This window comes from Duganella fentianensis (assembly GCF_964031615.1).
In the GTDB taxonomy this organism is placed as follows: domain Bacteria; phylum Pseudomonadota; class Gammaproteobacteria; order Burkholderiales; family Burkholderiaceae_D; genus Rugamonas; species Rugamonas fentianensis_A.
Genome location: NZ_CAXIQN010000019.1, coordinates 400,719 through 444,835, shown reverse-complemented (window position 1 = coordinate 444,835; position 44,117 = coordinate 400,719). Strand labels below are relative to the sequence as shown.

The following is a 44,117-nucleotide window of genomic DNA, read 5'->3' as shown; positions in this document are numbered from 1 at the left end:
AATTGGGGTTCGAGGGATCTTATGACAGGGTTGCGGCGTTCGCGAGGACCTGGAAGGAGGGTCAATTAGACCGGGTCAATCCTGCCAGCAAACGAACACATGGTGCCTTTGTTTTGCCTGCTTCTGCAGGAACGCTACTATAGTTGGATATCGCTGCAACAGAAGGCCAAACGCACCCGCAAGCCCAGCGCGCTGAGCCCCTTGATGACGATTGATAGAGTGAATGCGCTCATATTGCTTGAGGCGCGCGTATGGAATAGCGGCGCGAAAGCCGTAAATCGCTCCATCCGGATGCTTTTTCAAGCAACGGTCAATCAGGCGGTAGACTGTTTTAGGATCAACTCCCGTTTGCTGATTGATTGCCTTCATCGAAAGCTTGGGGTTCTGGACGTACAGTTCGATCGCTCGCTGTCGTGCAGCGAACGTTGCCAGGTCTTCGTTTGTTAATGCGGTCATATCTACCGATGGCCATAGCGATAAGTCCTGTAAGGTATCGGGAATAGAAAACCGGTCGAAGTGAACTTGCCCTACCGTGTGCTTGGTCATGTAGGCTCCATGATCGAAGCCGGCCCCAGTGGCATCTGATCTAGGTTTGAGCATCGTAGCTTGCCGTTATGAAGTAACTGGTAAGCCGCTGCGCGCAGCAAGACAGGATCTTCATCGGGAAACATCCCGCATAGGGACGAGAGCGGGCGCGCAGAAGTTAAATTTTCAAGAATGCGTGCTTTTAAAAAGGCAGAAACGAAACGCCTATTGGCCGCCAAATCTCGAAGTATGCGTCCCCAATTGTCGAGGTATAGCGGCGGACCCACCTCATCAATGCCGATAAAGCGCAGTTCCAGTTTGTTAGTGGCAGCCCAAGAGGCAAAGGCGGGTAAAGCTTGCTCGGGCGAGACAAGGTCTGCCTCGCTTGGACGCCTAAGTAACCAGAGTTGCTGCTTGCCTTGATAGTCAACCCAGAAATCGAGAACGCGCTTTGGTTTGATATCTGGGATCACGAGCGGACGCTCGCAGTAAGTTTTCACTAATGGATCCGCTTCCAGCCGAATCCAGGCCATCAGCGCACGGGTTCCAAATAGTGTAACTACACGCTCTACTTTGAGCCCGAACACATCGTATCGATGGCTCTTGTATGGGCGAGAGTTGTCCGCTGGGGTGAGGAAGCGACTGTTTGCCATAACTGCTCCGTGTCGACGGCTATTGGCAATTTTACTTCACGACTTTCGGGAATTGTCAGATTTGCTTCAAATAGTTATGAAGTAAATCTGCCAATGGGTGCGAACACAACACAATCAAATCAAAGAGTTACGTGTTTTGGATCGAAGGCAGTTTTACTTCACTGGACGCATTCCTAGTCTTTAGGATAGGAGCATTGTACAGACATCGTCGCCACTCTCGGATTCGACTCTGGCACATGACCCTCGGTGGCGTCCAGGTTTCGGGGCTGTTGGAGGTTGCTGATTGAATGCGAGTTGAAGGTTCTCCAGTCCATGAAGTGACCGCCCGTCCCTGCAAATGGGTCTTGCCAGGTCTAGGTAATAGGAATCGGACCGTAATATGCACAAGCCTCCCAGAACGGAGGCTTGTGTTTTTTAGGGCCCAATTTTCATTGAATGGGGGCTGTTCGCAGCCTACCCACCTAAATACTCTGCATCGTCGAGTTTTTGACAAGCGATAATTTCCCAATAAGGAAATTATTGTCCACCATCGCAGTTTTATGCTAATGTTTCTCTATAAAGAAATTTAAAGCAATGGGTATCAAATCTCCATTAAATTTCCATATATAGAAACTATGGCTCGTAGACTCCCACCACCCGGCCCGCGCCCATCTCCGCAGATACACAGCTTAGCCGATTTCGGCAGCCTAGTGAGGAATCGCCGCCTCGAACTTTCATTGCGTATTGACGACGCGGCCCATGCCTGCGGGGTCGCTGCCAGCGTCCTTTCTCGTCTCGAAAATGGCGGGGCTGTAGGCACCGATCGGCTGCTGCTCGTCCTTGCGGGATTGGGACTCACTCTGCTGGTCCCAACCAAGGATGAGGCGCTCAACCTTACGCGCAAGGGATTACTGTCGTCGTCGGCATCTGACAAGAAGGTTCAGGAGCGCGATGTATGACGCACGTTTTACATGTCTCCGCCGACAGCGCTGCCGTGGGCCAACTCTCTTATGAGCCCCGCGACAACCGGTATGGATTTGAGTATGCGGACGCGTGGCTGCGCAGCATGTCCGCCTTCTATTTGACGCCGGCGATTCCCCTTGGACTAGCCCCCTGTCGCTCCGAGTCTGTCCAGCGATTTCTTGAGAATCTGCTTCCTGAGGGGCGCGCACTGGACATCGCTGCGGCTACCAACCAGGTATCAAAAAATAACACCTTTGCCTTGGTTCAACTGCTTGGCAAGGAACCCGTTGGGGCATTTAGTTTCCTTGCGCTTGACGCTACACCCGGCGAGGCAGCGCGCGTTACGGCGGAACAGACGCGAGAGCCGGTGCGCCGCGTGATTACATCCGACGAACTCAGCCAGCGTATTCAAGAGCGCGACGCCGTTCCCTTTCCCGTATGGGATGGCAAGGTGCGCCTGTCGCTGGCGGGCTATCAGGACAAACTGCAGGTATTAGTGGAGGGTCCGAAACTTTCGCTTGTCGACGGTGCGCTTAGTTCGACGCACCTTCTCAAGCCGGACAGTCGAAATCCCCGCACCCCGCACCTCGTCGTGAACGAGCATTTTTGTATGAGCCTAGCGGCGCGGCTCGATCGCACGTTGAAATTGGGTTTGCCTGCGGCGCCTGTTGAACTGCGGCGCATACCTGAACCCATTCTTTTGATTGAGCGCTTCGACCGTTTGGCAATACACAGTACCGAACACCCATCTGAAGTAATCGCGGTGCGGCGCACCCATGTTATCGATGCCTGCCAGGCCCTGGATCTCCCCTCCACTTTTAAGTACGAACGCAATATCGGCATGAGTCGAGATGTCAGGCATATCCGCGACGGCGTTAGTTTCGAGCAGTTGTTCACCTTGGTCGATCAGATGCTGACCCCAGCCAAGGCGCGGGTCTACTTAATCCGTTGGGCCATTCTGCAACTACTACTCGGCAATAGTGACGCGCACGGCAAGAATATCTCGTTCCATGTACATCCAGCCGGCTTGGCTCCGGCGCCAATGTACGACCTCGTGTCCGTGAATGCCTATGGAGATCAGGTAGAACAATCCATGGCCATGGCCTACGGAGACGCCTTTTTGCCGGAGGAAATCACCCCATATGCACTGGCAGATTTTGCCTATAGAACTGGAACGCCGACTGGGCAACTCGCCAGGGAAATAACACGTATGGCCCGCGCCGTTCTGCTCCTTGCACCAGAGCTGGCAGCTTGGGATATTTATGTCGGCGAGGAGCGAAATCTTGTTCGTCAAATTTCCGACTATCTCTGCGCTCAGGCCAATCACTTGCTCGTACTCGCTCCGGAAGTGCAAAAGGTAAAGAAGGCAATGTTTGCATGATCGTGCGCATGACCGGTAGTGCCTGCCTGCTTTCAAATATCGCAGTTTCAGCAGATCGGTTGCAAGCAGTACCCCATTAATCTGGCGCTTGCCAGATCCTGTGCTCTTCTCCATAGAGTGGACATGGTAGCCTTTATCAACGTTATAGGTAGACAAAGCTTCGCTATTGGATTTCGCCAGATGTGCGGAGCACTGACCTGAAACGCCGGCCTGCCGAAATTCGTTTGCCGCGCTGACGGAAGTCCTTGATTTCGTTATAATTCCGCCCTTATCAAGGAAGGAAACCCGCCATGTCCCTACTGGCTCATCAGCTCGAACTACTGTCGCCCGCCAAAACCGCGGAAATTGGCCGCGAAGCCATCCTGCACGGCGCGGACGCGGTCTACATCGGCGGTCCAGCGTTCGGCGCGCGTCACAACGCTAGCAATACCATCGAGGAAATCTCGGGACTGGTGCAATTCGCCCACCGCTACCGTTCGCGTATCTTCGTTACGCTCAACACGATTCTGCACGATGCCGAACTGGAAGCAGCGCGCAAACAGATCTGGCAGCTGTATGAAGCCGGTGTCGATGCGCTGATCGTGCAGGACATGGGATTGCTGGAAATGGACTTGCCGCCTATTCAGCTGCATGCCAGTACCCAGTGCGATATCCGTACCGTTGAAAAAGCTAAATTCCTTGGTGACGTAGGTTTCTCGCAGTTAGTACTGGCCCGCGAGCTGACTGTCGAGCAGATCCGTGCGATCCATGCCCAGGTAGATACGCCGCTCGAATACTTCGTGCACGGCGCCCTGTGCGTGGCTTTCTCTGGCCAATGCTATATTTCCCACGCCGATACGGGCCGCAGCGCCAACCGTGGCGACTGCTCGCAAGCCTGCCGCCTGCCTTATACGCTGAGCGATAGCAAAGGCCGCGTGGTGGCCTATGAAAAACATCTGCTGTCGATGAAAGATAATGACCAGAGCCGCAATCTGGAAGCGCTGGTCGATGCCGGTATCCGCTCCTTCAAGATCGAAGGCCGTTACAAGGATATGGGCTATGTGAAGAACATCACTGCCCACTACCGCCTGCTGCTGGACGAGCTGCTGGAGCGTCGCCCGGAATTCAGCCGTGCCGCCAGCGGTCACACGGAGATCCTGTTCACGCCGGATATTGATAAGAACTTCCACCGCGGCCATACCGATTACTTCGCCAATGGCCGTCAGGATGATATAGGCGCGTTTGATTCGCCTAAATATGTCGGCGTGGAACTGGGCACGATCACCAAGCTCGCTACCGACCATTTCGATATGCTGGCTAATGCCGCCATGGCCAATGGCGACGGCCTGAATTATATGCATAAGCGTGAAACCTTCGGCATCCAGGCCAATGTGGTGAAGAAGCTGGGCGAGAGCGAAGATGGCCAGTTGTGGCGGGTGTACACCAATGAAGCCATCAGCGCCCTGCCCGGCCTCAAAGTCGGCCTGTCGATCAGCCGCAATCGCGACCACCAGTGGGAAGCAGCACTGAACAAGAAATCGGCAGAGCGCAAGGTCGGCCTGTACCTGACATTGAGCGAGCAGGAAAACGGCCTGAAGCTTGCGTTGCGCGATGAAGATGGCCTGTGCTCGGAGACGGTCACTGCGCTGGCGCTGCAGCCGGCCCAGAATGCCGAGCAGGCAGACGCGGGTCTGCGCGCCAGTCTGGGCAAGCTGGGTAATACCATGTTTGCGCCGCTGGGCATCGAATTGCAGCTGTCGCAGTCGTGGTTTGTACCGGCCGCAGCGATCAATGCGCTGCGCCGTGATGCCATCGAGGCGCATGAGGCAGTCCGTCTGGCGGCATGGGATCGTCCCCAGCGCAAGCCCGCAGCGGAACCCCCTGCCGTCTATCCGGATACTCAGCTCAGCTATCTGGCCAACGTGTACAACGAAAAAGCCCGCGCCTTCTATCACAAGCATGGCGTACAGCTGATTGCTGCGGCCTATGAGGCGCACGAAGAAGCCGGCGAAGTGCCGCTGATGATTACCAAGCACTGTCTGCGCTTCTCGTTCAATCTCTGTCCCAAGCAGGCCAAGGGTGTGCAGGGTGTACAGGGGCAGGTACGGGCCGAGCCGATGACGCTGGTGAGCGGCGAGGAAACCTACACGCTGCGTTTCGATTGCAAGCCGTGCGAGATGCATGTGGTGGGTGCGATGAAGCCGGGCATATTGAAATCAGCGCCGCCATCGAATATCCCGTACAGCCCGATTACTTTCCACCGTCAGCGTCCTGCTAGCTGATAAGCAAACCGGCGCATCGAGCGCCGGTTTTCGTTTCCTATTGCACCGCGATGGACGGTGCGTGCATGCTTAACGCATCATGTCCGCTTTGACAAAGTATTTGCGGGCGTATTTCAGCAGCTGGCCATCGGTAGGATGGTCGGCGCTCTCCACGCTCATCACGCACTCGGCTACGGCTGGATGGGCGCGCAGCATGTACTTCATCAGTTCCAGTTTTTCATGGCCGGGACCGACGATCAGGATTTCGGTGCTGCCACTCAGGGCTTTGGCCACGTCATCAAAATACTGCTTGTTTTCCGGTGCGCGACCCGAACCCGTCGAGCCCGATTTGCCGTGCAGGTGCGGATGCTTCGAGTGAGTTTTGATGACTTCGCTGTCGGCGGCTTCAGCATTGAAATGGATTACGTGTGCTTCGGTGTGATCGATCCACGCGACAACATGATTGAAAGACATAAACGACTCCATAGAATGTCGACGGGGGTGCCGGTAAGTCGCCGCAAAGCACCTGCGTCTTGATATTTTTCTTGTGGCAACGGTTAAAGTCTAGTGAAGTTAACTCGCAGAATCTTTGATGTATATCAATCTGTCGCGTGACAGTTCTGCTTGCCTCAGCGCTGTGCTCCCCTGCCCTTGTACCCCCATTCAGACTGCCGGCAGGGCATCCTCGGGGCGGCCTTGCCAGTCTGCCCGTATGCGTATCAGCTCCGGCAGCGCCTGCTCGAAGGCATCTATCATCTGTGGATCGAAATGTCCGCCACGGCCGTCGCGCAGGTAGTCGCAGGTGGCGGACAGACTCCAGGCTGGCTTGTAGGGACGCTGCATGGTCAGCGCGTCGAATACATCGGCTACAGCGACCAGCCTTGCCGCTTCCGGAATGGCTGCCCCGGCCAGACCATGGGGATAGCCATGGCCATCCCAGCGCTCGTGGTGGGAGAGCGCCACATCGCGCGCCATGGCGAAGATTTCGCCGTTACCACTCTGCAGTATCTGCGCGCCGATTTCCGTGTGACGCTTCATCAACACCCATTCCTCCGGTGTGAGGGCGCGCGGGGCTTTGAGTATCTCGCTGGGCACGCCGATCTTGCCCGTATCGTGCAGTGGTGCGGCCAGTTCCAGCAGCTCGATGCGTTCGGCGGACCAGCCCAGCGTGCGCGCCAGTGTGCAGGCATACGCAGCCATGCGCCAGATGTGCGCACCGGTGTCGTTGTCGTTGTAGTGGCCGGCCTCGCCCAGCATGAAAACTGCCTCGCGCCGGGCCCGTGCCACATCGTTCAGATGGACTAGCGACAGATGAGTGGCCACGCGACGCAACAGGATAGGAACGGAGATCGGTTTCTGTACATAGTCCACTGCGCCGGCGTCGAAGCCGCGCGCTTCGTCTTCGGTGGCGGTCATGGCAGTCAGGAAGATGACAGGGATATGGCTGACTCTGGCGTCGGCCTTGAGACGGCGGCACACTTCGTAGCCGTCCAGTCCCGGCATCATAATATCCAGCAGGATCAGATCCGGCTGGATGCGGGCCGCCAGCTCCAGACCTTTGGCGCCATTGTTGGCAAACACCAGACGATATTTGTCCCGCATCACCTGTAGCAGCAGGTTGAGGTTATTCGGCTCGTCATCGATGGCTAGGATGATCTTTTGCATCAGGTGGGCTACTGTCCTCTCAGTATCAGGCTATCGGTCAGGCTGCTGGCGAGATCAAAATCGAAGTGCTGGACAGCCACTTGTATGGGCTGGACGGCATCTGCACCCAGCAGGCTGACCAGTCGTTCCAGCGGCTCGCGCACATCGTCCGGATTGGCACTATCAAGTCCGCAGCGCAGTTGCTGCAGCAGTTGGGGTAATTCCGCTGTATTTGGCGGCGCGGCGGGCGTTGCGTTCATATCTGCTGGACGTTCGCTGCGGCTACTGGCCACCAGCTCCAGCAGACCTGCGAACTCGTGCTGCAACTGTTGCGCCTGCACGCGGGCCTCCTCGATGTCAGCCGCTTTGAGCGCGCCATCCACCAAGCTGGCCAGCTGGGCGATTTCCTGCAATTGCAGATTGGCGGCGACGCCCTTCAGCGCATGTGCCATACGGCGGGCCAGTTCGGGCGCATGGTCCAGCTGGCTAGCAATCCGGCTGCCGTCCTGTCCATGCGTGGAACAGAACTCCTCCAGCGCCTGCCGGTACACCTGCGCGTCACCCCACAGGCGCAGTGCGCGGGGCAAATTCACCAGTCTTGCTAGCGGCGCAAGATCAGCCGGCAGGTTCGGGGCTGCTTCCGGTGCCAGCGTGGCATTGAAAACGCCCCGTCCCGACGGCACCAGTGCTTCCATCTGTTGCAGGATTTCTGCCAGATCGATAGGCTTGCCCAGCACAGCATCCATGCCCGCTTCGCGGCAACGTCGATGGTCTTCCGGCAGCACGCTGGCAGTGAGCGCGATGATCGGCAGATACGGTGCTGCGCTGGGCCGCATCTGGCGGATCGCCTGCGTGGCAGCCAGTCCATCCATGTCCGGCATCATCACATCCATCAGCACCACGTCGTAGTCATCCTGCAGACAGGCCGTAACCGCACCCCGCCCGCTATCCTGCCACACCACCTGATGCCCTAGCTGGCTGAGGCGCAGCATGACAAGCCGCGCATTGGTGGCGACGTCCTCGGCCAGCAGGATGCGGAAGGCGCGCGGCGCACGCGCGCTAAGGTCGTTCTCGTCGGCCGGTAGTAGTGCCGCACTGGAGGACGGCTGTACGGCCGCTAGCGGGAGCGTAAAGTGAAAGGTCGAACCTTGTCCATAGCGGCTCTCGGCCCAGATCCGGCCGTGCATGAGCTGCACCAGATGGCGGCAGATGGTGGTGCCCAGCCCCGTGCCGCCGAAGCGGCGGGTGGTACTCGCATCAGCCTGCGTGAAGGAATCGAACACTTTATCCAGTTGCTCCGGCGTCATGCCTATGCCGGTATCGCGTACCGCGAAATGGATCTGGCCTTGCTCCGGTACGTCCAGTTGCAGCGTGATGCCGCCCACATGGGTGAACTTGATGGCATTGCCTAGCAGATTGAGCAGGATCTGCCGGATACGGGTCGGGTCGCCCAGACAGATGGCTGGCACAGCAGGTGCCACTTCAACCTGTATGCGCAGTTGTTTGTGGCGGATCTCCTGATCCAGCAGTTTGAGCACGTCGCGCAGCAGGCGCGTCAGGCTGAACGGCAGGCGTTCCAGTTCCGTCTTGCCACCTTCGATCTTGGAGTAGTCGAGGATGTCGTTGATGATGGTGAGCAGATCGCGGGCTGACTGGTGCACCGTCTGCACATGCTCGCGGGCCAGGCCGGACACACTGCCGTCGGCCAGCACCAGTTCGGAAAAGCCGATGATGGCATTCATGGGCGTACGGATTTCATGGCTCATATTGGCCAGAAACGCGGCCTTGGCCCGTGCGGCCGCTTCGGCCTGCTCCTTGGCCCGGCGCAGATCTTCTTCAATCGTGCGCTGGGCTGTGATATCGGTAATGAAGGCGACGAAATACGGCTGATCGGGCGCCAGACGGGTATGGCCCAGTGCAATCGACACGGGAAAGGTCTCGCCATTGCGGCGCCGCGCCCGCACTTCGCGCTTGATGCCGATCGAGCGGTAGCGCACCGCCGTATCGGCCTGATCAAAATATTGCCGGTGCGCTAGTGCCTCGGCATCCGTCAGTAGGCAGGAAACACTGTTGCCGCGTATTTCCGCATGGCTCCAGCCGAACATCTCTTCAGCGGCTGGATTGAAGACGTCGATGCGCCCTTCCCCATCGGTGGTGATGATGGCATTGGCCGCCGTCTGGACAATCGCGGAGAGTTCACCTGTTGTCGTGCTGATCTGTCGCTGCAACTGGCTGCGATAGGCGCGCAGTTCGTCTTCCACGCGACGCTTCTCGGTGATGTCACGGGCAATCTTCGAGGCCCCTATCACCTTGCCGCGCTGGTCAAATATGGGCGAGACGGTGACGGAAACAGCAATCTGGATGCCGTTCTTGCACACGCGCAGTGTTTCGAAGTGCTCGACCCGGATGCCATGCGCAATCTGCTGCAAGATCGATTGTTCTTCGCTGATACGGTCGGGCGGCACCAGCAACTCGATGTTCTGTCCCCGCATTTCTTCGGCGCGGTAGCCGAAGATGCGTTCTGCCGCCGGATTCCAGCTAGTTACTGTGCCTTCCAGCGTCTTGGTGATGATGGCGTCGCTCGACGAGGCAACCAGAGCGGCCAGCAATTCGCGGCTATGCTCATCTATATCGGATTGCCACGGTAGTTCACGCGTGCTGGTGACGGACATAAAATAGATTCAGAACAATAGCTTATGTACTAACTCTACCTTTTTTGCACTAATTAATTATCACCAAATGTCACATTTGGTGATAATTGGTGGCAATTCCCCATGTTTAGTCAGCGCGTGGCGCTGTTTAGTTACCCCGCGGCGCTGAGTGCCTGCAGTTCTTCGGCGCTGAAACCGGCCCGCAGGCGTGCTTCGATATTGAATGGCCCCCGTGGTGTGGGCGCGCGGTGGCGGAGCGCCAGTTCGGCATAGGTGGGACGCAGCGCCAGACCACGTTGCAGGCACAGGTGGGAAAACCAGCGATTGCCGATTTCTACATGGCCCACCTCGTCGCGCAGAATGATATCGAGAATGGCGGCAGCCGCCTGATCGCCGGCCTGCGCCAGTTTGGCGCGCAGCGGCGGAATCGCATCGAGACCGCGCGCTTCCAGCGTGCGCGGCACCAGTGCCATACGCGCCATGACATCTTCACGGGTACGGTCGACCATTTCCCACAGGCTGTCGTGGGCAGCGAAATCGCCGTAGGCGAAGCCCAGTTGCTGCAGGTGGCTGGCCAGCAGATGGAAATGGGTAGCTTCTTCGTCGGCGACGCGCAGCCAGTCGGCGTAGTATTCGGCCGGCATGCCGGCGAAGCGCCACAGTGCATCGAGCGCCAGATTGATGGCATTGAATTCGATATGACTGAGCGCATGGATCAGCATGCCGCGTCCTTCCGGCGTGGCCATGGAGCGCCGGCCTACCGCCAGCGGCGGCACCAGTTCCGGCTTATCCGGCCGCCCCGGTATGTTGCCGCTACAGCTGAGTGGTGCAAGCTCGTCCAGTTGCAGTGCAACGGCATGCCAGGCCGCGTGCATGGCGTGCACGGTCGTTACTTTCTCGGCTGGATCGCACAGCAGCAGGCAGGCCAGTGCGTACTGGCGAAGTTCGTTAGGAGCTGGGGACGGGACGGACATGATGACGGCGACGGCGCTAAAAGTCGGCAGTGTACCACCTGCTTAGCGCTATACCTTGGCAGCGGCGGCGGTGGCACAGTATGCTAGGACTTTTCTAGCCCGCAAAGGATGGCCAATGTCGCGTGTACTCGGTGGATTGCTTGCCATGTTCTGGATGTCGCTGGGGCATGCCCAGCAAGCAGCGCTCGAGCGCGAACTGAACGCCGTCGCACAGGATGCTGCCATGCCGCTCGCCAGCCTGTCGGTGCTGGCTATCCGCGAGGGCAAAGTGGCTTACACCTTCCAGACGGGGCCGCGCCAGATCGATCAGCCGCAGGCCTTGGTCGATCAGGATACGCTGTACCGGATTGCCTCGATATCGAAAATGGTCACCACCATGGGGGTGATGAAGCTGATCGAGACGGGTCAGCTTGATCTGGAGCGTGATGTGGCCGAGTACCTCGGCTATCCGCTGCGCAATCCTGCTTATCCGGACCGTAAGATCACGCTGCGCATGCTGTTAAGCCACACTTCAAGCTTGCGGGATGGTGCCGGCTACTATTGGAGCGGCGACAGCGCCATTCGCGACGAGCTTGGGCGCGGATCGCCAGCGATGTGGAGCAGTGTCGCCGAGCCTGGCCGCTACTTCAGCTATGCCAACCTGAACTGGGGGGTGATCGGCACCATCATGGAACAGGTGGCGGGCGAGCGGTTCGATCTGCTCATGCAGCGTCTGCTGTTGCAGCCTATGGGCGTGCGCGGCGGCTACTATCCCGCCGCCTTTCACAGCGCAGAGCGCGATAATTTGGCTACGCTATACCGCAAGCGGACTACTAATACAGAGATCTGGGATAGCGCAGGACCATGGATCGCCCAAGCCGACGATGCCGCCGCGCCCCGTCCCGCTGCTGGCAGCATCCCCACCGACTACCGGCCCGGCCGCAACGGTACGCTGTTCAGCCCTACTGGCGGTCTGCGCATCTCGGCGCGCGGGCTGGGGCAGCTGATGCAGATGCTGATCCAGCGCGGCCAGTATGAGGGGCGCAAGATTCTCTCCCCTGCCAGCATCGAACTGATGTTTAGCCAGCAGTGGCTATACGATGGTCAGAATGGTGACACGGAACAGGGCCAGTACGGTAGCTGGGGGCTGGGCAGCCAGCGTTTCGGCAAGCTGGCGAACGGACGCGACAGAATAGTGGAAGACCCGGCATTTGTCGCGGTCGGCCATCTGGGCGAAGCGTATGGCTTGCTGTCCACCTTTGCGGTCGATCTGGCGCAGGGCAATGGCATGGTGGTGCTGATCGGCGGCACCGGGCGCGATCCGGCCTTGCATGCCGGCCAGTATTCAGCCCTGACACGTAGCGAGGAACGCATCCTGACGGCGCTCTACCAGCAGGTGATCCGGCGCGGCCGCCCTTGATTGGCGGCACTAGGTTCTCCAGTAACTCATCCCATTCCTACAAAGAGCTGGGCGGCGCACTGATACCTGCGCCCCTCCGCTTGCTCCATGATGAGTCGTATCCCGTCGCCTGACGCACGGGCCAATTAACTGGAGACTACCATGAGCTATTTAGACCGTGATACCTATGGCATCTACAACGATTACGACGATGACAGCGGCCCCGCCCCCCGTCTGATGGGGGCCGATACCCTGATCGGGGAGGATGTCTACAACCGGCAGGACGAAGATCTGGGCGATATCAAGGAAATCATGCTCGATATGCGGCAAGGACAGGTGGCGTATGCGGTGCTGTCCTTCGGCGGCTGGCTGGGCATGGGCGATAAACTGTTTGCCGTGCCGTGGCAGGCGCTGCAACTTGATACGGTCAACAAGCGCTTCCTGCTCGATGTATCCAAAGAACACCTGAAGAATGCTCCCGGCTTCGATAAAGATCACTGGCCCGATATGGCCAGCACCGAGTTCAGCACGGAAATCCACAGTTTCTATCACACCCAGCAGAACCTCGGGGGCGCCCGCACCGCCAGTGGCAGCGTGATGGGCAGCGCGAGTACCAGCCTGCAGAGTGATCCAGGCTATAGCGGCAGTACAGAAAGCGGCCTCGGCCGCAGCGATAATCTGTAAGCGCGCACCAAGATGTCGCAATACGTGTACCCATCAGCTTGAAATGCTGCACGGCGCCCCACCGGCGCCGTGTATTTTGCCGCAACGGTGCGTCTAGGCATAGGCGCACGCACCAAAATCGGGCATTCCCACTGGCACGCTTCTTGATACTAGAGAAGCGTACTCATCTGGGACGTTCGATATGGCAAAATTCTTCAATGAAATGACCGCAGACGGTCTGGCGCATCATGCAAGCGCCGAGGTTAGGGAGCACTATCGCGAATTCTGCGGCTGGCTACAGCGCCAGTCCCCCGAAACCATAGAGCGTAAGCGGGCCGAGGCGGATCTGACCTTCCGCCGTGTGGGCATCACCTTCGCCGTGTATGGCGACGATGCCGGTACGGAGCGCCTGATTCCGTTCGATACCATCCCGCGCATCATTCCTGCGCACGAATGGACCCAGTTGCAGGCCGGTTTGAAACAGCGCGTGCAGGCGCTGAATATGTTCATCCATGACATCTACCATGAGCAGAACATCATTCGCGCCGGCATTATTCCAGCCGAACAGATCTACCAGAACGCCCAGTATCGCCCTGAAATGCAGGGTATCAATGTGGCGTCCGACATCTACGCGCATATCGCCGGGGTAGATATCGTGCGCGCCGGTCAGGGCGAGTTCTATGTGCTGGAAGACAATCTGCGCGTGCCATCGGGCGTGTCCTATATGCTGGAAGACCGCAAAATGATGATGCGGCTATTCCCCGAACTGTTTGCCCGCAACCGGATTGCGCCGGTCGATCATTATCCCGACCTGCTGCTGGACAATCTGCGCTCCGTTGCCCCCATGGGCATTAATGATCCTACCGTGGTAGTGATGACGCCGGGCATGTACAACTCGGCCTACTTCGAGCATGCCTTCCTTGCCCAGCAGATGGGAGTGGAACTGGTGGAAGGTAAAGACCTGTTTGTGAGTGACAATACGGTCTACATGCGGACCACGCGCGGGCCGAAACGGGTGGATGTGATCTACCGCCGGCTGGATGACGATTTCCTTGATCCGCTGGCCTTCCGTCCGGATTCTTCGCTCGGCGTGCCGGGTCTGCTGTCGGTCTACCGCGCCGGCCGCGTCACGCTGGCCAATGCGATCGGCACCGGCGTGGCAGACGATAAGTCGATCTACCCGTATGTGCCGGACATGATCAAATTCTATCTGTCCGAACAGCCGATACTCAACAACGTGCCTACCTACCAGTGCCGCAAGCCGGAAGATCTGGCTTACACGCTGGCAAACCTGCCCGAACTGGTGGTAAAGGAAGTGCACGGTGCCGGTGGCTACGGCATGCTGGTGGGGCCAGCTTCGACCAAGCAGCAGATCGAAGATTTCCGCCAGCGCCTGCTGGCCCGCCCCGACGGCTATATCGCCCAGCCTACGCTGGCGCTGTCAGCCTGCCCTACCTATGTGGAAAACGGTATCGCGCCGCGCCACATCGACCTGCGTCCTTTCGTCCTGTCTGGCAAGACCATCTCGATGGTGCCCGGCGGTCTGACGCGGGTGGCGCTGCAGGAAGGTTCGCTGGTGGTGAATTCCTCGCAAGGTGGTGGCACCAAAGATACGTGGGTACTGGAACGTTAAGGAGAGACGATGTTAAGCCGCACTGCCGATCATTTATTCTGGATGGCCCGCTACACGGAACGGGCTGAAAATACTGCACGCATGCTGGATGTGAATGTCCAGACTTCCATGCTGCCTCAGTCCGATGCCGAAAATGCCCAAGGCTGGCGCGCCATGCTGGGTATTTCCGAACTACAGCAGGCCTTCGATCAGAAATATCAGACGCTGGAAGGCCGCGCCGTGATCGATTTCATGGTGCGCGATCCGGCCAACCCCTCGTCTATCGTGGCCTGTCTGACGGAAGCGCGGGAAAATGCGCGCGCTGTACGCGGCACGCTGACTACGGAAGTGTGGGAAATCCAGAACCAGACCTGGCTGGATATGCAGCAGCACCTGAAAGGCGAGCTACTGGAAACCGACCCCAGCAAGTTCTTTGAATGGGTCAAGTACCGCTCCCACCTGTCACGCGGGGTTACGGTGGGCACCATGTTGCGCGACGAGGCAGTACATTTCATCCGGCTCGGTACTTTCCTCGAACGGGCCGACAATACGGCGCGTATCCTCGATGTGAAATTCCATGGCGGTGGCGCCGAACTGGCCGGCGATACCATGACCCAGCGTGACTTCTATTACTGGGGTGCGCTGCTGCGTTCCGTCTCCGGTTTTGAGATCTATCGCAAGGTCTACCGCGATGTCATCACGCCAGCCCGTATCGCCGAGCTGCTGATGCTGCGCAGCGATATGCCCCGTTCACTGTTAGCCTGCATGGACGAAGTGCTGCTGAATCTGCGCGCGGTGCACAATGAAGTGTCGGCCGATACGGAACGCTATGCAGGCCGGCTGCATGCCCAGCTGCAGTTCGGCAAGATTGAAGACTTGCTAGCTGAAGGCTTGCACGATGCGCTGACCACCTTCCTGGCCGATATCAATCAACTGGGCAACCGTATCAGCCGCGATTTCCTCGTGCCGCTGGCCGCCTGAGCTGGAGCCTGACCATGCATCTGACCATCCGGCATGAAACCGTGTATAGCTATACCGCGCCGCTGGCCTACACCATACAGCAGCTGCATCTGACCCCGCGCAGCGATCCCCAGCAGCGGGTGCTGGCGTGGGATCTGACCCTGCCCGGTACGGTACATGCCTACACGGACGCGTATGCCAATCCGTCCCACATGATGACGATGGCTAGTCAGCACACCGAGCTGCGCATCGTCGCTGCCGGTGTGGTGGAAACGGCCATGCCGCCGCGCGGGCGGATCAGTACTACCGAATCGCTGTCGCCACTGGTCTTTACCGTCCCTACCCGCCTGACGGAAGCGGGGCCCGAGGTGCTGGAACTGGCTGCAAGCTGTCTGGGACGGGCGCCCGCGACGACCGCACGGCTGCTGCAGCTGAGTGAACGCATCCTGCACGGGGTGCGTTACCAGACCGGCGCAACGGGCGTGGGCAGTACGGCAACGCAGGCACTACAGCTGGGGCAAGGCGTGTGTCAGGATCATGCCCATATTTTTATCGCCTGCTGCCATGCCGCCGGGATTCCTGCGCGCTATGTGTCCGGCTATATCGATCCGGAAAATACCGGCCATGCGGCCAGCCATGCCTGGGTCGATGGCTGGGTGGAAGATGCCGATTACACGGGCTGGGTCAGCATCGATGTGACCCATGCACGCCTGATGACGGATGCCTATTGCCGTCTCGCCATAGGACGGGACTACGACGGTGCAGCGCCGATCCGCGGGGTACGTCGTGGTGGCGGCACGGAAATGATGCAGGTACAAGTGCAGATCGTGCCGCAATAGCCTGGCTCAAGGCGGGGTAAAATAATGCTTCTTCAATTTTCTGGTTGGTTTGAATGACTTACTGTGTCGGCATGCGCCTGAACGACGGGCTGGTATTCCTTTCCGACTCCCGCACCAATGCCGGAGTGGATCAGGTGGGGACGTTCCGCAAGATGAGCGTGTTCGAAGTGGCTGGCGACCGCATGATGGTGATGATGACCTCGGGAAATCTGTCGATTTCCCAGTCTATCCGTCAGTTGATCGCCGATACCCATGGCGAAGATGGACGTAGCATCTGGAATGTGAGCAACATGCATGAGGCAGCGCGCATCGTTGGCGATGCGGTGCGACAGGTGCATGCGCGCGAAGCCAAGGCGTTAGCCGAGTTCGGTATCGATTTCAATGTCAGCATTATTTTCGGCGGCCAGATAGGCACTGAGCGCTGCCGTCTGTTCCAGATCTATTCCGCAGGCAATTTCATCGAAGCCCATGATGAAAACACGTACTTCCAGATCGGCGAGGCCAAGTATGGCAAGCCCATCATCGACCGTGTGGTGACGCCCACCACTAGTCTGGACGACGCTGCCAAGTGCGCACTGATCTCGATGGACTCGACCCTGCGTTCGAATGTGTCGGTAGGTCTGCCGCTGGATCTGCTGGTGTATGAGACGGGCAAGCTGGCCGTTACCCATTTCGTCACCATCGACGAACGTAACCAGTACTTCCAGATGATACGTAACACCTGGGGCCACCAGCTGAAACGGGTGTTCGAAGGTCTGGAACAGCCCGTATGGGACGCAGCACCCGAGACTTCCGGCAACATCCTGCACAGTAGTAGCACGACGAGCCAGCCGGTGCGGGTGCTGCCGCCCGCTGGTGTTGCCACGCCCGTGGCCCAGCGCGCACCGCTGCAAACCCTGACCCAGCAGTTTCACGACGGACAGCAATAATCCGGCACGGATGCAGGGCAGCGGCTATTATGTGCGTGGTACTGTATCTGTTCTGGAGCATTGCATGTCGGAAGTAAGTATTTTCTCGGTCGATACCCTGCTCAAGTACATGGGCGACGATGACAAGGCGCGCGCCATGGTCGGCAAGATCGTCGCCGATGCCTGTGCGCCGGCGATGCAGCCTCTACTGCTGGCGGGCACGGCCATTCGCGAGGGACGCCTGACCGACGCCGGTAAAATCCTGCACACGCTGCGCGGCGCCATAGGCACGCTAGGCGCCAAACGGCTGGTGTCGGCTTCGCTGGCGCTGGAACAGGCTTTACTCGGGCAGCAGCAGAACCAGATTCCCATTCTTTTTGCCCAGCTTGAAGCCGAATACCGGCTAGTGCTGCAGGCGGCACACAACTGGCTACGCCAGAACGCCCCTGATCTGGCAGGCTAATTGTTGCCTTATTTTCAATTTTCATTCCGGATTGTGATTGCTGCGGCGCGGCGTATGCGGCGCCGGCGCGCTTGCCGTTTGGCATTAACGTATCGTTACAATTGTTACTCTCATTAAGACTGTATCAACAGGACAGCCACAGGCTTCGTGCTAACATGCTCCCCAGTTGCTCATGCTTCACTCTGTCCTGCAGGGGATTCGAGTGGTCGAGCGTAGTAGTTTGTATGAAAATGTTCTATTGCAGCATTGCTATGTAGGCAATTTGCTCTGGCGCAAGTATAATGGTGCAGTGCGTCGTGATGACCCCTAATCCCAGCGTTGATCACAGGTTTAAACTTTATGGAATTATTCAATAAGTCAGGTGTGCTGATTTCATCGTTACTGGTGCTGGTGGGCGCACTGATCGCCTGTCAGGCCAAGGAAGATGCAATTCCGCCTTCGACAGTTATTGAAGCCGCGGCGATGCAACTCGGCACGCAGGGTCATCGCGCAGCAGAACGGCGCCTGCAGGAGTGGGCTGATCTGGGCTCGCCCGTGGCGCAGCGCGAACTGGCTTTGCGCTATCTGAGCAATCCCGCCAAGCGTAATGAAGCACGCCAGCTGTTCGAACGCGCGGCTGGCGCTGGCGATGCGCAGGCCGTCATCAATCTGGCCGGTCTGTATCAGGGCAGCACCTCCCCTATCGCCGCCGGTCGCACTCTCAAAGATGTGACCAACGCCAGTTATCTGCCCCACTGAACCTAGCCACACCGCTCGGCGTTAGCCGGCCGGATTCTGGGCCAGATACCATGCCACCGTCTGTTGCAGCCCCCGCTGTAGATCGTGGCTGGGACGATAGCCCAGCAGCTCGGCGGCCTTGCTAATGTCGGCATGGGAATGGCGTACATCGCCAGCTCTGAAATCGCGATACTCTGGCGCTGCACTAGGCCCCACCTCTGCCAGCAGCTCTTGCAGAAGACGGAATAGTTCAAGCAAGCTGGTGCGCTGACCTACCGCGATGTTGTACACCTGCCCCATGGCCTCGCTACGTTCGCACACGGCCGCCAGAATGTTGGCCTGCACCACATTCTCGACGAAACAGAAATCACGGCTGTTGAGGCCATCACCATGTATCACCACGGCTTGCCCTAGGCGCAGCGCAGCGATCCAGCAAGGTATCACTGCCGCATAGGCGCCGGCGGGATCCTGACGCGGGCCGTACACATTGAAGTAACGCAGACCTATATTCTCTAGTTGGTAGCAGCGCTGGTACAGACTGGCATAGTGTTCGTTCATCTGCTTGCCGAGGGCATACGGCGACAGCGCCAGCCCGCACTGGCTCTCCGTTTTCGGCAAGGTCGGATGATCGCCATAGGTGGCGCTGGAACTGGCGTACACCAGACGCTTTACCCGGGTCTGGCGGGCGGCTTCCAGTATGCCGAGAAAGCCATCGACGTTAATGCTGTGATACATCAACGGTTCCTGCAGGGAGCGCGCAACGCTGCCCAGCGCAGCCTGATGCAGCACATAGTCCATGCCGCTGCAGGCCCGCAGGCAGCAATCGGCCTGACGGATATCCCCCTCGATTAGATGAAAATTGCGCCAGTTTGCAGGGCCGACCAGACGCGCTACCTGCTGCAGATTTTCGCGCTTGCCGGTGATGAAGTTGTCCAGTCCGGTGACCTGCTGCTCCAGTTGTAATAGCGCCTGCACCAGATGTGAGCCGATAAACCCGGCTGGGCCCGTGACCAGCCAGCGCTTGGGCTGTTGCTGCAACTGCTCGCGTACGCGCTGGTAGAGATTGGCTTCGTCCAGACCCGTGAACATCACATTCTCCACACATGGCGACCCGTCGCCAGCATGGCCTGCGCACTGCGCTGCCCTTTCAGATCGATCAGGCAGCCATCACTGCGCACGCGGCTGCAAAGTTCCTCCATGGAGCGCTGCTGCAGGCTGCGGTGGGCAACGGCGCAGATCAGCGCATCGGCCACCGGTAACTCGTTCCAGCGCTGCAGCCGGATGCCGTATTCGCGCACGGCTTCTTCCGGGTCGGCTACCGGATCATGCACTAGCACTTCGATGCCGTAGGCTTGCAGCTCGCTCACCAGATCGGCCACTTTGGAGTTGCGCAGATCGGGGCAATCTTCCTTGAAGGTCAGCCCTAGTACTATCACTGTGGCGCCCCGTATATGCAGATTGGCCTGCACCATCAGCTTGATCGTGCGCTCGGCTACAAACTTGGCCATGCCGTCGTTGATCCTGCGGCCCGCCAGTATCACTTCGGGATGGTAGCCCAGCTTCTGTGCCTTGTGCGTCAGGTAGTAGGGATCGACACCGATGCAGTGGCCGCCAACCAGACCCGGTTTGAACGGAAGGAAATTCCATTTGCTTGCTGCTGCGCGCAACACTTCGTCCGTATCGATCTGTAGGCGATCGAAAATAATTGCCAGTTCGTTCATCAGCGCGATATTCAGATCTCGCTGGGTGTTCTCGATCACCTTGGCAGCTTCCGCCACCATGGATAAAGCATCTTCCATCGTCGCCCCATAGCGGTAGCGCACCTGTGCCAGTCCCGTGATGCCCGGTTTGATGCTATGGCGCACGTTGTAGTATTCCGTCAGATCATTGAGGCGATGGACAAAATAGGCCCGCTCCGGCCGCGGGCCGACAAAGCTCATTTCGCCCCGCAGCACATTCAGCATCTGCGGCAGTTCATCGATGCGCAGACGGCGTAGCCAGTAACCCACACGGGTTATCCGCACATCGTTTTCCAGCGCCCAGCGCGGCTGGCCATCGCATTCGGCATCAGGCCGCATGCTGCGGAATTTCAGCACGCGGAATGGCCGGTTGTTACGCCCTACCCGCTCCTGCTGATAGAACACCGTGCCACCGTCTTCGAGCCAGATGGCCAGTGCCGCCAGCAGCATGACCGGCGCCGCCAGCAGCCCGATCGTGGCACTGGCCAGCAGATCGACGGCACGCTTGACCATGGCGCGCAACAGATTCTGCTTGAATCCGCCGCCGAAAATCAGGTAGCTAGGCTGTAGCGCCTCCAGCCGGATCTGGCAGGCTTCGCGCTCGAAGAAAGTCGCCGCATCGGTCACAGGAACGCCACCCAGCGCGCAGTCCAGCAACTGATCTACCGGCAGGCCGCCGCCGCGCCGGTCGCTGACCGAGACGATGATTTCGTCAGCGCCATGGTGGCGCGCCAGCGCCAATAGCGAGGCGGCCGGCGGCAGCAGCATCTTGCCCGGCACACAGCTGGGCTCGCCGTGTACGGCGACAAAGCCCAATACTCTGAACGGATGGAAGCCTGCCCCGGCAGCGGCCAACTCCATGCACTCGCGCGCGGTGGCGCCTTGCCCGACCACGATCAGTTTCTGCTCGAGCAGGCGCGATTGCGCCGACGCATACACCAGCAAGCGTGCGCCCAGCACTGCCAGCCCGCCCAGCACAAACACCGCAGCACTGATGCGTCCCAGTTGCCAGTACGGCAGCAACGCTGCCAGCAGGCTGAGCAGGCCAAAGCCCAGTGCCAGTGCCGGAACGATGCGCAGCAGTGTGCTGCGCAGATCGGCACGGGTATGGCCGGGCTGATACATGCCCAGCGTGCCCATGCTTAACACCATCGCCAGCGCAAAAATCAACGCAGCACCGTACAACTGCCATGGCGACATGGGCTGTCCCGCCAGCCACCAGGGCGAGCCCAGTACGGCCGCTAGCAGCAAGGCCATCAGCTCCAGTAGCACTAACAAAAAGGCAACTCTGGAGACATAGTGGTGGAAAATCCGGATCACGATGCCCTCCCCGAAACGGACCACACGATGCCTGCGATGATGAGCGTATGCTGTTTTCGGACTTTGAGGCACCACAATCGGCTCTGCTGTCAGGCCAAATCCGGGCCAAAATTGGCATGGATATGACAGCCGCATGACAAATGGTCTATAGTCATGGGTCTTTACTGTATTCAAGCGGAATCATGAAATTTGATGTTGCAATTGTCGGCAGTGGATTGGCCGGCCTGTCAGTCGCTTTGCATCTGGCGGAAACGCGTACTGTCGCGATTATTTCCAAGCGTGCCCTGCAGGACGGGGCCAGTAACTGGGCACAGGGCGGTATTGCTGCCGTGCTTGACTCCGGCGATAGCCATAAACAGCATATCGATGACACCCTGATCGCCGGTGGCGGCCTGTGCGACGAAAGCGCCACCCGTTTCATCGTCGAACACGGACGCGAAGCCATCGAATGGCTGATCGAACAGGGTGTACCGTTCACCCGCGACGATACGGCCGAACTGGGCTTCCATCTGACCCGCGAAGGCGGCCACAGCCAGCGCCGCATCATTCATGCGGCCGATGCCACCGGCCACGCCGTACAGGTGACGCTCGAAGAAAAAGTCCGCGCGCATCCGAACATCACGCTGTTTGAGCACCACTGCGCGATCGACCTGATTACTTCTGACAAACTGCATCCGGTCAATAAGAACCGCCAGCCCAAGTGCTACGGTCTGTATGTTCAGGATGAAAAGTCGGGTCAAGTGCTGACCTTTGCTGCAGAGCATACGGTAATGGCCACCGGCGGCGCCGGCAAAGTCTATCTGTACACCACCAATCCCGATACGGCCAGTGGCGACGGTATTGCCATGGCATGGCGTGCCGGCTGCCGCGTGTCGAACATGGAGTTCATCCAGTTCCACCCTACCTGTCTGTACCACCCGTATGCCAAGTCTTTCCTGATCACGGAAGCGATCCGTGGTGAAGGCGGTCTGCTGAAACTGCCGCCGGAAGCCGGTGCTTCGGCGGGCAAGCGCTTCATGCTGGCGCACGACGAACGGGCCGAACTGGCGCCGCGCGATGTAGTGGCGCGTGCCATCGACTTCGAAATCAAGAAGCGTGGTCTGGACTATGTGCACCTCGATATCAGCCATAAACCGGCCGAATTCCTGATCGAACACTTCCCTACCATCTATGCACGCTGTCTGGAACTGGGCATAGACATCACCAAAGAGCCGATTCCTATCGTACCGGCGGCGCACTACACCTGCGGCGGCGTGGTAACCGACCTGTATGGGCGTACCGACCTGCCGGGCCTGTATGCGGTGGGCGAAACTGCCTGCACGGGACTGCATGGTGCCAATCGTCTGGCCAGCAACTCGCTGCTGGAATGCGTGGTCATCGGCCGTGCCTGCGCTACCGATATCGCCAGCAAGGAAAAAGGCGAAGTGCCTTATCTGCCGGACTGGGATGAAAGCCGCGTGACGGACGCCGATGAAGAAGTGGTGATCGCCCACAACTGGGACGAACTGCGCCGCTTCATGTGGAATTACGTGGGCATCGTCCGCACCACCAAGCGGCTGGAACGGGCCCAGCACAGGATTGCGCTGCTCAAGGAAGAAATCGACGAGTATTACCAGAACTTCCGCATCACCCACGACCTGCTGGAACTGCGCAATCTGGTCGATGTCGCCAGCCTGATCGTCAACAGCGCCTTGCAGCGGCATGAAAGCCGCGGCCTGCATTTCAGCCGCGACTATCCGGAAACCTTGCCGAAAGCGCTGCCTAGCATTCTGACGCCCAATCGACGGAAATAATCTAAAGAAGGCCTGTGCATGATAGCCCTGCGTACTGCCGTAGCCACCGACATCCCCGCGATGGAAGCGCTGATTGCCCGTTCGGGCATAGAACTGAGTGCCGGATTCTATACGCCAGCGCAGGCGCAGGCTATTACCGAGCACGTCTTTGGCGTGGACACCCAGCTGGTGGCAGACCACACTTATTTCGTCATCGAGGAAGATGGCCAGATGCTGGCCTGCGGCGGCTGGAGCAAGCGCGCCACCCTGTTCGGCGCCGACCGCACCAAACAGGGCGCCGATCCCTTGCTGGATCCCGCTACCCAGCCAGCACGCATACGGGCGTTTTTCGTGCACCCGCAAGCAGCGCGGCGGGGACTAGGACGGCAATTGCTGGAACACTGCAGTGCAGCCGCGGCAGCCGGTGGCTTCCGCCGACTGGAACTGGCCGCTACCCTGCCCGGCGTACCGCTCTACACGGCTTGCGGTTTCAGTGAAATCGAAGCATTCGAAATTCCCCTGCCCGGCCCGATCAAGGTCGGGCTGGTGCGGATGGGGAAAGATATTTACGGCGGATAGCGGCCCTTAGCCAACAATACGCAACGAATAATCCGTTGCGTGCACGTCTTTGGTCAGACTGCCGATAGAGATACGGTCCACGCCAGTTTCAGCAATAGCACGTACGGTCTCGAAGTTGATGCCGCCGGAGGCTTCCAGCAGCGCACGGCCAGCATTGCGCTGTACCGCCTCCCGCATCATATCGAGGCTGAAGTTATCCAGCAGAATGGACACGGCACCGGCTGCCAGCGCTTCGTCCAGCTCGGCGATGGTTTCCACTTCCACCTGTATCGATACGCCCTTGTTCAGCGCCTGCGCCGCATGCACGGCAGGCGTGATGCCGCCCGCTGCGGCAATATGGTTTTCCTTGATCAGGATGCCGTCATACAGCGCCAGTCGCTGATTCTGGCCGCCGCCTACTCGCACCGCATATTTCTGCGCCAGGCGCATGCCGGGCAAGGTCTTGCGGGTATCGAGGATGGCCGCACGGGTGCCGGCGATCACATCGACGTATTTGCGCGTCACCGTGGCGACGCCGGACAGCAGTTGCAGGAAATTCAGTGCCGCGCGTTCGCCAGTCAGCAAGGCGCGAGCGGGACCGTGCAGCGTGCACACGGGCGTATCCGCCTGCATCAGATCGCCTTCGGCATAATGCCATTCGATGTCGATACCGGCCTGCATGCAGTTCATCACCCCCTCGAACCATGGGGCACCACACAGCACCGCCTGTTCGCGCACGATGACGCGGGCAGTCGCACGGCCACCTTCCGGCACCAGCAAGCCCGTCAGGTCGCCCGTGCCCACATCTTCCAGCAGGGCCGATAGCAGATTGGCTTCGAAAGCCGATTTGAGCGCCTCGTCAAACGGCGCAAAACGGTTAATCAGTGTGCTCATGCTGGTCCGATCCCGTCAAACAGCTTGCCTTCCTGTGCCAGATCGGCACTGGCCTGCACGCGTGCCTTCTTGGCCGCGGCGAAATCGAGCATACGGGTAATCGAAGTCACGGCCTTCTGGCCGATGGCCGGATCAACGTGGATCTCGTTGCTGCTACTGCTGTCCATGTTTTCCAGCAGATCGACCAGATTCTGCAAGCCATTCATGGCCATCCACGGGCAGTGGGCGCAGCTCTTGCAGGTTGCACTGTTACCGGCGGTTGGCGCTTCGATGAAGCGCTTGCCGGGCGCTGCAGCACGCATCTTGTGCAGAATGCCGTTATCGGTGGCGACGATAAAAGTATCGGCTGGCGAATTGACGGCCGCGTCGATAATCTGCGTGGTAGAACCCACCACATCGGCCAGCGCCACCACATTGGCAGGCGATTCCGGATGCACCAGTATCTTGGCTTCAGGGTACTGGGCCTTCAGCAGCTCCAGTTCCACGCCCTTGAATTCGTCGTGCACGAGGCAGGAACCCTGCCACAGCAGCATGTCGGCGCCGGTCTTCTTCTGGATGTAGGAACCCAGATGCTTGTCCGGTGCCCACAGGATTTTCTTGCCCTGCGCATGCAGGTGGGCCACGATATCGAGCCCGATAGACGACGTCACCATCCAGTCGGCGCGCGCTTTCACGGCCGCGCTGGTATTGGCATACACCACCACCGTACGATCCGGATGGGCATCGCAGAAGGCAGTGAATTCGTCAGCTGGGCAACCCAGATCGAGCGAACAGGTCGCATCCAGATCGGGCATCAGAATACGCTTTTCAGGGCTGAGGATTTTTGCCGTTTCGCCCATGAAGCGCACACCCGCCACGATCAGCGTCTTAGCGCTATGGTCGCGGCCGAAGCGGGCCATTTCCAGCGAGTCGGACACACAACCGCCCGTCTCTTCTGCCAGATCTTGCAGATCGGCGTCCACATAGTAATGCGACACCAGCACGGCCTGCTTTTCCTTCAGCAGTTGCTTGATGCGCTGTTTCAGGGTGCTACGCTGCTCCGCTGTCAGCGGAGCGGGCGTACGCGCCCACGCACGGGCGGTGCAGCTAGCGCCGTCCTGCGGGTGCTCGTACTCGACGGGCTTGATATCGATGGTTTGCATGCTACTCGCTTGAAACTGGTATGACGTTAAACCGGCTGCCGGACTTAGTTAATGCCCTGGCTGCTCAGGTACTCTTCGTAGTTACCGCGGAAGTCGATCACTTCATTGTCCTTGATTTCGATAATCCGGTTCGCCAGCGACGACACGAATTCGCGGTCGTGCGATACGAAGATCAGGGTGCCGGCGTATTTTTCCAGCGCGATGTTGAGCGATTCGATCGATTCCATGTCCATGTGGTTGGTCGGTTCGTCCAGCAGCAGCACATTGTGACGGCCCAGCATCAGCTTGCCGTACATCATGCGGCCCTTTTCACCACCGGACAGTACTTTGACGGACTTCTTCACTTCGTCGCCGCCGAACAGCAGACGGCCCAGAATCGAGCGCACCGCCTGATCGTCGTCGCCTTCCTTGGTCCACTTGCCCATCCAGTCGGTCAGGTTGATATCGGTAGCGAAATCTTCCGTCGGATCTTGCGGCATATAGCCTACATTGGCGTTCTCGGCCCACTTCACCAGACCGTGATCGGCCTGCAGACCGGCGATGTCCTGACCGCCGATACAGCGCAGCATGGTGGTCTTACCGGCGCCATTGGCACCGATGATGGCAATACGCTCGCCTGCTTCGACCATGATGCTGAAGTTATTGAACAGCTGACGGTCGTATTTCTTGGCGATGCTTTCCACTTCCACCGCCAGACGGTGCAGTTTCTTCTCGCCTTCGAAGCGCACGAACGGATAGGCACGCGACGACGGCTTGATGTCTTCGACCTTGATCTTGTCGATCATCTTGGCGCGCGAAGTCGCCTGACGGGCTTTAGATTTGTTAGCCGAGAAGCGGCGCACGAAGTCCTGCAGTTCGGCTACTTTCTCTTTAGCCTTGGCGTTGTTGGCCAGCTGCTGGTTACGCGCCTGGGTCGATGCCAGCATGTAGTCATCGTAGTTGCCCGGATAGATCTTCAGCGTGCCGTAGTCCATATCGGCCACGTGGGTGCAGACCTGATTCAGGAAGTGACGATCGTGGGAAATGATGATCATGGTGGAGTTGCGCTCGTTCAGCACATCTTCCAGCCAGCGGATGGTGTTAATGTCCAGGTTATTGGTCGGTTCGTCCAGCAGCAGAATGTCGGGATTCGAGAACAGTGCCTGCGCCAGCAGTACGCGCAGCTTCCAGCCGGGCGACACATTGCTCATCGGGCCCTGATGCAGATCGATGGTAATCCCTACGCCCAGCAGCAGTTCGCCGGCACGGGCTTCCGCCGTGTAGCCGTCGTATTCGGAGACTTTGCCTTCCAGTTCGGCCGCCTTCATGTAATCGTCGTCGGTGGCTTCCGGATTGGCGTAGATCGCATCGCGCTCGGCCATGGCCGCCCACATTTCAGTGTGGCCCATCATGACCACGTCCAGCACACGCATTTCTTCGTAGGCAAACTGATCCTGACGCAGCTTACCGAGGCGCTCGTTCACATCCAGCATGACGTTACCGGACGACGGTTCCAGATCGCCACCGAGAATTTTCATGAAGGTGGACTTGCCGCAGCCGTTCGCGCCGATCAGGCCGTAGCGGTTGCCATCGCCGAATTTAACGGAAATGTTTTCGAACAGCGGCTTGGCGCCGAATTGCATGGTGATATTGGCTGTGGATAGCACGAAGAAGACCTTTAAAGCGGTGAATTGAATTAACCGAGCATTTTACCATTAGCCACGCAAGGTCGGGTACTCACTGAGCGTAAGTTCTAGCGTGCGCGGCGTGGAGCGCAACTGCGCCATGGCCCCGTAAGGGAGTGTGGCACGGCGTTCGATGTGGCCGAAAGGCAAGCCGGTGAGCACCGGCAACGGCAGCACCGAGCGCAGATAGGCCAGCATGGCTTCGAAATCGTAGCCATTGTCGTAAGGGCTCAGTTTGTAGCCGGAGAAATCACCGAGCACCAGCGCCTGCTGGCCGTCCAGCGCGCCAGCGTAGAACAGTTGCAGCACCATGCGTTCGATACGGTAGGGATGCTCGCTGATATCTTCGAGGAACAGGATGCCGTGCGGCTGGGCAGCAAAATACGGCGTACCCAGCAGGCTGACCAGCATGGCCAGATTGCCACCCCACAGCTGCCCGCGCACGTCCAGCTCGGGATTATCGCTGCCTTCGGGCGCCACTTCACCGGCGACATAATGCAGCGGGCCGCGCAGGCAGTCATGGAACTGCTGCATGGTGTAGTCGACCGTCGTTGCGCGCGCATAGTCGCCGCAGAACATGGGGCCGGCAAAGCTGACGGCGCCCGTCTGTTTCATCAGTGCCATCTGGAACGCGGTGAAATCGCTATACCCGACGAACAGCTTGCCGCTGGCTGCCAGCCGCGCAAAATCAATCTGCGGCAGCAAGCGGCTCATGCCGTAGGAGCCGCGCAAGGCCAGCACCACTTGTACTTCGGGATCGTCGGCGGCCGCATACAACTGGGCCAAGCGCGCTGCGTCCGTGCCGGCAAAACGCTGGTGGCGCTGCTCGTGCTGATAGTAGTTGTGGATCAGATAGCCTTGCTGGCGCAAGTGTTGGATGCCCGCCTCGACAGCGGGATAGTCCGGCGCATAGCCGCCGGTGGCGGCAATTGCCATGCCGAAGGGTGTAGTAGTCAAGGTTGTACGCGCGCGCAAAGAGTGAAGGTGGCAAAACTGCCAGCATCTTACCGCGCAGCCCAGGGGCGGGCAAGTTTGCCGCCTGTTACGCCAGCGGTACCCTAGACAGCGCTGCCGTCCGGTCCGGCGACACCCTCGCTGGCGGCGCGGCGTGCCGCCGTGGCTGCTGCCCGGCGGGCGGCAAAGAAACCCTTGAGCATATTGCCGCACTCCTCGTCCAGCACCCCGCCTGTAACGCTGGTGTGGTGATTCAGCTGGGTATGTTCGAACAGATTCATCAGCGATCCGCACACGCCCGTCTTGGGGTCGCTGGCACCGAAGACCACGCGGGCCAGCCGCGCATGCATCATGGCGCCTGAACACATCAGACAGGGTTCCAGCGTGACGTACAGCTCGCAGCCGGGCAGTCGGTAATTGCCCAGCTTTTCAGCGGCCGCACGCAACGCAACTATTTCCGCGTGGGCGCTGGGATCATGCTTGCCGATGGGCTGGTTGTAACCACAGGCGATCACTTCGCCGTCCTTCACCACCACAGCGCCCACCGGCACTTCACCCAGAGCCCATGCGTGCTGCGCCTGCGCCAGCGCCAGCCGCATGTATTCCTGATCTGCCATGCTATCGGCCATGGGCTCAGGCCTCGGTGATCTCGGCCCAGCAGTTCGGCGTTTCGTGCAGCACCAGTTTATGCAGGTGCAGCCCGGTGCCGTAACGGTCTTTATAAGCCGCCTTGAGGATGGCAAACGCCACGTGGGCCAGATTTTCCACGGTAGGAATACGGTCGATCACCACGGTCTTGTGACCGGGTAGCGAAGCGAGGAATTCGCGTACGGCGGCATCTTTCTCATACACGATGAAAGCGTGATCCCACACGTCCACCAGATGCTCTTTGGCCAGCGCTTTGATGTCGGAGAAATCCATAATCATGCCGTTGTCGGAATTCCCTTCGGCGCTGATGATTTCGCCCGTCAGGGTGATTTCCAGCGTGTAGCGGTGGCCGTGCAGGTTGCGGCACTGGCTTTTATGGTCGGGAATACGGTGGCCGGCATCGAATTCCAGCTTGCGGGTAATGGTCAGCATGATTAGGGTATCTGTAAAAGTTTATGGGTTTGCAAGCTCAGCTTCCACTTGGGGTTGCGCTTGCAGGTCTCGATCGCCAGACGGGTGTTGAATTCAGCCAGAGGACCATCCATCGCCTGCACAAAATAGTGCTCGAAGTCCAGCCCTTCGTAAGCGCCCAGATCCTGCCCCGTCTGCGGTATCACCACCTTGATTTCATTGCCTTTGCTTACCGCCAGCGTGGAACCCATTTTCGGGCTGACGCAGATCCAGTCCACGCCCTCCGGCACAGGCAGCGTGCCATTGGTTTCAATGGCAATGGTAAAGCCTTGTGCGTGCATGGCGGCGATCAGTGGCGCGTCCAGTTGCAGCAGTGGCTCGCCGCCCGTGAACACCACGTATTTGCTCGCGGTATAGCTTTGCGGCCACAGCGCATTGATGGTTGCCGCCAGCTCGGCTGCCGTGCTGAACTTGCCACCACCTTCGCCATCCGTGCCGACAAAATCCGTATCGCAAAACTGGCAGATGGCCTGAGCGCGATCCTGCTCGCGGCCCGTCCACAGATTGCAGCCGGAAAAGCGGCAGAAAACGGCAGGCCGGCCCGCGTGGGCGCCCTCGCCTTGCAGCGTGTAAAAAATCTCTTTAATGCTATACGTCACGGCAGTTCCTGAAAGGACAACCCTCAATTATATCCCATCCTGCGGCCTATGCCCATGCTGGCAAAAAGTTGACCTTCCACAATGCTACTCCAAGGCAATCAAGCTATGTTGGCAACATGCACAAACCAGAGAGATTTGCCCATGTCGACTCCGCCTAAAATCCAGCATGTGATGGAATACCCTGCCGCCGACAGCCAGCATGGCTTTGCCCTGAAGCTGATGGAGCTATTGGTGGTGCCAACCTTTGTGCTCGATCTGCACGGTAAAGTGATCATCTGGAACCGCGCCTGCGAACGCCTGACGGGCGTCGAAGCGTGGGAAGTGCTGGGCACGCGTGATCACTGGAAAAGCTTCTACCACGAGCAGCGGCCTACGCTGGCCGATCTGGTGGTAGAACATCGCAGCAACACCATGGCATTAGCGCAGAGCCCGCAGATCCGTCGCACCGAGACGGACAGCGGCCTATGCGCAGAAAACTGGTGCGATATGCCGCGGCTGGGGCGGCGCCGCTATCTGGTAGCCGATGCCAGCCCTATCCACGATAGTAGCGGCCAGCTGGTGGCCGTGGCCGAGACCCTGCGCGACGTGACGGACGAGAAACGGGCACAGGCGGCACTGGAGCAATTGGCGACGCGCGATGGCCTGACGGGCCTGGCCAACCGGCGCTGCTTCGATGACACCTTGAGCGCCGAATGGGCACGCGCGCTACGCCAGAACCAGCCGCTGTCGTTGCTGATGGTGGATGTCGATAACTTCAAACAATATAACGATGCCTATGGCCATCTGGGCGGCGATGAATGCCTGCAGCGCATCGCGGGTGCCGTGGCTTGTGAAATGCGCACCAACGATCTGGTGGCGCGTTATGGCGGCGAGGAATTTGCCGTGATCTTACCCAACCAGTCATTGAAAGGTGCGGCCATCGTGGCCGAGCGCATCCGCTGCCGGGTCGAGCAGCTGCATTTGCCGAATCTGGGCAGCGTCCAGCACGTGGTCACCGTCAGCATCGATGCGGCCACGGCGTTTGCCGCACCGGGCAGTGATCCCGGCCTGCTGGTATCCACTGCCGATTCCGCGCTTTATCGTGCCAAGCACATGGGCCGCAACCGCATCAGCCTGCCGGAACCGGCTGCCGGCTAGCCGATCAGCCCGTGTAGACGATGTAATCGAAACCGTTGACGATGGAACCGATGACGCCGGCCTGATTCTCGGCCGATTCCGAGATAGCCGCCAATACCTCGGCGCGACTGGCAGCGCCGATATTGATATTGTTTTCGTAGAATGTCAGACCGCCCGGATCAGGCACACGGTGCAGCACGTTCTGGTAGATCTGCGTGACGAAATCGTGCGTGTTCAGATTGCTGCCATAGGCTTTGGTGAACTCCTCACTGGTCATCATGAAATTCGCCACCTGGGTGAGCGTGTAGCCGTTCTCCAGCGCACGGATCCAGAAGCCCAACCCGCCCAGATCGGGGGCGCGATTAAACGCCGCCTGATACAGACGATAGGCTTCTCCACCGATCTGGTGGTCGCCGATGTCCAGTGCGACGGCATTGCCGCTAGTGAAGAACAGACGTTCTACATTGCTCAGCACATCCTGCGCGCCGCTGGCCCCATCTGTCACCAGAAATTCGTTGCCGCTACCCGTCACCGTGTAGCTGCTGCGCGCCTTGCTGAAACTGGCCGTATCGAAGCCGGCACCAGCATTGACCAGTTCACTTCCGGCCCCCAGCACCAGCTTGTCGGCAGCCGTAGTGCCATTGACGATCTGGCTGATCAGGCTCAGATCAATGGTGCGATCGGAGAACTGCAGCCGCTCGATGCCGCTGAGCTTATCTGTGCCGTCGCCGCTAACCGTCAGGCTGGCAGTGCTGCCACTGAGCGCATACTGGCTATAGCTACGGCCGAACACCACGGTATCCGTGCCGCTACTACCACTGATGGTATCGCTGCCGCCGCCCTCGTAGAAAGTATCGGCACCAGTGCCCCCGGTCAGGATGTTGCCGGCACTATTGGCATAAATGGTCGCCCCGCCCGAACCGGCAATGGCTTTTTCTATCGTTACATTGTAGGCAATCGAAATATTGTTATAGCCGGGTGCTGTCGAGCTGAAAGTACCGGCATTCAGATTGATGACCACTGCATCCGTGCAGGTGGAAAAATCGAAAGTATCGCTGCCGCCCGCGTCCCAGATGCACTGCATGGCGGCATCGCTAGCGAAGCTGTAGCTATCGGCGCCCGTGTGGTAGCTCATGTTGGCGCCATACAGATACTGGATCGCCTGTATGTCGTACAGCATGGGAGTAATGCCGTACTTGTGATTGAGACTGAAACCGCTGCCGTTGTTATACGACATCTGGGTGTAATCGATGTTGTCGGTGGCAGAAGGCAAATACGGGCCATCAATACTGCCGCCGGTAGAATCGTAGTCGCCCGGATGCTTCAGGCCCAGCGTATGGCCTAGCTCATGGATCAGCACCGAGGTGCCAAAAGCGCCATCGGTATAGCGCATGGTGGCATTGTCGGCATTGTTCAGGAACAGGTAGGTTGAATCGCCGCCATTGGGCAGATAGGCATAGCCGCTGCTCTGGTCACCCTGATCATTGGTACCGAGCTGGATATCGCCACCAGAAGCAACTTCCGTGAACTTGATGTTGGCCACGGCAGCCCAGACTGCCATCTCAGCTTTGGCAGCAGCCTGCTGCTGTGCCGTCATCGGGGCGAAGCCGCGCACATCGTCAACGCTGCCGTCGCTGGGCGCCACCGTCATGAAGCTGTAGGTGATGGTGACGGCCGTACCGGGACGCTTGGCCCAGCTGCTATACACCAGCGAGTCGATGGAGTTGTTACCTGTTACAAAAAAAGCCATGGCAAAATGATCAATACGATGAAAGTACTAGCATCCTAACATCAGAACGGTAAGTCCTGCAGGTCGGGCGCTAACCAGTGCCGGCGCGCTTCGACGGAAAACAGGCAGTCGGTACTCCAGTAGCGCAGGGGCCAGTGTTTATCCCCGCAAGGCGAAGCTAACAATCCCGTGCACAGGGTCGCCAGCGCCGTACCGGCGGGTTGCTGACGCACATACTCGGCCACGGCACGCAGCGACGCCTGAGTGATGGTTTCGTGGTAGCCGCCCGTGTCCGTATTGGCTACCCCACAGGCCAGATTGTAGGCCCGGATAATCTCCGGCATGGCCGACGGCGCATCGATATCCGGCCGTTCGACCAGCAGCCACAGCGCAGCCGCGAGATGCGCCGCATGGGTCCATTGCTGCTTGGGCAGCGTACGGTCGAGCAAGCCTAGACCGATCGCGCGTATCTGTCCCTCGCTCAGCAGCGCACCCTGATAGCTGCTCATGCCGGATCTCCGAACGGATTGGCCACCGTGGTCACAGTCGCCGGAGGAAGTTCTGCTGGCAGAGTGCGGCTCTCCAGCACGGCCACCACGTCGTTCAGTACGGCCTGCAGCGCGCGCGCGCTGGCCAGCCCCTGCTGATCGGCCGTCAGATCCACATCGCCGCTGAGGGTGATACGGTCGAGCCGATTTTCTATGCATAGATGTCCAATATGCAGCACATCGGCTTCGTTGGCATAGGGAATGAAGGCTTTGCTTTGTTTCATTTTCCACCTTTCGATTTACGCAGCTTTACATTCGGCAGACGCAAAACTGTCTCTTTTTGCGCAGCACTCAGGCTAGGCAGCAGATTCAGAGCGATGCGCGCTTCCAGCTGGGCAATACTGAGCAGCTCATATTCGCTGGTTGGTCGATTTTCTACCAGAAAAGCCGCGCCGGCCTTCTGACGGGGACTGTACACCACTTTGTACAGGTGGCTGGGCACCAGCACGTTGCCGATCTTGCGCAGACTACTACCTAGAAACACAGGCCCCGTCAGCACATACAGCTCGCCTTCCTTGATCGCCTGCTTGCGCACCACTGCCTCGATACCGGCCCACAGATGGCGATTATTCTCGCCATCCTGCGGCACCATATTGGCCAGCGTAAAGCTCTGATGCTGGCTATTCCGGTCCGGCATATCGCCATTCGGCGCCATGTGGCCACGGTCAAACCCGCTACGGGCGTAATCGGCCAGTTCGGCACGTGCACTGGCCGGCAGGCGCGGTTCGGGATGGAAACTGTTCTCGCGCGAGAGCGTCTTGGCAGCAGCAAGATTCTCGGCAGTCAGACGTTCGGCCGACCACAGCGGGGTGCGGGTAATACTGGAGTGCATCACGCCAAACACGTCGTAACAGAGCTCGGTAGTGCCGGCCTGCATACGTTTATTCTGAATTTCGGGCATGCGCCCATCGACGTAATGGGCGGGACAGTTGCCCGCCGCCACGCTGGCACAGACGCCAGCCGCCAGCAGCACGGCCAGCACGCTGCGATGTATCAGACCCATCATTTATCCGTAGAAATTTTAAACAGGCATTCTAGCGGACAGCAGGCCGCCCGCACAGGGCGGGTCAACTGGGTATCAGGCAGCGTGTCCCGTTACCTGCGGGTTGGGCGTCGGCTCGGCTACTTTCTGCAAGTGATTTCGATCAAGATGATGGAAAGGCTCGTCCTGACCACGGATCAGCATCACCGTGTCTTCTTCGTAGGACCAGCTGCCATCGTCGTGGAAGCGAACTTTGATACGGTATTCCACCGTCTTGAAGCCATGTTCGAGGAAGGGATTGGAACGGATGCCGTAGGTTTCCGATTCGCGTAGCGCCACCAGTTCGAACTCGTTTGCATCGGCGGCCACCACGCCGGCTGCCATGGCGATCTGGCCACGCGGAATGGCCAGCGTCTGAATCACCGTGCTGGTGGCGGGTTCCCACAGCCAGTAACCTACCTGTTCGTGATAGGTCTTGGGCTGGTCCGGCTTATTGACGATGATCAGATAGCGCAGGCCGTAAAACAGCTGCGGCCCGTTGGTGACCGGGTCGATAGGCTGCAGTTCGATGCGCTCGACATACGCCTGTTTGCGCGGCCCGTCTGCCTTGGGCTTGATATCAAGCCCCCGCTCGCCCTGCCAGATGCCGGCCATACGGGTCAGCGGCCCCAGATTATCAAGCGTATTCCGGTCATAACCTTCCGGCTCGGTGTAGATATCGTTCGAAAACTCGCTCATACGGATTCCTGTCTATGCGGATGAGCACTATTGTATGGTGGAATGGCCGAATAAGCATAAGCCGGTTCGGTGCTGGCCACTACCGGCGCCACGGGCAGCACCCGTACTGCCAATATGCCCACCACGTTATTGAGCCGCATGCGGCACAGCGTCAGACCATCTTCGTCCGCTGCAGCCACCCGCAACTGCACCTCCAGGCCGCCCGCAATGGCATGTGTACGCAGGCTGCGCAAATCGAGATCCAGCCGTCGCACTATCGCGAGCACGGCTTCCAGGGTGGCGACAGATGCATCGTCTTCGATGCAGAAACGGAAGTTGGTCTGAGTATTTTTCATCTAGCCAGAATATCCGCAAAGTCACGGAATAGGCTTCCATAGTTTATGCAGTTCTCCGGATTTGGCAGAACAATCTTCCTCGCGTTATAGAATATGGGGAAGATTTATCTTTTTTGGAGTGGCAGGCATGGAAATCGATGAAATAGACCGCAAGATACTGCGCGCCTTGCGCCGTGATGGCCGACTCAGCAACACTCGTCTGGCCGAAATCGTCGGCCTATCCACCACGCCGTGCTGGAATCGCGTGCGTGCCCTGGAAGACGCCGGCCTGATCGAGGGCTACACGGCCCTGCTGAGTCAGAAAGCACTGGGTTATCCCGACACCGTCATCATCGAAGTCACGCTGGACCGGCACGATGACGACATTTTCGAGAAGTTCGGACAGGCGCTGGCCGAACTGCCGGAAGTCATCGAGGCTTACCTGCTGACAGGTGAATACGACTACCTGATCAAAGTGGCAGTGGCCGGCACCGCCGGCTACGAGGAATTCCTGCGCCGCAAACTCTACAAATTGCCGGGCTTACGGCATAGCCGTTCCACCTTTGTTTTACGTTGTTTAAAACATAGTGTTTCTGTCGAGCCATAGCCTGGTGAATATTATTAACATTAATAAGCGAGTAATACCTAAAAGCGACACTTTTACCATTCTGCTTGCCCCGCTATTTTTTCGATAGTAGATTAAAAAAACAGAATATTTAACAAAAAAAGGGGTGGCAAGATGCGAATTAAACAAATTGCAGCATTAACAACCTTGGCGATTATTTCAACTGGGGCGCTGGCAGTAGAAAGCAGTTTTAGCGGCTTTGCCCAGCTGACGGTCGGCCGCGTGCTGAATGGCGCGACTGGCGGCAGCGTTCCTTACCAGATCAACGCCCAGCCCGGCTATTCCTATCAATGCCCGTGCTTTACCGCCAATTATGAATACGTCGGCCTGTACGAATACCACAAGACTCAGGTACAGCCGGAGTCGCTGGCTGGTCTGCAGGGTAACTTTAAATTCACCCCCGATCTTTCCGCGACCGTACAGGTGGTGGCGCGCGGTGCGGACAGTTCGGTCAATGCGGACTGGGCCTACGGCAGCTACCGCATCAACGAGAACCTGACACTGCAGGCGGGCCGCAAACGTTTGCCGCTGTACTACTACTCCGACTACATGTACGTGGGTTACGCCTATCCATGGCTGCGGCCGTCACAGGATCTGTACGCCTGGCAGATCTATTCGTATGACGGCGCCAACCTGCTGTACACCAATAACGTTGGTGACTGGACCTACACGGGCAATGTCTGGGTCGGCAAGCGCAAAAGCAACGATAACCAGATGCTAGGTAATCTGTACTACACCAGCCGCATCGACGAATCGTGGAACAAGATGATAGGCGGTTATCTGGACGCCAGTAACGATATATTCAGTGTGCGCGGTGTATATATGCACACCGTGGTGGAACGTTATTCGGTTATTAATGGTGTGCGCAGTCCCGCCATGTCCGGCGCCAATGGTCAGTTAATTAATGATGTCGGTCAGGCATTTTATGGATTGTCATTTAATATCGATTATAAAAACTGGCTGATGCGCAGCGAAATTAATTATATCGACCGACCATCAGTTAAAAATACTTTTACCGCCCAGTCTTATTCCGGTGGCTATAAATTCGACCAGCATTCCGTCATGCTGTCGTGGTCGCAATTTGCCGAACATTCGGATTACTGGCCGACCGGCACGGAGAAACATAACACTACCTCACTTACCTATCGCTGGGACTTCGCCACCTCGCAAGCACTGAAGGTGCAATACGACAAGATTAAGGACAAATCCAAATTCCAGTTCACCGGCGATGCCAGCCTGCTGTCGGCGTCGTGGCAGATGGTGTTCTAAGCGCGTCCGATAAAAATAAACCAACGATAAGGGAGTGCATTCATGCAGAAATTCTTCATCCAACTGGCCGTGGCCAGTACCTGTCTGCTCGCCGGTCTGGCCAGCGCAGCGGAAATTGTGGTGGTGGTCAATCCCAAAAATCCCGCCACCCGCATGTTCTCCGAACAGGCTTCGCAGTTCTTCCTCGGCAAATCGACCATGTTCGTACCGCTCGACCAGGCCGAAAAGTCGCAGATCCGGGCTGACTTCTATCAACGCTTGGCCGGCAAGGACATCTCGCAGGTGAAAGCGGCCTGGGCCAAGATCATCTTTACCGGTAAGGGCGTGATGCCGGCCGAGCTGCATTCCACGGCCGAAGTGAAAAAAGCCATCGCCAACGATATCAATGCCATCGGCTACATCGAAAAGTCGGCCGTGGACGATAGCGTCAAAGTCATCCTTACCCTGCCTTGATGATTGCACCGGCTGGTGGCCGAGTGCCGCCAGCCGTGTCGCCATCACGCTTGTCTCGGTTACAATGGTGGCATGAACGCAAAAAAATTCTCCCCCCTGCTGTTGCTGGCATGCGTGTTCAGCGCTGCTGCAGACAACGTACCGCCCCTGGGCTGGAACAACTCGGCCGAACTGGGCGCCATCTCGACTTCAGGTAACACGGTCGGTAATTCCGTCACAGGCAAGCTCGACGCCCATCAGGAACTACGCAACTGGAGCAATGAATACATCCTGGCGGGCTACTTCAAGGATGAAGAGATCAAACAGGCCAGCGGCGCACGGGTACGCCAGCGCTCGGCGCAGCGTTACTCGGCCTCGGCCAAAGCTGCGTTCAAGCTGCTCGAGGACCACAATAAACTGTTTGCGCTTGCCACCCATGTCGATGACCGCTTCGGTGCCTATACGCGCTACTCCACGCTGGGCGTCGGTTACGGCACCCAGGCCTATGCCACTGACAGCAGCAATATGGACGTGGAAATCGGTCCCGGCTACTTCAAAGGCACGCGCTCCAACGGCATTACGGAAACCGGCATGACCATCCGCGGTGCAAGCAACATCAAATGGAAGGTCAGCGACACGGCCCAGCTTTCGCAAAACCTGATCGTCGAGCGCGGCACCTCGAATGTGCACTCGCAGGCGGAGACCGCCCTGCGCACCAAGATCAACGGCACCATGCAGATGAAAGCCGCCTACAGCATCCGCAACGATACCAATGTACCGGCCGACAAGCGCAATACCGATACCCAGACTTCGGTGACACTGGTCTACTCGTTCTGATTCTCTCTATTTCTGCCCACACCAAGATTATGAACACTCCCCGCATATTCGGTACACCGCTCTCCCCTAACGCCACCAAAGTCATGCTGCTTGGCTCTGGTGAACTGGGCAAGGAAGTCATCATCGCCCTGCAGCGTCTGGGCGTGGAAGTGATCGCCGTGGACCGTTATCCGAATGCTCCCGGCCATCAGGTGGCACATCGCGCCCACGTGATCAACATGGCAGATGGCGCAGCACTGGCCGCACTGATCGAGCAGGAGCGGCCTGATCTGGTGGTGCCGGAAATCGAAGCCATCGCGACCGATACGCTGGCGGCGCTGGAACAGGCCGGCAAAATCACCTGCATTCCGACCGCCCGCGCCGCCCAGCTGACCATGAACCGCGAAGGCATACGCCGGCTGGCAGCAGAAACACTGGGACTGGCCACCTCGCCCTACCGTTTTGCCAGCAGCCTGGCCGAACTGCAGGCGGCCACGGCCGAAATCGGCTTCCCCTGCGTGATCAAACCCGTCATGTCCTCGTCCGGCAAAGGCCAGTCCAAGATCGATAGCGCAGCCGAAGTGGCCGCCGCATGGGATTATGCTGCCGCCGGTAGCCGGGTCGACGCGGGCCGCGTCATCGTCGAAGGCTTCATCGATTTCGATTACGAAATCACCCTGCTGACGGTGCGTTCCATAGCTAGCGATGGCCAGATCCAGACCCAGTTCTGCGACCCTATCGGCCACGTACAGGTACAGGGCGATTACGTCGAGTCGTGGCAGCCCTGCGCCATGCAGCCACTGGCACTGCAGCGGGCGCGCGACATTGCCGCCAAAGTTACGGGCGATCTGGGTGGTCTGGGACTCTTCGGTGTCGAACTGTTCGTCAAGGGCGATATGGTATGGTTCTCCGAAGTCAGCCCACGGCCGCACGACACCGGCATGGTGACCATGGCGACGCAAGTCCAGAGCGAGTTCGAACTGCATGCCAAAGCCATCCTCGGCCTGCCCGTCAATGTGGCGTTGCGTAGTGCCGGCGCATCGGCAGTGATTTATGGCCAGCATGACGCCGCCGGCATCGTCTTCGAGGGCGTGGCCGCAGCACTGGCCGTGCCGGGTACGGACCTGCGTCTGTTCGGCAAGCCGGAATCGTTTGCACGCCGCCGTATGGGGGTGGCACTGGCCAGCGCCGACGACTTGGCAACGGCGCGCGAGCGCGCCAAGCAGGCAGCAGCGCTGGTCCTGCCGCGCCGCGCCGATTAAACTGGCCGCAGCCTGTGCGCTGCGGCACACGAGTCAGACGAAAGTACTTGCCAGCGAGATAGAGCAATGACTGCCACGCCAGACGCCACGCATCACTCCACCAGTACCAGATTACCCCATCTGGCGCTGGTGATGGCGCTGACGGCCTGCTATTTCCTGTTTGCCCGTGCCAGCCTGCTGCTGGCATTCGGTCACAGCAATGCTACTCCCGTTTGGCCACCTTCCGGCATCGCTTTCGCCGCCATGCTGGCCTTCGGTTACCGTGTCTGGCCCGCCATCCTGATCGGTGCCAGCTTTGCCAATCTGGCCACCTTCGTCGGTAACGGACTGGCGCCCGATCTGGGCACCAACCTGATCTCGCTGCTGATAGGTGGCGGCAATACGCTGGAAGCCGCTGCCGGTGTCTGGCTGGCGCGCCACTACGGCTGCGCCCAGCAGCCATTTTCCCAACTGCAAGATGTGTATAAATTTGCCCTGATCGGGCTGCTCATGTGCGTACTCGCCGCCGTCATCGGCAGCGGTGTGCTGTATCTGGGTGGCATGGTCAGCTGGCCAGCCCTGCCCACCGTGATGCTGACCTGGTGGGTGGGTGACGTAGCCGGCGTGCTGCTGGTAACCCCGGCCCTGCTAGCATGGCGTCCGGCACAGGGTAGCTACCGTCTGAGCTGGGCCGGCGCGCTGTCGCTGCTATTGCTGATCGCCATGATAGCGGCCATCTTCGCGCGCCGCTACAACGCCGGTGACGGCGATGGCTGGCTGCCCTATGTGCTGATACTGGGGGTCGCCTGGGCCGCCCAGCGTTATGCCCAGCGCGGTGCCAGCCTGTGCTGCCTGCTGATCGCCAGCGGAGCCGTACTGGCCACTATCCGGGGGCTGGGTCCGTTTGCGGTGGGCACGCTCAACGATGCGCTGATCGCGCTGGCCAGCTATGTGGTGCTGTGCAGCGTGATCGGCATGGTACTCAGCGCCGACGACTACGAACGGCACCGCCTGCAAGGGCCAATGCGCAGCCAGAACGCTGCCCACTGGGCCACCCTGCTGGCCGGCATCGCCCTGACGGTAGTGGTCTGGCAGCTGGTTGCACTGAGCACGGAACGGCGCGCGCGTGACCAGTTCGATGCCCGCGCCACCGATATTGCCGAACGCATAAGCCGGCGCATGGACCTGTATGCCGCCGGTCTGCGTGGCGCGCGCGCCCTGTTCAGAGTGGAAGCGGAACCCAGCCGTGCTCAATGGCATGCGTTCACGGAAGCACTGGATATTCGCAACAGCATGCCCGGCATGCTGGGACTGGGCTATGCAGCCCTGGTCCCCCATGACCAGCGCGAGCGCTTCGAAACACAGATCCGCCAACAGGACCGCAGCGATTTCCATATCTGGAATCTAGCCGATGCCAGCCTGGGCCCGGCTGCCGGCGTCGTGCTGTATCTGGAACCCGCTAGCGGTGCCAATTTGCGCGCTTTCGGTTACGACATGATGTCGGAGCCGATACGCCGGCAAGCCATGCTGGAAGCGGCGCGATTGGGCGAACCTGTGCTGACGGGACGGGTGGTGCTGGTGCAGGAGGGCTCGGGCACGCCCCAGCCCGGCTTCCTCATGTATTTCCCCATCTACCATCAGCAAGCCCAGTTCCCCCGGGGCCGCTCGGGGGCAGCCTTACGCATGGCAGCGCTCAACGGTTTTTCCTATGCCCCGATCCGGGCCGAGGAAATGCTGGCCGGGCTGCTGGGTCCGGCGGACGATGGTATCCAGCTGGAAGTGTTTGACGGCAATAGCACAGCTGCGGCCAGCCTGCTGTATGCCAGTGAGAACCGCCTGCCGGCCGATCTGGACCTTTACCCTAATCCCTACCAGCGCCAGTTGCCGCTGGATCTGCTGCGCCACCGCTGGACGCTGCGCCTGACCTCGCTTCCGGCCTTCGAGAACACCATCGACCGGCAGAAGTCGCACATCGTACTGCTGGCCGGCGCCATCATCAGCCTGCTGTTCTTCGGCGTGGTGCGGGCGCTGACGGCGCGACAGGCCTATGCCAGTGCGCTGGCCGAGGAAAAGACAGCGGCACTGCGCGATTCGGAATCTTCGCTGATCATTGCACGCGATCTGGCCGAAGCGGCCAGCCGCGCCAAATCGGAATTCGTTGCCAACATGAGCCACGAAATCCGCACTCCGCTCAATGCCGTGCTGGGCATGACCCAGCTACTCAATAACACCAGCCTGTCGGCCGAACAGCAAAAGTATCTGGACATGATAGGCAGTTCCGGCACAGCCCTGCTCAACATCCTGAATGACGTACTTGATCTGTCCAAGATTGAAGCGGGACGGATGGAGCTGGCGCCCGTGCAGTTCAGCCTGCAGAGTGTGCTGAATGCCGTCGCCACCATCATGACCGTGAATGCCAGTGAAAAGAATCTGGAACTATCGATCGGTGTCGATCCCGGCGTACCGCAAGCGCTATTTGGCGATAGTCACCGGCTGCAGCAGATTCTGGTCAATCTGGTGGGCAATGCCATCAAATTTACGGAAAAAGGCCGGGTTGCACTGCTGGTCGAGCGCGCCAGTGCGAGTGGTGAAGCCGTCACGCTGCGCTTTAGCGTCAGCGATACCGGCATCGGCATACCGCAGGAGCAGCGCAGTCTACTGTTTGCACCGTTCTCGCAAGCCGATGCTTCCATGACGCGGCGCTTCGGCGGCACCGGTCTGGGTCTAGCGATTTCGCGCCGGATTGCTGCCCTGATGGGCGGCGAGATCGAAGTCGACAGCACGCCCGGGGTGGGTAGTACCTTCACGCTGCGTATTCCGCTGCGTTACGGCATGCCTCCTGTCAGTGACGAAGCGCCGCTGCCGGGCCAGCATTTATTGCTGATCGACGCTGATGCGCTGGCGGCCGACTACCTGCAACGCAATATCGTCAGCCTGAACTGGCGCTGCAGCCATGCCAGCAGCGGCGAGCAGGCACTGCAGATGCTGGGCAGCGCTGCCGCCAGTTACGATGCCATTCTGCTGGCGTGGAATCTGCCCGGTATGGATGGGCTGGCTACCATGCAGGCGATCCGCGCCGCCCGTCCCGTTGACTGTCCCGCTATCGTGCTGCTCACTAGCGCTTACGGTCAGGGGCAGTTGCTGCAGCACCGTGAAGCCGAACTGGCCAACGCCACCCTGCTCAAGCCCGTGACACCGGCACGGTTGTACGAGACCTTGCGCGCCACCTTGCGCCACAGCACGCCTACGACGGCCAGCAGTGCCGATCTGGGCGCCGTTGCAGCGCTGCGCATCGATGGCGTGCGACTATTGCTGGTGGAAGATAATCCGCTCAATCAGCTGGTGGCCCAGAGCATGCTCAACTACGCCGGCGCCACGCTGGAAACCGTGGATAACGGCCGCGCTGCACTGGATCTGCTGCGTACCGATAGTCAGCGCTTCGATCTGGTACTGATGGATGTGCAGATGCCGGAGATGGATGGTTTCGAGGCCACCATGCGCATCCGTTCCGAGCTCAAGCTATCGCTGCCCGTACTGGCCATGACGGCCGGTGTCATGCAATCTGAACGCCAGCAGTGCATTGCTTCCGGCATGAACGACTTCATTGCCAAACCCGTCGACATAGACCAGATGTTGCGCACCATACGCCGCAACCTTCCCGCCCGCCGTCCCGCCTGAACGACAACCACGCATGCTACTAGCTTGCATTGTGAAATGATCAATTGTTACATCTTTGTCATACGGCCACATCTGCGCCAGATCAAAAATCTCCGCTGAATACGGTAATTTGAAGATGAAATAGGCGAACTTGCGTATAGTTCTGCCCCGCCATTGCACATCGCGTTGCCCAAAAACAACGAAAATGTGACATTTATAGGCCAATTCTCACACAAACTCACCTTCACCGTTCAGACTATCTCTGCGTACTAAACAACAATAAACACGAGATTAACGGGAGGAATACACGATGATGCAACCCAAACTGGCGCTGACGGC

General features: G+C 59.0%; 42 protein-coding genes (1 of these 42 only partly in view). 21 read left to right on the top strand and 21 right to left on the bottom strand.

All coding sequences use genetic code 11. The features are described 5' to 3' along the window. Window positions 1-75: 75 nt before the first annotated feature. The gene (locus ABNT42_RS14600) at window positions 76-546 is read right to left on the bottom strand and encodes a hypothetical protein (protein WP_348698108.1); all 471 of its coding nucleotides are present in this window, start codon (window positions 544-546) and stop codon (window positions 76-78) included. Beyond that, window positions 543-1,178 (bottom strand): hypothetical protein, encoded by a 636-nt coding sequence (locus ABNT42_RS14595; protein ID WP_348698106.1) that lies wholly within the window; start codon window positions 1,176-1,178, stop codon window positions 543-545. The genes ABNT42_RS14600 and ABNT42_RS14595 overlap by 4 nt, the downstream gene beginning before the upstream one ends. 614 nt (window positions 1,179-1,792) lie before the next feature. Here ABNT42_RS14595 and ABNT42_RS14590 point away from each other — a divergent pair. From ABNT42_RS14590 to ABNT42_RS14580, 3 genes are all read left to right on the top strand, one after another. Next, window positions 1,793-2,116, top strand: coding sequence for a helix-turn-helix transcriptional regulator (locus ABNT42_RS14590; protein ID WP_348698104.1), 324 nt, complete (start codon window positions 1,793-1,795; stop codon window positions 2,114-2,116). After that, window positions 2,113-3,501 carry a HipA domain-containing protein gene (locus ABNT42_RS14585; RefSeq protein ID WP_348698102.1) on the top strand — a complete coding sequence of 463 codons (1,389 nt, stop codon included), beginning with the start codon at window positions 2,113-2,115 and terminating at the stop codon, window positions 3,499-3,501. Before ABNT42_RS14590 ends, ABNT42_RS14585 begins: the two co-directional genes overlap by 4 nt. 290 nt (window positions 3,502-3,791) lie before the next feature. After that, on the top strand, window positions 3,792-5,762 hold the full coding sequence (locus ABNT42_RS14580; protein ID WP_348698100.1) for a U32 family peptidase: 1,971 nt from the start codon (window positions 3,792-3,794) through the stop codon (window positions 5,760-5,762). 69 nt (window positions 5,763-5,831) lie between these two features. Here ABNT42_RS14580 and ABNT42_RS14575 read toward each other — a convergent pair whose 3' ends face one another. The 4 genes from ABNT42_RS14575 to ABNT42_RS14560 all read right to left on the bottom strand — a co-directional run bounded on the left by ABNT42_RS14575 (window position 5,832) and on the right by ABNT42_RS14560 (window position 11,010). Then, window positions 5,832-6,215 carry a translational machinery protein gene (locus ABNT42_RS14575; RefSeq protein ID WP_348698098.1) on the bottom strand — a complete coding sequence of 128 codons (384 nt, stop codon included), beginning with the start codon at window positions 6,213-6,215 and terminating at the stop codon, window positions 5,832-5,834. A gap of 189 nt (window positions 6,216-6,404) precedes the next feature. Further along, complete coding sequence (locus ABNT42_RS14570) at window positions 6,405-7,406, bottom strand: HD domain-containing phosphohydrolase (protein ID WP_348698096.1); 1,002 nt, start codon at window positions 7,404-7,406, stop codon at window positions 6,405-6,407. Window positions 7,407-7,414: 8 nt separating this feature from the next. Continuing rightward, on the bottom strand, window positions 7,415-10,057 hold the full coding sequence (locus ABNT42_RS14565; RefSeq protein WP_348698095.1) for a PAS domain S-box protein: 2,643 nt from the start codon (window positions 10,055-10,057) through the stop codon (window positions 7,415-7,417). A gap of 131 nt (window positions 10,058-10,188) precedes the next feature. After that, complete coding sequence (locus ABNT42_RS14560) at window positions 10,189-11,010, bottom strand: ferritin-like domain-containing protein (protein WP_348698093.1); 822 nt, start codon at window positions 11,008-11,010, stop codon at window positions 10,189-10,191. 115 nt (window positions 11,011-11,125) lie between these two features. On the opposite strand from ABNT42_RS14560, the gene ABNT42_RS14555 reads away from it, so the two are divergent. The 8 genes from ABNT42_RS14555 to ABNT42_RS14520 all read left to right on the top strand — a co-directional run bounded on the left by ABNT42_RS14555 (window position 11,126) and on the right by ABNT42_RS14520 (window position 18,571). After that, window positions 11,126-12,409 carry a serine hydrolase gene (locus tag ABNT42_RS14555; protein WP_348698091.1) on the top strand — a complete coding sequence of 428 codons (1,284 nt, stop codon included), beginning with the start codon at window positions 11,126-11,128 and terminating at the stop codon, window positions 12,407-12,409. A gap of 141 nt (window positions 12,410-12,550) precedes the next feature. Beyond that, window positions 12,551-13,072, top strand: a complete 522-nt coding sequence (locus ABNT42_RS14550) for a PRC-barrel domain-containing protein (protein ID WP_348698089.1) — start codon at window positions 12,551-12,553, stop codon at window positions 13,070-13,072. 181 nt (window positions 13,073-13,253) lie between these two features. Next, the gene (locus ABNT42_RS14545; protein ID WP_348698086.1) at window positions 13,254-14,684 is read left to right on the top strand and encodes a circularly permuted type 2 ATP-grasp protein; all 1,431 of its coding nucleotides are present in this window, start codon (window positions 13,254-13,256) and stop codon (window positions 14,682-14,684) included. Window positions 14,685-14,693: 9 nt separating this feature from the next. Further along, entirely contained in the window at window positions 14,694-15,644 is a 951-nt protein-coding gene (locus tag ABNT42_RS14540; RefSeq protein WP_348698085.1) for an alpha-E domain-containing protein, read from the top strand. A gap of 14 nt (window positions 15,645-15,658) precedes the next feature. Next, a complete protein-coding gene (locus ABNT42_RS14535) occupies window positions 15,659-16,462 on the top strand; it encodes a transglutaminase family protein (protein ID WP_348698083.1) in 804 nt (267 codons plus the stop codon). Window positions 16,463-16,515: 53 nt separating this feature from the next. Next, the gene (locus ABNT42_RS14530) at window positions 16,516-17,391 is read left to right on the top strand and encodes a peptidase (protein ID WP_348698081.1); all 876 of its coding nucleotides are present in this window, start codon (window positions 16,516-16,518) and stop codon (window positions 17,389-17,391) included. 64 nt (window positions 17,392-17,455) lie between these two features. Next, window positions 17,456-17,833, top strand: a complete 378-nt coding sequence (locus tag ABNT42_RS14525) for an Hpt domain-containing protein (RefSeq protein WP_348698078.1) — start codon at window positions 17,456-17,458, stop codon at window positions 17,831-17,833. Window positions 17,834-18,172: 339 nt separating this feature from the next. Beyond that, the gene (locus tag ABNT42_RS14520; protein ID WP_348698076.1) at window positions 18,173-18,571 is read left to right on the top strand and encodes a hypothetical protein; all 399 of its coding nucleotides are present in this window, start codon (window positions 18,173-18,175) and stop codon (window positions 18,569-18,571) included. A 21-nt stretch (window positions 18,572-18,592) separates the two neighbouring features. Here ABNT42_RS14520 and ABNT42_RS14515 read toward each other — a convergent pair whose 3' ends face one another. Both ABNT42_RS14515 and ABNT42_RS14510 read right to left on the bottom strand, forming a co-directional pair. Next, window positions 18,593-19,639, bottom strand: coding sequence for an SDR family oxidoreductase (locus ABNT42_RS14515; protein WP_348698075.1), 1,047 nt, complete (start codon window positions 19,637-19,639; stop codon window positions 18,593-18,595). Beyond that, window positions 19,639-21,546, bottom strand: a complete 1,908-nt coding sequence (locus ABNT42_RS14510) for a TIGR03013 family XrtA/PEP-CTERM system glycosyltransferase (RefSeq protein ID WP_348698119.1) — start codon at window positions 21,544-21,546, stop codon at window positions 19,639-19,641. The genes ABNT42_RS14515 and ABNT42_RS14510 overlap by 1 nt, the downstream gene beginning before the upstream one ends. 245 nt (window positions 21,547-21,791) lie before the next feature. On the opposite strand from ABNT42_RS14510, the gene nadB reads away from it, so the two are divergent. Together nadB and ABNT42_RS14500 are read left to right on the top strand one after the other, a co-directional pair. Beyond that, on the top strand, window positions 21,792-23,402 hold the full coding sequence (nadB, locus tag ABNT42_RS14505) for an L-aspartate oxidase (protein ID WP_348698073.1): 1,611 nt from the start codon (window positions 21,792-21,794) through the stop codon (window positions 23,400-23,402). A gap of 18 nt (window positions 23,403-23,420) precedes the next feature. Then, complete coding sequence (locus ABNT42_RS14500; protein ID WP_348698072.1) at window positions 23,421-23,960, top strand: GNAT family N-acetyltransferase; 540 nt, start codon at window positions 23,421-23,423, stop codon at window positions 23,958-23,960. A gap of 6 nt (window positions 23,961-23,966) precedes the next feature. Here the strand turns inward: ABNT42_RS14500 and nadC are convergent, their stop codons facing one another. The 7 genes from nadC to queE form a co-directional block, all read right to left on the bottom strand. Further along, a complete protein-coding gene (gene nadC / locus ABNT42_RS14495; RefSeq protein ID WP_348698071.1) occupies window positions 23,967-24,833 on the bottom strand; it encodes a carboxylating nicotinate-nucleotide diphosphorylase in 867 nt (288 codons plus the stop codon). Then, window positions 24,830-25,975 carry a quinolinate synthase NadA gene (gene nadA / locus ABNT42_RS14490; RefSeq protein ID WP_348698069.1) on the bottom strand — a complete coding sequence of 382 codons (1,146 nt, stop codon included), beginning with the start codon at window positions 25,973-25,975 and terminating at the stop codon, window positions 24,830-24,832. Before nadA ends, nadC begins: the two co-directional genes overlap by 4 nt. Before the next feature lie 44 nt (window positions 25,976-26,019). Continuing rightward, window positions 26,020-27,621, bottom strand: coding sequence for an ABC-F family ATPase (locus ABNT42_RS14485; protein WP_348698068.1), 1,602 nt, complete (start codon window positions 27,619-27,621; stop codon window positions 26,020-26,022). Between the two features lie 48 nt (window positions 27,622-27,669). Beyond that, window positions 27,670-28,596 carry an LD-carboxypeptidase gene (locus tag ABNT42_RS14480; RefSeq protein ID WP_348698066.1) on the bottom strand — a complete coding sequence of 309 codons (927 nt, stop codon included), beginning with the start codon at window positions 28,594-28,596 and terminating at the stop codon, window positions 27,670-27,672. 101 nt (window positions 28,597-28,697) lie between these two features. Then, on the bottom strand, window positions 28,698-29,222 hold the full coding sequence (tadA, locus tag ABNT42_RS14475) for a tRNA adenosine(34) deaminase TadA (RefSeq protein WP_348698064.1): 525 nt from the start codon (window positions 29,220-29,222) through the stop codon (window positions 28,698-28,700). Between the two features lie 4 nt (window positions 29,223-29,226). Beyond that, entirely contained in the window at window positions 29,227-29,673 is a 447-nt protein-coding gene (gene queD, locus ABNT42_RS14470) for a 6-carboxytetrahydropterin synthase QueD (protein WP_161035372.1), read from the bottom strand. A 2-nt stretch (window positions 29,674-29,675) separates the two neighbouring features. Continuing rightward, window positions 29,676-30,311, bottom strand: coding sequence for a 7-carboxy-7-deazaguanine synthase (gene queE / locus ABNT42_RS14465; protein ID WP_348698062.1), 636 nt, complete (start codon window positions 30,309-30,311; stop codon window positions 29,676-29,678). A gap of 141 nt (window positions 30,312-30,452) precedes the next feature. Between queE and ABNT42_RS14460 the strand changes: the two genes are divergently transcribed. Further along, window positions 30,453-31,448: a sensor domain-containing diguanylate cyclase gene (locus ABNT42_RS14460; RefSeq protein ID WP_348698060.1), complete on the top strand. Its 996-nt coding sequence runs from the start codon at window positions 30,453-30,455 to the stop codon at window positions 31,446-31,448. A gap of 4 nt (window positions 31,449-31,452) precedes the next feature. Here the strand turns inward: ABNT42_RS14460 and ABNT42_RS14455 are convergent, their stop codons facing one another. From ABNT42_RS14455 to ABNT42_RS14430, 6 genes are all read right to left on the bottom strand, one after another. Further along, entirely contained in the window at window positions 31,453-33,177 is a 1,725-nt protein-coding gene (locus ABNT42_RS14455) for a DUF4214 domain-containing protein (RefSeq protein WP_348698058.1), read from the bottom strand. A gap of 41 nt (window positions 33,178-33,218) precedes the next feature. Then, window positions 33,219-33,665 (bottom strand): hypothetical protein, encoded by a 447-nt coding sequence (locus ABNT42_RS14450; protein ID WP_348698057.1) that lies wholly within the window; start codon window positions 33,663-33,665, stop codon window positions 33,219-33,221. Next, window positions 33,662-33,928, bottom strand: a complete 267-nt coding sequence (locus ABNT42_RS14445) for a hypothetical protein (protein ID WP_348698055.1) — start codon at window positions 33,926-33,928, stop codon at window positions 33,662-33,664. The genes ABNT42_RS14450 and ABNT42_RS14445 overlap by 4 nt, the downstream gene beginning before the upstream one ends. Beyond that, window positions 33,925-34,707, bottom strand: a complete 783-nt coding sequence (locus ABNT42_RS14440) for a DNA/RNA non-specific endonuclease (protein ID WP_348698053.1) — start codon at window positions 34,705-34,707, stop codon at window positions 33,925-33,927. The genes ABNT42_RS14445 and ABNT42_RS14440 overlap by 4 nt, the downstream gene beginning before the upstream one ends. A gap of 75 nt (window positions 34,708-34,782) precedes the next feature. Further along, on the bottom strand, window positions 34,783-35,424 hold the full coding sequence (locus ABNT42_RS14435; protein WP_348698051.1) for a heme-binding beta-barrel domain-containing protein: 642 nt from the start codon (window positions 35,422-35,424) through the stop codon (window positions 34,783-34,785). Further along, window positions 35,421-35,759 (bottom strand): hypothetical protein, encoded by a 339-nt coding sequence (locus ABNT42_RS14430; protein ID WP_348698049.1) that lies wholly within the window; start codon window positions 35,757-35,759, stop codon window positions 35,421-35,423. The genes ABNT42_RS14435 and ABNT42_RS14430 overlap by 4 nt, the downstream gene beginning before the upstream one ends. Before the next feature lie 127 nt (window positions 35,760-35,886). On the opposite strand from ABNT42_RS14430, the gene ABNT42_RS14425 reads away from it, so the two are divergent. The 7 genes from ABNT42_RS14425 to ABNT42_RS14395 all read left to right on the top strand — a co-directional run. Further along, the gene (locus ABNT42_RS14425; RefSeq protein ID WP_348698047.1) at window positions 35,887-36,345 is read left to right on the top strand and encodes an Lrp/AsnC family transcriptional regulator; all 459 of its coding nucleotides are present in this window, start codon (window positions 35,887-35,889) and stop codon (window positions 36,343-36,345) included. Between the two features lie 165 nt (window positions 36,346-36,510). Next, window positions 36,511-37,632, top strand: coding sequence for a hypothetical protein (locus tag ABNT42_RS14420; RefSeq protein ID WP_348698045.1), 1,122 nt, complete (start codon window positions 36,511-36,513; stop codon window positions 37,630-37,632). A 42-nt stretch (window positions 37,633-37,674) separates the two neighbouring features. After that, window positions 37,675-38,085, top strand: coding sequence for a hypothetical protein (locus ABNT42_RS14415; protein ID WP_348698043.1), 411 nt, complete (start codon window positions 37,675-37,677; stop codon window positions 38,083-38,085). Between the two features lie 72 nt (window positions 38,086-38,157). Beyond that, a complete protein-coding gene (locus ABNT42_RS14410; protein ID WP_348698042.1) occupies window positions 38,158-38,901 on the top strand; it encodes a DUF481 domain-containing protein in 744 nt (247 codons plus the stop codon). 29 nt (window positions 38,902-38,930) lie between these two features. Beyond that, on the top strand, window positions 38,931-40,142 hold the full coding sequence (gene purT / locus ABNT42_RS14405) for a formate-dependent phosphoribosylglycinamide formyltransferase (RefSeq protein WP_348698039.1): 1,212 nt from the start codon (window positions 38,931-38,933) through the stop codon (window positions 40,140-40,142). A 66-nt stretch (window positions 40,143-40,208) separates the two neighbouring features. Further along, entirely contained in the window at window positions 40,209-43,799 is a 3,591-nt protein-coding gene (locus ABNT42_RS14400) for a CHASE domain-containing protein (protein WP_348698037.1), read from the top strand. Between the two features lie 289 nt (window positions 43,800-44,088). Next, a protein-coding gene (locus ABNT42_RS14395; RefSeq protein ID WP_348698035.1) for a hypothetical protein crosses the window boundary here: on the top strand, window positions 44,089-44,117 show its 5' portion. It continues 1,174 nt past the right edge of the window; the window shows 29 of its 1,203 coding nt (coding positions 1-29); its start codon is at window positions 44,089-44,091; its stop codon lies off the right edge, out of view.

Coding starts and splice junctions, on each gene's coding strand:
- ABNT42_RS14600 (WP_348698108.1), bottom strand. CDS start 546: ATGACCAAGCACACGGTAGGGCAAGTTCACTTCGACCGGTTTTCTATT.
- ABNT42_RS14550 (WP_348698089.1), top strand. CDS start 12,551: ATGAGCTATTTAGACCGTGATACCTATGGCATCTACAACGATTACGAC.
- ABNT42_RS14430 (WP_348698049.1), bottom strand. CDS start 35,759: ATGAAAAATACTCAGACCAACTTCCGTTTCTGCATCGAAGACGATGCA.
- ABNT42_RS14415 (WP_348698043.1), top strand. CDS start 37,675: ATGCAGAAATTCTTCATCCAACTGGCCGTGGCCAGTACCTGTCTGCTC.
- ABNT42_RS14510 (WP_348698119.1), bottom strand. CDS start 21,546: ATGGCCTTGCTGCTAGCGGCCGTACTGGGCTCGCCCTGGTGGCTGGCG.
- ABNT42_RS14540 (WP_348698085.1), top strand. CDS start 14,694: ATGTTAAGCCGCACTGCCGATCATTTATTCTGGATGGCCCGCTACACG.
- nadA (WP_348698069.1), bottom strand. CDS start 25,975: ATGCAAACCATCGATATCAAGCCCGTCGAGTACGAGCACCCGCAGGAC.
- ABNT42_RS14435 (WP_348698051.1), bottom strand. CDS start 35,424: ATGAGCGAGTTTTCGAACGATATCTACACCGAGCCGGAAGGTTATGAC.
- ABNT42_RS14555 (WP_348698091.1), top strand. CDS start 11,126: ATGTCGCGTGTACTCGGTGGATTGCTTGCCATGTTCTGGATGTCGCTG.
- ABNT42_RS14410 (WP_348698042.1), top strand. CDS start 38,158: ATGAACGCAAAAAAATTCTCCCCCCTGCTGTTGCTGGCATGCGTGTTC.
- ABNT42_RS14545 (WP_348698086.1), top strand. CDS start 13,254: ATGGCAAAATTCTTCAATGAAATGACCGCAGACGGTCTGGCGCATCAT.
- ABNT42_RS14450 (WP_348698057.1), bottom strand. CDS start 33,665: ATGAGCAGCTATCAGGGTGCGCTGCTGAGCGAGGGACAGATACGCGCG.
- ABNT42_RS14445 (WP_348698055.1), bottom strand. CDS start 33,928: ATGAAACAAAGCAAAGCCTTCATTCCCTATGCCAACGAAGCCGATGTG.
- tadA (WP_348698064.1), bottom strand. CDS start 29,222: ATGGCCGATAGCATGGCAGATCAGGAATACATGCGGCTGGCGCTGGCG.
- ABNT42_RS14515 (WP_348698075.1), bottom strand. CDS start 19,639: ATGTTCACGGGTCTGGACGAAGCCAATCTCTACCAGCGCGTACGCGAG.
- ABNT42_RS14460 (WP_348698060.1), top strand. CDS start 30,453: ATGTCGACTCCGCCTAAAATCCAGCATGTGATGGAATACCCTGCCGCC.
- ABNT42_RS14520 (WP_348698076.1), top strand. CDS start 18,173: ATGGAATTATTCAATAAGTCAGGTGTGCTGATTTCATCGTTACTGGTG.
- ABNT42_RS14400 (WP_348698037.1), top strand. CDS start 40,209: ATGACTGCCACGCCAGACGCCACGCATCACTCCACCAGTACCAGATTA.
- ABNT42_RS14500 (WP_348698072.1), top strand. CDS start 23,421: ATGATAGCCCTGCGTACTGCCGTAGCCACCGACATCCCCGCGATGGAA.
- ABNT42_RS14580 (WP_348698100.1), top strand. CDS start 3,792: ATGTCCCTACTGGCTCATCAGCTCGAACTACTGTCGCCCGCCAAAACC.
- queD (WP_161035372.1), bottom strand. CDS start 29,673: ATGCTGACCATTACCCGCAAGCTGGAATTCGATGCCGGCCACCGTATT.
- nadB (WP_348698073.1), top strand. CDS start 21,792: ATGAAATTTGATGTTGCAATTGTCGGCAGTGGATTGGCCGGCCTGTCA.
- ABNT42_RS14570 (WP_348698096.1), bottom strand. CDS start 7,406: ATGCAAAAGATCATCCTAGCCATCGATGACGAGCCGAATAACCTCAAC.
- nadC (WP_348698071.1), bottom strand. CDS start 24,833: ATGAGCACACTGATTAACCGTTTTGCGCCGTTTGACGAGGCGCTCAAA.
- ABNT42_RS14585 (WP_348698102.1), top strand. CDS start 2,113: ATGACGCACGTTTTACATGTCTCCGCCGACAGCGCTGCCGTGGGCCAA.
- ABNT42_RS14525 (WP_348698078.1), top strand. CDS start 17,456: ATGTCGGAAGTAAGTATTTTCTCGGTCGATACCCTGCTCAAGTACATG.
- ABNT42_RS14535 (WP_348698083.1), top strand. CDS start 15,659: ATGCATCTGACCATCCGGCATGAAACCGTGTATAGCTATACCGCGCCG.
- ABNT42_RS14440 (WP_348698053.1), bottom strand. CDS start 34,707: ATGGGTCTGATACATCGCAGCGTGCTGGCCGTGCTGCTGGCGGCTGGC.
- ABNT42_RS14595 (WP_348698106.1), bottom strand. CDS start 1,178: ATGGCAAACAGTCGCTTCCTCACCCCAGCGGACAACTCTCGCCCATAC.
- ABNT42_RS14560 (WP_348698093.1), bottom strand. CDS start 11,010: ATGTCCGTCCCGTCCCCAGCTCCTAACGAACTTCGCCAGTACGCACTG.
- ABNT42_RS14565 (WP_348698095.1), bottom strand. CDS start 10,057: ATGTCCGTCACCAGCACGCGTGAACTACCGTGGCAATCCGATATAGAT.
- ABNT42_RS14530 (WP_348698081.1), top strand. CDS start 16,516: ATGACTTACTGTGTCGGCATGCGCCTGAACGACGGGCTGGTATTCCTT.
- ABNT42_RS14590 (WP_348698104.1), top strand. CDS start 1,793: ATGGCTCGTAGACTCCCACCACCCGGCCCGCGCCCATCTCCGCAGATA.
- ABNT42_RS14575 (WP_348698098.1), bottom strand. CDS start 6,215: ATGTCTTTCAATCATGTTGTCGCGTGGATCGATCACACCGAAGCACAC.
- purT (WP_348698039.1), top strand. CDS start 38,931: ATGAACACTCCCCGCATATTCGGTACACCGCTCTCCCCTAACGCCACC.
- ABNT42_RS14425 (WP_348698047.1), top strand. CDS start 35,887: ATGGAAATCGATGAAATAGACCGCAAGATACTGCGCGCCTTGCGCCGT.
- ABNT42_RS14455 (WP_348698058.1), bottom strand. CDS start 33,177: ATGGCTTTTTTTGTAACAGGTAACAACTCCATCGACTCGCTGGTGTAT.